General features: G+C 69.0%; 50 protein-coding genes (2 of these 50 running past the window's edge). 18 read left to right on the top strand and 32 right to left on the bottom strand.

The window, feature by feature from the left end; genetic code table 11:
- From AP234_RS12900 to AP234_RS12880, 5 genes are all read right to left on the bottom strand, one after another.
- Window positions 1-634, bottom strand: the 5' portion of a protein-coding gene (locus AP234_RS12900; RefSeq protein WP_055479864.1) for an ATP-binding cassette domain-containing protein. It extends 182 nt beyond the left edge of the window; 634 of the gene's 816 nt are visible here — the first part of the coding sequence; it begins with the start codon at window positions 632-634; its stop codon lies off the left edge, out of view.
- Window positions 634-2,592 (bottom strand): dipeptide/oligopeptide/nickel ABC transporter permease/ATP-binding protein, encoded by a 1,959-nt coding sequence (locus AP234_RS12895; protein WP_055479863.1) that lies wholly within the window; start codon window positions 2,590-2,592, stop codon window positions 634-636. Before AP234_RS12895 ends, AP234_RS12900 begins: the two co-directional genes overlap by 1 nt.
- Window positions 2,589-3,578 (bottom strand): ABC transporter permease, encoded by a 990-nt coding sequence (locus AP234_RS12890; protein ID WP_055479862.1) that lies wholly within the window; start codon window positions 3,576-3,578, stop codon window positions 2,589-2,591. Before AP234_RS12890 ends, AP234_RS12895 begins: the two co-directional genes overlap by 4 nt.
- Window positions 3,579-3,582: 4 nt before the next feature.
- A complete protein-coding gene (locus AP234_RS12885; RefSeq protein ID WP_083502052.1) occupies window positions 3,583-5,157 on the bottom strand; it encodes an ABC transporter substrate-binding protein in 1,575 nt (524 codons plus the stop codon).
- A gap of 572 nt (window positions 5,158-5,729) precedes the next feature.
- Window positions 5,730-6,638, bottom strand: coding sequence for an ATP-binding cassette domain-containing protein (locus AP234_RS12880; protein ID WP_235558148.1), 909 nt, complete (start codon window positions 6,636-6,638; stop codon window positions 5,730-5,732).
- 409 nt (window positions 6,639-7,047) lie between these two features.
- On the opposite strand from AP234_RS12880, the gene AP234_RS12875 reads away from it, so the two are divergent.
- Window positions 7,048-7,779 (top strand): thermonuclease family protein, encoded by a 732-nt coding sequence (locus AP234_RS12875; RefSeq protein WP_055479859.1) that lies wholly within the window; start codon window positions 7,048-7,050, stop codon window positions 7,777-7,779.
- A 151-nt stretch (window positions 7,780-7,930) separates the two neighbouring features.
- Here the strand turns inward: AP234_RS12875 and AP234_RS12870 are convergent, their stop codons facing one another.
- The 7 genes from AP234_RS12870 to AP234_RS12840 are packed head-to-tail and all read right to left on the bottom strand — an operon-like array spanning window position 7,931 to window position 15,928.
- A complete protein-coding gene (locus AP234_RS12870; protein ID WP_055479858.1) occupies window positions 7,931-8,596 on the bottom strand; it encodes a hypothetical protein in 666 nt (221 codons plus the stop codon).
- Between the two features lie 15 nt (window positions 8,597-8,611).
- On the bottom strand, window positions 8,612-10,222 hold the full coding sequence (locus AP234_RS12865) for an FAD-dependent oxidoreductase (protein ID WP_055479857.1): 1,611 nt from the start codon (window positions 10,220-10,222) through the stop codon (window positions 8,612-8,614).
- Window positions 10,223-11,278 (bottom strand): LacI family DNA-binding transcriptional regulator, encoded by a 1,056-nt coding sequence (locus tag AP234_RS12860; RefSeq protein WP_055479856.1) that lies wholly within the window; start codon window positions 11,276-11,278, stop codon window positions 10,223-10,225.
- The gene (locus AP234_RS12855) at window positions 11,275-12,768 is read right to left on the bottom strand and encodes a DUF4127 family protein (RefSeq protein WP_055479855.1); all 1,494 of its coding nucleotides are present in this window, start codon (window positions 12,766-12,768) and stop codon (window positions 11,275-11,277) included. The genes AP234_RS12860 and AP234_RS12855 overlap by 4 nt, the downstream gene beginning before the upstream one ends.
- Window positions 12,765-13,640: a carbohydrate ABC transporter permease gene (locus tag AP234_RS12850; protein WP_055479854.1), complete on the bottom strand. Its 876-nt coding sequence runs from the start codon at window positions 13,638-13,640 to the stop codon at window positions 12,765-12,767. Before AP234_RS12850 ends, AP234_RS12855 begins: the two co-directional genes overlap by 4 nt.
- On the bottom strand, window positions 13,637-14,587 hold the full coding sequence (locus AP234_RS12845) for a carbohydrate ABC transporter permease (protein ID WP_055479853.1): 951 nt from the start codon (window positions 14,585-14,587) through the stop codon (window positions 13,637-13,639). Before AP234_RS12845 ends, AP234_RS12850 begins: the two co-directional genes overlap by 4 nt.
- 30 nt (window positions 14,588-14,617) lie before the next feature.
- On the bottom strand, window positions 14,618-15,928 hold the full coding sequence (locus tag AP234_RS12840) for an ABC transporter substrate-binding protein (RefSeq protein WP_055479852.1): 1,311 nt from the start codon (window positions 15,926-15,928) through the stop codon (window positions 14,618-14,620).
- 178 nt (window positions 15,929-16,106) lie between these two features.
- On the opposite strand from AP234_RS12840, the gene AP234_RS12830 reads away from it, so the two are divergent.
- From AP234_RS12830 to AP234_RS38595, 3 genes are all read left to right on the top strand, one after another.
- A complete protein-coding gene (locus AP234_RS12830; protein WP_152990388.1) occupies window positions 16,107-17,570 on the top strand; it encodes a hypothetical protein in 1,464 nt (487 codons plus the stop codon).
- 87 nt (window positions 17,571-17,657) lie between these two features.
- Entirely contained in the window at window positions 17,658-20,591 is a 2,934-nt protein-coding gene (locus AP234_RS12825; protein WP_083502050.1) for a DUF6351 family protein, read from the top strand.
- 264 nt (window positions 20,592-20,855) lie between these two features.
- Window positions 20,856-22,520 (top strand): GNAT family N-acetyltransferase, encoded by a 1,665-nt coding sequence (locus AP234_RS38595; protein ID WP_235558147.1) that lies wholly within the window; start codon window positions 20,856-20,858, stop codon window positions 22,518-22,520.
- Window positions 22,521-22,717: 197 nt separating this feature from the next.
- On the opposite strand, the gene AP234_RS12810 is transcribed toward AP234_RS38595, so the two are convergent.
- Genes AP234_RS12810 through AP234_RS12800 form a run of 3 tightly spaced genes read right to left on the bottom strand, consistent with a single transcriptional unit; the run spans window position 22,718 to window position 25,110 of the window.
- A complete protein-coding gene (locus AP234_RS12810; RefSeq protein ID WP_055479849.1) occupies window positions 22,718-23,323 on the bottom strand; it encodes a TetR/AcrR family transcriptional regulator in 606 nt (201 codons plus the stop codon).
- Window positions 23,310-24,632, bottom strand: coding sequence for an MFS transporter (locus AP234_RS12805; RefSeq protein WP_055479848.1), 1,323 nt, complete (start codon window positions 24,630-24,632; stop codon window positions 23,310-23,312). The genes AP234_RS12810 and AP234_RS12805 overlap by 14 nt, the downstream gene beginning before the upstream one ends.
- Window positions 24,622-25,110 (bottom strand): MarR family transcriptional regulator, encoded by a 489-nt coding sequence (locus AP234_RS12800; protein ID WP_055479847.1) that lies wholly within the window; start codon window positions 25,108-25,110, stop codon window positions 24,622-24,624. The genes AP234_RS12805 and AP234_RS12800 overlap by 11 nt, the downstream gene beginning before the upstream one ends.
- 159 nt (window positions 25,111-25,269) lie before the next feature.
- On the opposite strand from AP234_RS12800, the gene AP234_RS12795 reads away from it, so the two are divergent.
- Genes AP234_RS12795 through AP234_RS12765 form a run of 7 tightly spaced genes read left to right on the top strand, consistent with a single transcriptional unit; the run spans window position 25,270 to window position 31,682 of the window.
- Entirely contained in the window at window positions 25,270-25,848 is a 579-nt protein-coding gene (locus AP234_RS12795; RefSeq protein WP_055479846.1) for an FAS1-like dehydratase domain-containing protein, read from the top strand.
- 37 nt (window positions 25,849-25,885) lie between these two features.
- The gene (locus AP234_RS12790) at window positions 25,886-26,314 is read left to right on the top strand and encodes a MaoC/PaaZ C-terminal domain-containing protein (protein WP_055479845.1); all 429 of its coding nucleotides are present in this window, start codon (window positions 25,886-25,888) and stop codon (window positions 26,312-26,314) included.
- Window positions 26,315-26,347: 33 nt separating this feature from the next.
- Window positions 26,348-27,529 carry an acyl-CoA dehydrogenase family protein gene (locus tag AP234_RS12785; RefSeq protein WP_055479844.1) on the top strand — a complete coding sequence of 394 codons (1,182 nt, stop codon included), beginning with the start codon at window positions 26,348-26,350 and terminating at the stop codon, window positions 27,527-27,529.
- Window positions 27,526-27,963, top strand: a complete 438-nt coding sequence (locus AP234_RS12780) for an OB-fold domain-containing protein (protein ID WP_055479843.1) — start codon at window positions 27,526-27,528, stop codon at window positions 27,961-27,963. The genes AP234_RS12785 and AP234_RS12780 overlap by 4 nt, the downstream gene beginning before the upstream one ends.
- Window positions 27,964-27,973: 10 nt before the next feature.
- Window positions 27,974-29,086, top strand: a complete 1,113-nt coding sequence (locus tag AP234_RS12775) for an acyl-CoA dehydrogenase family protein (protein WP_055479842.1) — start codon at window positions 27,974-27,976, stop codon at window positions 29,084-29,086.
- 14 nt (window positions 29,087-29,100) lie between these two features.
- The gene (locus tag AP234_RS12770) at window positions 29,101-30,282 is read left to right on the top strand and encodes a lipid-transfer protein (protein ID WP_055479841.1); all 1,182 of its coding nucleotides are present in this window, start codon (window positions 29,101-29,103) and stop codon (window positions 30,280-30,282) included.
- A complete protein-coding gene (locus AP234_RS12765) occupies window positions 30,279-31,682 on the top strand; it encodes an MFS transporter (RefSeq protein WP_055479840.1) in 1,404 nt (467 codons plus the stop codon). Before AP234_RS12770 ends, AP234_RS12765 begins: the two co-directional genes overlap by 4 nt.
- Here the strand turns inward: AP234_RS12765 and AP234_RS12760 are convergent.
- From AP234_RS12760 to AP234_RS12725, 8 genes are read right to left on the bottom strand one after another with little or no spacing between them, the layout of a single operon-like run.
- Window positions 31,666-32,277 (bottom strand): PaaI family thioesterase, encoded by a 612-nt coding sequence (locus tag AP234_RS12760; protein ID WP_235558145.1) that lies wholly within the window; start codon window positions 32,275-32,277, stop codon window positions 31,666-31,668. The genes AP234_RS12765 and AP234_RS12760 overlap by 17 nt on opposite strands.
- 48 nt (window positions 32,278-32,325) lie before the next feature.
- Complete coding sequence (locus AP234_RS34930) at window positions 32,326-33,564, bottom strand: CaiB/BaiF CoA transferase family protein (RefSeq protein WP_055479838.1); 1,239 nt, start codon at window positions 33,562-33,564, stop codon at window positions 32,326-32,328.
- Entirely contained in the window at window positions 33,561-34,736 is a 1,176-nt protein-coding gene (locus tag AP234_RS34925) for a CoA transferase (RefSeq protein ID WP_055479837.1), read from the bottom strand. The genes AP234_RS34930 and AP234_RS34925 overlap by 4 nt, the downstream gene beginning before the upstream one ends.
- Entirely contained in the window at window positions 34,733-35,764 is a 1,032-nt protein-coding gene (locus AP234_RS12745) for an oligopeptide/dipeptide ABC transporter ATP-binding protein (protein WP_055479836.1), read from the bottom strand. Before AP234_RS12745 ends, AP234_RS34925 begins: the two co-directional genes overlap by 4 nt.
- Window positions 35,764-36,876 carry an ABC transporter ATP-binding protein gene (locus AP234_RS12740; RefSeq protein ID WP_235558144.1) on the bottom strand — a complete coding sequence of 371 codons (1,113 nt, stop codon included), beginning with the start codon at window positions 36,874-36,876 and terminating at the stop codon, window positions 35,764-35,766. The genes AP234_RS12745 and AP234_RS12740 overlap by 1 nt, the downstream gene beginning before the upstream one ends.
- On the bottom strand, window positions 36,873-37,814 hold the full coding sequence (locus AP234_RS12735; protein ID WP_083502048.1) for an ABC transporter permease: 942 nt from the start codon (window positions 37,812-37,814) through the stop codon (window positions 36,873-36,875). Before AP234_RS12735 ends, AP234_RS12740 begins: the two co-directional genes overlap by 4 nt.
- Before the next feature lie 16 nt (window positions 37,815-37,830).
- A complete protein-coding gene (locus AP234_RS12730; RefSeq protein WP_200926494.1) occupies window positions 37,831-38,868 on the bottom strand; it encodes an ABC transporter permease in 1,038 nt (345 codons plus the stop codon).
- A complete protein-coding gene (locus AP234_RS12725; RefSeq protein ID WP_160330429.1) occupies window positions 38,853-40,403 on the bottom strand; it encodes an ABC transporter substrate-binding protein in 1,551 nt (516 codons plus the stop codon). Before AP234_RS12725 ends, AP234_RS12730 begins: the two co-directional genes overlap by 16 nt.
- 337 nt (window positions 40,404-40,740) lie before the next feature.
- Between AP234_RS12725 and AP234_RS12720 the strand changes: the two genes are divergently transcribed.
- From AP234_RS12720 to AP234_RS12710, 3 genes are read left to right on the top strand one after another with little or no spacing between them, the layout of a single operon-like run.
- The gene (locus AP234_RS12720) at window positions 40,741-41,757 is read left to right on the top strand and encodes an enoyl-CoA hydratase/isomerase family protein (protein ID WP_055479832.1); all 1,017 of its coding nucleotides are present in this window, start codon (window positions 40,741-40,743) and stop codon (window positions 41,755-41,757) included.
- Window positions 41,744-42,898, top strand: coding sequence for a CoA transferase (locus AP234_RS12715; RefSeq protein WP_055479831.1), 1,155 nt, complete (start codon window positions 41,744-41,746; stop codon window positions 42,896-42,898). The genes AP234_RS12720 and AP234_RS12715 overlap by 14 nt, the downstream gene beginning before the upstream one ends.
- Complete coding sequence (locus AP234_RS12710) at window positions 42,895-44,226, top strand: amidohydrolase family protein (protein ID WP_055479830.1); 1,332 nt, start codon at window positions 42,895-42,897, stop codon at window positions 44,224-44,226. Before AP234_RS12715 ends, AP234_RS12710 begins: the two co-directional genes overlap by 4 nt.
- Here the strand turns inward: AP234_RS12710 and AP234_RS12705 are convergent.
- On the bottom strand, window positions 44,223-45,218 hold the full coding sequence (locus AP234_RS12705) for an MBL fold metallo-hydrolase (RefSeq protein WP_160330428.1): 996 nt from the start codon (window positions 45,216-45,218) through the stop codon (window positions 44,223-44,225). The two genes, AP234_RS12710 and AP234_RS12705, sit on opposite strands and share 4 nt — an antisense overlap.
- A gap of 180 nt (window positions 45,219-45,398) precedes the next feature.
- Here AP234_RS12705 and AP234_RS39510 point away from each other — a divergent pair, with 180 nt between their 5' ends.
- Genes AP234_RS39510 through AP234_RS12700 form a run of 3 tightly spaced genes read left to right on the top strand, consistent with a single transcriptional unit; the run spans window position 45,399 to window position 47,195 of the window.
- The gene (locus AP234_RS39510) at window positions 45,399-45,560 is read left to right on the top strand and encodes a hypothetical protein (RefSeq protein WP_152990387.1); all 162 of its coding nucleotides are present in this window, start codon (window positions 45,399-45,401) and stop codon (window positions 45,558-45,560) included.
- The gene (locus AP234_RS37215) at window positions 45,544-45,684 is read left to right on the top strand and encodes a hypothetical protein (RefSeq protein ID WP_160330427.1); all 141 of its coding nucleotides are present in this window, start codon (window positions 45,544-45,546) and stop codon (window positions 45,682-45,684) included. The genes AP234_RS39510 and AP234_RS37215 overlap by 17 nt, the downstream gene beginning before the upstream one ends.
- Before the next feature lie 11 nt (window positions 45,685-45,695).
- A complete protein-coding gene (locus tag AP234_RS12700) occupies window positions 45,696-47,195 on the top strand; it encodes a class I adenylate-forming enzyme family protein (protein ID WP_055479828.1) in 1,500 nt (499 codons plus the stop codon).
- 141 nt (window positions 47,196-47,336) lie between these two features.
- Here AP234_RS12700 and AP234_RS12695 read toward each other — a convergent pair whose 3' ends face one another.
- The 3 genes from AP234_RS12695 to AP234_RS12690 are packed head-to-tail and all read right to left on the bottom strand — an operon-like array spanning window position 47,337 to window position 50,893.
- Entirely contained in the window at window positions 47,337-49,088 is a 1,752-nt protein-coding gene (locus tag AP234_RS12695; protein ID WP_055480071.1) for a biotin carboxylase N-terminal domain-containing protein, read from the bottom strand.
- An 8-nt stretch (window positions 49,089-49,096) separates the two neighbouring features.
- Window positions 49,097-49,267, bottom strand: coding sequence for an acyl-CoA carboxylase subunit epsilon (locus AP234_RS39505; protein ID WP_152990402.1), 171 nt, complete (start codon window positions 49,265-49,267; stop codon window positions 49,097-49,099).
- Window positions 49,268-49,327: 60 nt separating this feature from the next.
- The gene (locus AP234_RS12690; protein WP_055479827.1) at window positions 49,328-50,893 is read right to left on the bottom strand and encodes an acyl-CoA carboxylase subunit beta; all 1,566 of its coding nucleotides are present in this window, start codon (window positions 50,891-50,893) and stop codon (window positions 49,328-49,330) included.
- A gap of 56 nt (window positions 50,894-50,949) precedes the next feature.
- Here AP234_RS12690 and AP234_RS12685 point away from each other — a divergent pair, with 56 nt between their 5' ends.
- Complete coding sequence (locus AP234_RS12685; RefSeq protein ID WP_235558143.1) at window positions 50,950-51,669, top strand: TetR family transcriptional regulator; 720 nt, start codon at window positions 50,950-50,952, stop codon at window positions 51,667-51,669.
- A gap of 34 nt (window positions 51,670-51,703) precedes the next feature.
- On the opposite strand, the gene AP234_RS12680 is transcribed toward AP234_RS12685, so the two are convergent.
- The 5 genes in view from AP234_RS12680 to AP234_RS12660 are tightly spaced (at most 51 nt apart) and all read right to left on the bottom strand, a layout consistent with a single transcriptional unit that may run on beyond the window.
- A complete protein-coding gene (locus AP234_RS12680; protein WP_055479826.1) occupies window positions 51,704-52,486 on the bottom strand; it encodes an alpha/beta fold hydrolase in 783 nt (260 codons plus the stop codon).
- Window positions 52,467-53,153, bottom strand: a complete 687-nt coding sequence (locus AP234_RS12675) for an alpha/beta fold hydrolase (RefSeq protein WP_160330426.1) — start codon at window positions 53,151-53,153, stop codon at window positions 52,467-52,469. The genes AP234_RS12680 and AP234_RS12675 overlap by 20 nt, the downstream gene beginning before the upstream one ends.
- A gap of 51 nt (window positions 53,154-53,204) precedes the next feature.
- Window positions 53,205-54,986, bottom strand: coding sequence for an asparagine synthase (glutamine-hydrolyzing) (gene asnB, locus AP234_RS12670; protein ID WP_055479824.1), 1,782 nt, complete (start codon window positions 54,984-54,986; stop codon window positions 53,205-53,207).
- A gap of 5 nt (window positions 54,987-54,991) precedes the next feature.
- A complete protein-coding gene (locus AP234_RS12665; RefSeq protein WP_055479823.1) occupies window positions 54,992-56,704 on the bottom strand; it encodes a non-ribosomal peptide synthetase in 1,713 nt (570 codons plus the stop codon).
- 3 nt (window positions 56,705-56,707) lie between these two features.
- Window positions 56,708-56,712, bottom strand: partial view of a fumarylacetoacetate hydrolase family protein gene (locus AP234_RS12660; RefSeq protein ID WP_055479822.1) — the 3' portion only. It continues 829 nt past the right edge of the window; the window shows 5 of its 834 coding nt (coding positions 830-834); the start codon falls outside the window, past its right edge — the gene reads right to left on this strand; its stop codon occupies window positions 56,708-56,710.

Genomic DNA, 56,712 nt, shown 5'->3' with positions numbered 1-56,712 from the left:
AGCGTACGGCGGCGAGGTTGTGGGTGATGAAGATCATCGAGAGTTCCAGCTCGCGCTGGAGGTCGCGGATGAGGTTGAGCACCGCGCCCTGGACCGAGGCGTCGAGCGCCGAGGTGATCTCGTCGGCGACGATGAGCCGCGGGCGTACGGCCAGGCACCGCGCGATGGCCACGCGCTGCCGCATCCCCCCCGATATCTGCGACGGGTACTGGCCGGCGACCGCCGGCTTGAGCCGTACGAGATCGAGCAGTTCGCGGACGGAGGCGGCCCGCCGCCTCCCGTCGAGATCACCGTGCGTGGTCAGTGCCTCCTCGATCGTCTCGCCGACCGTCATGCGCGGGTTCAGCGACGAGTAGGGGTCCTGGAAGATCATCTGTACGTCTCTGGCCCGGCGGCGACGGTCGACGCCGCGGGTCCGCAGCAGGTCGTCGCCGTCGAGCGTGATGCGCCCGGAGGTCGCCCGCTGCAGCCCGGCGACCGTGCGGGCGACGGTGGACTTGCCCGACCCCGACTCGCCGACCAGGCCCACGATGGTGCCGTGCGGCACGGTCAGGGAGACCCCGTCGACGGCGTTGAAGGCCCGGTGACGGTGACCGAAGGTCACGACCAGGTCCTCGATGACGAGCTCGGCCATCAGGCTCCCACCTCCTCACGTCCGGGCGCCGCGTCGGTCGCCATCGCGTCCTGCGGATGCCGGCAGGCGACCCGGCCGCCGTGGCGGTGCTCGGTCAGGACCGGGACCTCGGTCCGGCAGTCGTCGGTCGCGAACGCGCAGCGAGCCGCGAAGGCGCATCCGGTCACGGGACGCGACAGGTCCGGCGGCTCCCCGGGGATCGTCACCAGCGGCTTGGTCCGGTCGGTGCCGAGGTCGGGAAGCGATGCCGCGAGCGCCCTCGTGTACGGATGCGCGAGCCGCTCCGGGGTCGCCAGGAGGGCGATGTCGACGTCCTCGACGATCCGGCCGGCGTACATCACGAGGAGCCGCCCGCAGAGCTCGGCCAGGACGGCGACGTCGTGCGACACGACGATGGCGGCGGCGCCGGACTCGGCGCACTCGCGGCGCAGGAGCGCGAGCACACGCCGCTGGACGGTCACGTCGAGCGCCGTGGTGGGCTCGTCGGCGATGATGAGCGACGGCGAGCCGATCTGCGACATCGCGATGAGCGCGCGCTGGCGCATCCCGCCGGAGAACTCGTGCGGGAACTGCTGGGCGCGGCGCGCCGCATCGGGGATCCGCACGTCGTCGAGCGCTCGGACCGCCATCTCGTGCGCCTTCGCGCGGCCGGCGCCGCCGTGGACCCGGGGAATCTCGGCGAGCTGGGTGCCGACCCGCAGGGCGGGGTTGAGCGCCGTGAGAGAGTCCTGGAACACCACGCCGACGCGGGTCCCGAGCACCCTGCCCGCCTCGGCCGGCGTGCGGCCGGTCAGGTCCTCGCCGTCGAACCGGAGCCGCCGGGCGGTGACGGCCGCGCCCGCCGGGGCGAGCTGCGCGATCGACATCATGGTCACGCTCTTGCCACTGCCGGACTCGCCGACCACGCCCACGATCTCGCCGGGGAGGATGCGGAAGGAGACGTCCTGGACGGGGCGGATCCAGCCGTCCGGCCCGGGAAAGGAGACCGAGAGCCCGTCGACGTCGAGGAGCGGGGCGGTCTCGGTCTCGGCGCGCTCGGTCTCGGCCGGCGTCGGCGCCGGCCGCTCGGCGACCGGCGCCGGGCCGAGGCGGCGAGGCGGCAGCGCCCTTCCGTGCTCGCGGTTGCGCAGCTGTGCGGCGAGCGACTCACCGAGCATGCTGAACGCGAGGCCGGCGAACACGACGGCGACGCCGGGGCCGATCGCGGCCACGGGCGAGTTGTACACCTGGCCGAATCCCTCGCTGAGCAGGCGGCCCCAGTCGAAGTCCGGCGGCTGCACGCCGACGCCGAGGAAGCTCAGGCTGGACAGCGCGAGCAGGCCGCCCCCGATCGAGGTGGTCACGTTGACGATGACGGGTTCCGCGATGTTGGGCAGCACGTACCGCGTGAACTGGCGCCGCCGGGAGACGCCGAGCATGCGCGCCGCGGCGAGGTACTCCGAGCCGCCGACACGCGAGGAGAGCGTTTGGGCGAGGCGCGCGAACGACGGCGTCATCGTGAGCGCGAGGGCGACCACCGCGGTCGTGGTCCCCGGCCCGAGGAGGATCACCGTGAGCATGGCGACGAGGAGCACGGGGAACGCGAGCCACGTGCTGATGACGCTCGCGAACCAGCGCTGGGCGCGGGTGCCGAGCACCGCGGGCAGGGCCCCGAGCGCCAGGCCGATGCACCCGCCCATGAGCGTGGCCGCGACGGCCATCACCAGCGAGAGCCGCGTGGCCACGAGCGTGCGCAGGAGGATGTCGCGGCCGAGCTTGTCCGTGCCGAGCGGGTGCTCACCGGACGGGGGCAGCGCGATGGCGTCGGGGTCTGCCGCCACGGCCTCCTCTCCCCACAGGACCGGAGCGAACACGGCGAGCAGGACGAGCACCCCGAGCATGCAGACGGCGATGATCGCCATCGGCTGCCGCGGCGGTCCGGAACGGCGCTTCGGCGGTCCGGAACGGCGGTTCGTCATGAGGTCTCCAGGAGCGAGGTGCGCCGGTCGAGCAGGGAGAGCACGAGATCGATGAGCAGGTTGACGACCAGGATGATCGCGGCGTACACGAGCGCGAGGCCCTGGACGATGCCGTAGTCCTTCGTGGTGATGGCCCCGACGAAGGCCATGCCAAGCCCCGGCCAGTTGAACACCTGCTCGACGAGCACGCTGCCCGCGATCATCGCGCCGAGCAGCGTCCCGCCGATCGTGAGCGTCGCCGTGAGCATGTTCGGCAGGGCGTGCCGGAAGTAGACCATCCAGGCGGGCAGCCGCTTCGAGCGTGCCGTGCGCACGTAGTCGTCCTTGAGCGTGTTGAGCGCCTCGATCCGGGCGATGCGCGACACGGACGCGGCCGCCGAGACGGACAGGGCGATCACCGGCATCAGGTACGAAGCGGGGCCGGTGCGCCCGGCGACGGGCAGCGCGTGCAGCGTGATGGCGAAGACGATGACGAGGAGCACGCCCAGGAGGTATTCGGGGATGGCGGCGATGAACGCCGTGACCCCCGTGAAGGCGGTCTCGGCGCCGCGGCGGCGGTTGCCCTGGGTGATGACCGCGATGCCGAGGCCCACGGGGACGGCGACGAGCAGCACGACGAGGAAGGCGAGGCCGGCGAGCTCGAGCGTGGCGGGCAGCCGGTGTGAGACGAGCTCGGTGACCGAGCGGCCCGTGATGATCGAGACACCGAGATCGCCGCGGAACAGTCCCGTGAGGTAGTCGAAGTACTGCACGATGAGGGGATCGTTCAGGCCGAGCTGCTCCCGCCGGGCCTGCACCACGCTCTCGTCGGCGGTCGCGCCGAGCGCGGAACGGACGGGGTCTCCGCCGGCCATCCGCAGCACGAGGAACGCGACCGTGACGATCACCCACATGGCGACGAGCATGCGACCCGTGCGACGCAGGAGGAAGAGGAGCCACCGGTTGCCGCCGTGGCGGCGACCGGTGGCGGATGTCGAGCGCGTCATCAGGCTAGTTCGACACGCGCAGGCTGGTGGGCACCACGAGCGTGTTCGAGTTCAGGTTGAACTTGACGCCGTTGCCGTAGTTGGTCTCGGTGGACTCGTACAGCGGCAGCACCTCGAGGTTCTTGACCAGCGAGCGCTGCGCGGCCTCCCAGCTCCCGCAGCTCTCCTCGCCGGCGTGGCCCTGGGCCTCGGCGGCAAGGTCGAAGAACTCCTGGTTGGTGTTGTAGGTCCAGTTGCCGCCCTTCGGGGGGAAGTCGCCCGAGAGGATGCCCTGCCACGTGTTCGGCAGGGTCGTCGAGATGGGGGCCCAGATCAGGTCCCAGTCGCCACCCTGGAAGATCACGTCCGTGTACGACGGCGACGGCGTCGGGGTCGCCTTCACCCCGATCTCGGCGAGCTGCTGCTGGATGAGCTCGATGCCCGACACGGTCGACTTGTCGGAGTTCGCGGGGTAGAGCAGCACGAGCGACAGCGGGGTGCCGTCCTTCTCGCGGGTGCCGTCGGCGCCCTTCACCCAGCCGGCCTTGTCGAGCGCGGCCGCGGCCGCGTCCCGGTCGAAGGCCGTGAGCGCCGGGGTGATGTCGGTCGCCTTGCACACGTTGCTGTACGACGTGGTGAGGCTCTTCATCGGCGCGCCGCGACCACCCGTGCTCACCTTGCCGACCGCGTCGCGGTCGATGGCGCCGGCGAGCGCCTGGCGGACGGCGAGGTCGTTGGTCGCGCGCCCCTTGGCCTGGTTGAAGAACACCAGACCCGGGCGGGCCGGCACGTTGATGGCGTTGAGGTTGAGCGAGTCGAGACGCTCGCGGTCGTCGCCGCCGACGAGCCCGAGGTTCACCTCGCCCGACTGGAGCATGTTGGCGATCGTCGACTCGCTCTCGACGACCTGGACGGTCACGGTGGCGGGCAGGCCGGGCGTCTTGGCGGTCACGCCACCGGGGCCCCAGGCGTACTCGTCGCGGAGCTTGAGCGTGTAGCTCTGGCCGGGTGACGACTCGGCGAGCTTGTACGGGCCGGTGCCGAGCCACTCGGTGTCGAGCCGGCCGGGGTCGGTCGAGCCCGCCTGGCAGACGATCGGCATGAGGCCGATCGTGGCCAGCAGGAAGCTCTGCGGGGTCTCGCTGTGGAACGTGACGGTACGGCTCGCGTCGTCGGCGTCGATCTTGAGTCCGGTGGCCGGGAAGTACACGCCGCGGTACGGGGACCCGGTCTCCTTCCGGTCGGCGTACTCGAAGCTCGCCTTGACGTCGCTCGCGGTCAGCCGGGAGCCGTCGGCGCAGACGACGCCGTCCTTGAGGGTGAAGCTCACCTCGGTGGTCGACTCCTCCCACTTCTCGGCGAGCAGCCCCTGGGGGTCGGCACCGGCGGCGAAGGACACGAGCGACTCGTAGCCGAATGCGGCGAGGCTCTGCGCCGCCACGGTCGCGTTCTTGATGGGGTTGAGCTGGCCAGGATCGCCGGTGAGCGCGTACGTGACGCTGTCCGACGCCGCCTCGCCGTCGCCTCCTCCGGTGCAGCCGGTCAGCGCGAGCGCGCTCACACCCACGACACCGAGCAAGGTCACAATGCTTCGTTTCATGGTGGTCCTTCAACACAGACGCGCCGTGCACGCGCCCGGCCCTAAATGAATGTTATGAATTATGTGGTTACTGATGTTTCGACGGTGTAACGACCGCCGCCCTCTTTCTGGCGGGCGCCGGCCCGCTCGCGGCCGTCGGCGAGAAGATCATCACCGGCCCGTTCCTCCATCCGAATCCCCTCCCACTGGTGGCGGAACACTGTATTCGTTACAATCATTCACTGCAACCATGTGCGAGAACGCTCACGACGGGCTCGGCCGAGCGGGCGGCACGGCACAACCGAAGCGGGCGACGCGTGATCGGGTTCACAGAGACCGGCGTACAGAGACCGAATTCACCTGGAGGAGGGCATGCGGACGCTCTCATCCCGGCGCGGCCCCTCGGCCACGACCATGAACGACGACGATGAGCGGACCACCGCCGCCCTCGACGCGGCGCGGGAGCACGACCAAACCGGACGAACTGTCCACGGCGGTCGGTTATGGCTAGTTTCCGGGACATCCCGGCATGAAGCGTACCGGGCCTCGTCTCCGCCGCCGGCGGGCGGGGTGAGCACCGCGCCGGCGTGTTCTCACGACGCGGACTCCTCGGCGTACGCGGTGGCCTGGATGCCGTACAGATCGGCGTACCGCCCGTCGAGCGCCATGAGCTCGGCGTGGGTGCCCGACTCGACCAGCCTGCCCCGGTGCAGCACCAGAATCAGATCGGCGCCGGTGACCGTGGAGAAGCGGTGGGAGACGATCACGGTCACCGCCCCGGTGCGGCGGCCCAGCACCCGGGCCCTGGCCATGTGGCGCTCGAAGATGGCCTGCTCGCTGGGGGCGTCCAGGGACGCGGTCGGCTCGTCGAGCACGAACAGCAGCGGATCCTCGCGCATCGACGCCCGGGCCAGCGCGGTGCGCTGCCACTGCCCCTCCGACAGTTCCACCCCGCCCAGCTCGGTGCCGAGCTGGGTGTCGAGCCCGTCGGGCAGCGCGGCGGCGATGTCCTGCGCGTCGGCCTCCCGTACGGCCCGCTGGATGCGGCCGCGATCGGTCAGGTGCGCCAGATCGCCCAGGCCCACCGTCCGGGCGAAGGTCGTGTGGAACCGGCCGAAGTCCTGGAAGGCCGCGCTGATGCGGGCACGCCAGCCCGTCGTGGAGATCGCGTCCAGGTCGAGCCCGTCCACCAGGATCCGCCCCGAGTCCTGGCGGTAGAGTTTGGCGAGCAACTTCACCAGGGTCGTCTTGCCCGAGCCGTACTCTCCGACGACGGCCACCACGGCGCCGGCCGGGAGAGTGGCGCTGACGTCGTCGAGGGCGGGGCGCCCGGTGCCGGGGTAGGAGTAGCTCACCGACTCCAGCGCGATGTCGGTGCGCAGCGTCCTGGGCGGTGCGGTCGCGCCCTCGGCCCTGGCCCGCTGGGCGGCGACGTAGTCGCGCAGCCACAGGAAGGGCTCGATCAGGCGGCCCGCGCCGGCGGTCGAGGTGGTGCTGGTCACCGTGTTCTGCACCTCGTCGGTGGCCGGTGATCCCGCCGCCAACGGAGGTGATATCGCCCCGCCGCCGCACGCTGAAGCCGGCCTCAGCACGGGATCGCGGCGCCGAGAGGTCCGTACGCGAGTCGGGTGACGCGGAGCGGGGTGAGGTCGGCGTCGGTCATGATCGGAATCTACCGACGATACGGTCCTCTGACAACGAATCCGACTCCGGTGAATATCACGGTTTCGGCGACCTCCTTTACGTTGTAGATTTCCGAATCATTTGATCACCGGCGTCGATTCCCCAGCGGAGAGTCACGAAAGCCGCTCAATCACCACGTATGCACTTCAACCGCCGCGATCCGACCTACGCTCTCCCCTGTCCCCATCCCCTCCGTATCTGGAGTCACAGGTGAGACTCTCCTCTCGGATGCTTGCCGTTCTCGCGTCGTCCGCCGCGCTGGTCGCCCCCCTCACGATCGTGACGCCCGCCGATGCCGCCGCCCGACCGGCGAAGGTCCCCAAGGGCGCCGTATCGGTGCGGGTCAAGAAGATCGTCGACGGGGACACCATCGACGTCGTCAACAGCAGGGGCAAGACGCTGCGGGTCCGCCTGCTGGAGATCGACACTCCCGAGCGAGGCCAGTGCTGGTTCCACGCGGCCACCGCGCGCACCGCCGCACTGCTGCCGGTCGGCAAGCTCGCCTACGTCTTGAAGGACAGGGACCCCAAGGACAGGTACGGACGGCACCTGTTCTACGTGTGGAACTCGGGCGGCTCGTTCGTCAACCGCGCCCTGGTCCGGTACGGCTACGCCAAGGCGGTGCTGTACAAGCCGAACGACAGGTACATCAAGGTCATGCGTGCCGACCAGGCCAAGGCACGGGCCGCCAGGCTGCGCATCTGGTCCGGCAAGTGCGAGACCGCCGCCGGAAGCCAATCCCCCACGAAGCGGCCGGCCCCGACTCCGACCTCGACGAAGCGAGCGACCCCGAGCCCGACTCCCACCCCGGCCCCGCCCCCGTCCTCGGGAACCGACCCCAGATTCTCCACCTGCGCTGAGGCCAACCGGAACGGATACGGGCCCTACTACCGAGGCAAGGACCCCGAGTACTCCTGGTACCAGGACAGGGACGGCGACGGCATCGTCTGCGAGCGCTGACCCGCCGACCCCGAGAACCCGCCGACCCTGATCGCGAGTCGGAGTCCAACCGGACTCACGGCTCCGATGGCTCGTGGGGCGGTCAACGCCTCCGTCCTCCATGACCGCGGTTCACAGCGATCTGAGCGACGAAGGCGTTGACCGGTCCGCGTTACGTGCCGGTGGCGACGTAGGGGGCGATCCGCCGGCCGAATGTCACCGGATCGGCGCCCGTCACCACGGCGCCCAGCAGCACGGCTGCCGCACCCGCATCCCGCAGGAGAGCGAGGTCACGCGGCTCGAGTGCGTGCTGGCTCGGCACGACGACAGGGACGTCGGCCGCCGACGCCACCGCCTCCAGTCGCGCCAGGGTCGCCAGCGTCAGCGGCGTGCCGTACCGCTCGGGTTCGAGCGTGGAGAGCTCGAGCGCCTGGACCCCGCGCCGTACGAGGGCCCGGGCCTGGGACGGGCCGTCGCCCGGGCCCAGGGCCGCCATGGCCGTCACCGGTCCGCACGCCTCGACGTAGTCCGCCGGCGCGTCGGCGGCGTAGACGTCGAAGTAGTCGAAGCCCATCTTCTGTGCCGCGATCATCTCCTTGACCGGCACGGACCCCGCCGCGCCGACGACGAGGCCCGTCGGAATGCCGAGCGCGAGGATGTCGCGCAGGCGCTCGTACTCGGCGTCCAGCGATCCGAAGGACGTACCGGAGGCCCGATGCCGGACGTTCGTGTGCACCTTCAGACCGTCGGCTCCCGCCTGCCGCGCGGCCTCGGCGAGACCGGTCTCGTTACGCGGCAGGCTGACCAGGACGGCCAGGCGCGATTCGGGCAAACGCATTTGGAGAACCTCGCCTCAGTAGTAGGTGACGTTCGGCCAGCTCAGCTCCACGCCGTGCCTGACCATGGATTCCTGGACGTCGGCCAGCAGGCCCGGCGTGGCGGTGACCTGGTGCGGCTCGGTGCCACGGGCCACGCAGAACGACGCGAGGTGCCCGGCCGCCTCGCCGACGGTCCACTCGACCGGGTGGAGCCGGTAACAGCCGTTCGTGATGTGCGTGGTGCTGATGTTCTTGCCCGCGGCGATCACGTTGCGCATGCGTTCTGGGACCAGCGCGCGCATCGGGATCTGGAACGGCCAGGCCGGTACGTCGATGTAGTTGTCCCCGCCGGTCGAGGGATGCAGGTCGATCCGGTACGCCCCGATCCCGACGCTGTCGTGGTAGGACACCGCGCCCTCCGGGCGTACGGCCACCGCCAGGTCCTGCTCCACGATCCGGTACTGGCCGCGGATCCGCCGCGACTCCCTGAGGTACGGACGCATCGCCAGGCCGTCGGCCGTGCCCGTGACGTCGGGCCGCAGCCGGAGGCCGGGCCAGCCGCTTCCGCCGTCGGGCCGGGGGGCCTCGGTCTGCAGCCAGTAGAGGAAGCTCAGGCTCTGGGCCCGTGCGGCCGCAGTGTGGAAGGCGTCCTGCTCCGGCGTGCCGCCGATGAGCGGCCCGCCCAGATAGTCGATCATCGGCCAGTTCACGATGGTGACATCGCTGTCGAACATGCCCGGCCGGAAGTGGTTCCGGGCCAGGATCCGGCGGAACGTCCACAACTCGTCCGAACCCGGATCCTTGCTCTGGTCGGCGACGATGCCGGTCGGGTCGTCGTCGGGGTTCGGGTTGAACGCGTAACGCCGGGGTTCCAGCGTGTGCGGGTGGGGTGCGACCCAGCCGAACTGAGGGCCGTGCCACCACTCGGGCGCCAGGTCCCGCCACGAGGCGTAGTCGTCGGGCTTGTCGATCGTGTGATCCTCCCCGGCGTGGTGCGAGAGCGCGAAGCACACCGACGCCGCCTGCATGTTCGACGGCTGCGCGGTCGCCGCCGCGTGCGGCTCACCGGTGTCCGCCTGTGACTCGGCGCCGGTCACGAACTCGGTGCCGGTGATCGGCAGCAGGTCCCCGGCCTCGGTCGCGTCGAGGATGAACGTCGCCGCGACGGTGACGTCGCGCCGCGTCCGGACGTCACGGAAGCTCACCGCTCTCACGTGATCGCCGTCGACGTCGGCGGCGACGGGGACATGCCGCCGCAGCACGACGATCTGCCCGGACGCCTGCCACGGCGCGAGCAGGGCCTCGATCACCGCGAGTGCCACGCGCGGCTCGTGGCACAGCGGGCTGACGCGGCCCGCACCGGGATTCAGATGCACCTGCGCACGCGAGGCGGATCGCAGCGGATACCAGTTCCGGTAGTACTCACGGATTCCGTCTCGCAGACGCCGGTAGCTCGCCGTGCCTCCGAAGGCCTCGATCCAGGGGTGCTCGTCCGGCGGGACGAGCTGCGTGGTGAGCTGACCGCCCAGCCAATCCGACTCCTCGGTGAGCACGACGCGCGCACCGTTCCTGGCCGCGGCCAGCGCGGCCGCGACGCCGCCCAGCCCTCCCCCGGCCACCAGTACGTCTGCGCGGAACTCTGTCACTTATGATCCCTTTCGATTAGGGCCGCTGGTCTGTCCAGCGACGAAGGTGCACGGCAGCACGACCGCTTGCGGGTCGAGCTCCGCTTCCGATTCGAGCTGCTCGACCAGCAGCTCGACGGCACGTGTCCCCATCTCCCGCCGCGGAATGCGAAAGCAGGTGAGTTCCGGACCCGGTATCGCGTCCGGTGGGTCGTTGAGCGCCGCCACCGAGCACGCGCCGGGCACGTCGAGACCCATGCCGCCGAGCAGGTCGAGCAGCCGGAGGGCGACCACCGACTCGTGGGCGACGAACGCGGTGGCCCCGGCGTCCAGCAGCCGGCGGACCTCCTCGGCCGAGGGTCCGGCCTCCTTGGTGACCGGCAGGACGAGCCCGTCGGTGTCGAGCCCGTGCCGGCCGCGGGCCGCCCAGAACCCGGCGTCACGATCGGCGGACGGTTCGCTCGGATCCGCCGCGGTCAGATAGGCGATGCGCGCGTGCCCGAGGCTCACCAGGTGGTCGACGACCTCCTCCGTCGCGGTCGCGTAGTCCGCCGTGACGTACGTGATGGGGCCGGGAACGTCACGACGGCCGATCAGCGTGAAGCCGAACCCCTCGTCCCGCAACCTGGCGATGTCGTCTCGGTTGGTCTCCTTGCCGAGCAGCACGCACCCGTCGGCCAGCCGCAGCCGGTTGACGCCGTCGCGGTAGATCGACCTGCCGCCGTCGGAGCCGGTGGCGCTGGTGAACATCAGCATGTCGTAGCCGAGCGCCTCGGCAGCGGCCTCGATGCCCACCAGGAACGGGTAGTAGAAGTCGCGGTGGTTCATCGGGAACATCGACTCGAACGTGTAGACGCCGATCAGGTGGTTCATTCCGCCGGCCAGGCTGCGCGCCACGGGATCGGCGACATATCCCAGCGATCGGGCCACCTCGAAGACACGCCGCCTGGTCTCCGGGGGGATGCGGATCGTGTCCGACTCCCTACCGTTGATCACGATGGAGACCGTGGTCTGCGAGACGCCGGCCAGCTTGGCGATGTCGGACTGGCGTGGCCTGCGTCGAGGTACGTCCTTCAACGGCGATCATTCCCTTCCTTGAGTTGCTCCAGCTCAAAGGAGATCTCGAACGGACGATCCCACGGAAAGCGCACGCTGCCCGGCACGATGCGGAAATCATCGGCGGGCGGGCCGAGCTCGGCGAGACGGTCCTCCAATGCCCGCGCGACCCGATCGATCCGGCCGGCCGTCCCCGCGGCGAGGATCTCGCGCCGTGCCGAGGACTGATATCCCCAGTCGTCGATCAGACGGTGGGTGATGGTCCTGGCGTGCTCGGCCAGTTGCCGGTCGCCGACGGCCAGCAGCCGGCCGCACCCCTGGGCCAGTGCGCTGCCGATCGTGTTTCCGGCCGTGTTCCATGCCGCGTAACCGGCGAGGCGCGGGAGCAAACCGGCGTCGCGCAGCGCCATGACCAGCGCGGGGTCGGCGCCGTTCGCGTCGGCGACGTCCGCCACCGCGACCGGATGCCCGGCGTCGGCCAGGTCGCGCAGACGCGCGACGAGCCGCGCGGCGTCCTCGCCCGCTCGCTCCGGCAGGTCCGACGGATCGCACCAGTCGCGCGGCGGCGTTCCCGGCGGGTGCACGGCGAGCACCAGACCGGCCCGGTCGAGGTCGTCGACCAGGTCCGCGCCGATGGAGGCGACCTGGCCCGCGATCGTGTCGCGGACGGGCACGTCCTCGTACGGCGCGACGCGCCCGAGAGCGGCCTGGTCGAGGCACATGACGGCCACCTTGGGGCGCAGTCCGGCGTGCTCCAGCGCGGCCCGCGTGGTCAGCACTGCGCCGGCCTCGTCGGCTCCGGGAAGGCAACGGACCCGGTCGCCCACGTCGAGCCGGTCGATCCAGTCCTCCAGCCACTCCCGTTCGCTCGTGGACACGCTCTCGACGGCGCTGTCCTCGACCAGGATCGACAGCGTGTCGAGGACCCCTTCCACGACCAGCTCGATGCAGGCCAGGTGCAGAGCGTGCAGGCGCATCCGCCGGGTGAAGAAGTCCGCGACGAACGGGGCGGGGATCGCCGTCCTGGCCCGCGCCGCCGCGTTCGACCGCCCGTGTTCCGCGCGGTAGAGCTCCTCCGACAGGGTGAAGAACCGCCGGCCGTACCGGTCCCAGTATTCGGGCTCGGCCCCGGCGCCGTCGAACCGCTTCGTCCGCATCAGCGTCACGAACGCGTGGACGGGGCGTTCCGGTCGCCCGGCCCGGATCCGGCGCAGCACGCCGAGCCTGGCCTGCGCCTCGGCCAGCGGCTCGGTGGTCCGCCGCGAGGCGACGAAGCCACCGTAGGCGAGCTGGTTGACGCTGACGACGACCGCGTCGCTGCCGATCGCCGAACTCTCCAGCCACCGGGCCGTGTCGTCCGTGTCCGCGGGCACGCCCCGGGGTGGGAGGAGTCCGGCCGGCGGGAGACACAGCCGTGTCCCGGCGGTACGGGCCAGCCCGGCGACGTGATCGGTGTTCACCGGCCGGTCGTCGAGGGGGAGCAATGTCACGACGGGTGTCTTCCGGCTCATCCCTTGACCCCTCCCGATCCCAGACCCTGCACGAAGTGCCGCTGGCCCACGATGAAGATCACGATGACGGGCACGATCGCGATGATCGTGCCGGCCATCAGCGGGCCGTACTGGATCACCCCGCTGCCCGCGAACGAGCTGAGCGCCAGCGGCAGCGTCTGCATCTGCGGCGACGACACGGCCACCAGCGGCCACAGGAAGTCCTCCCACGCGCCGGTGAAGGAGAGGATGGCGATGGTGGCGACGATCGGACGGGCCAGCGGAAGGTAGATCTGCCAGAAGATGCGCAGCTCACCGGCGCCGTCCAGGCGGCCGGCGTCGGCCAGCTCCGGCGACATGTCGAGGAAGTACTGCCGGGCAAGGTAGATGTTCAACGGCTGCACCAGCATGGGCAGGACGAGTCCGGCGTAGGAGTCGAGCAGCCCGCTGCCGCCCTGGCCGAACAGGTCGTTGCCGCCGGCCAGCGGGAAGCCCTTGACGATGAGGAACAGCGGGATCAGCTGCACGACGGCCGGCACCATGGCGCTGCCGAGCACCGCGGTGAACAGCAACCGCGATCCGCGGAAGTCGATCCGTGCCAGGGCATAGCCGGCCGCCGTGGCGGCGACGCAGTTCCCCGCGACCGTGAGCGCCGCCACGATCAGGCTGTTCGTCATCGCCACGGGGATGTTCGTGGAGTTCCAGACGTAGGAGAAGTTGTCCAGCGTCGGCTGCGCCGGCAGGAGCCTCGGCGGGTAGCCGAACACCTCGGTCTTCGGTTTGACGGCCAGCGACACCATCCAGATGAACGGCATCGCCACCAGGATCGTGATGGCCCCGGCGACGAGCGTCCGTTGCCGGCCGCTCCCGCCGATCCTCGGTCGCGCGCTCACCGCCCGCCTCCCTTCGTCATCGTACGGATACTGAGGTAGGCGAGACCGAAGATCAGGCAGAACAGCAGGAACGCCATGGCGCTCGCGTTGCCGAGACGGTAGTGCTCGAAGGCCTCGTTGTAGATCAGCATGTTGACGACGGTGGTCGAGGACAGGGGGCCTCCGGAGGTCAGGATGTAGATCTCGGAGAAGGACTGGGCGAGGTAGATGAGGTCGACCACGACGACGTACGTGGTGATCGGCACGAGCAGGGGCAGGATCACGTGCCGCAGCGTCCGCCAGCGCCCGCATCCGTCCACGGACGCGGCCTCCAGCAGCGAGTTCGGGATCCCCTGCAGCCCGGCCAGGAAAATGATCATGCTGCCGCCGAGGGCCTTCCACGCCCGCATCACGATCAGTGACGGCAGGGCCGTGTTCTCGTCGGTGAGGTAGTTCACCGGCGGCAGGCCGACCAGATCGAGCAGGTAGTTGAACAGTCCGTCATGGGAGTACAGCCACAGCCAGATCATGCTCACCGCGACGAGCGGCACCACACGCGGGAGGTAGAGCACCGCCCGGAACAGGGCGACGCCCGGGAAGCGGCCGTTGACCAGGAGCGCCAGGGCGAGCGCCGCCGGCACGGCCAGGACCAGCGTGCCGAAGGCGTACTGGACGGTGACCCAGATCGCCTGCCAGAACTGGCCGGAGGTGAGCACCGCGAGATAGCCGTCGAACCCGTGGAACCTGGGCCCGCCGCGCTCGACGGGGTTGTACGAGGTCAGGCTGAGGTAGAAGCCGTACCCGATCGGGACGATCGTCACCAGCGCCAGCGTGATCACGGCCGGCAGAACGAGAATCCAGCCCGCTCTGCGCTGGGTCGCGTAGAGCGAGCGCCGTCTGGCCCGGCGTACCGGTCCGGCGGGGTCGGGCCCGGCCGATGCTCCCGCCGGCCGGGTCTCAGTCACCATGATGTGGCTTCATCCGTTCGAGTCCGGCGATCAGTTCTGCTCGAGCTGGGTCGCGGCCTTCGCCGCCGCGCGGTCGAGCGCCTCGCCTGCGGTCACCGTGCCACGCAGCGCTGCTTCGATCTCCGCGGCCAGCGACTCGCGCAGCTGCGTCCATGCCGCGACGTTGGGGTTCCCGCGGAATCGGGACGCGGCGTCCATGTAGGGCTTGATGTACGGCTTGGCGGACAGCTCCGGATCGGCGGCCAGGGAGGCCCGGGCCGGAATGCCGCCGACGACCTGGACGTACGCCTTGGCGTTCGCGGGCTCGAGCAGGAACGCGATGAACTCCCACGCCTTGTCCTTGCGCTTGGAGTCTGCGCTGATGAACAACCCGTTGCCGGCGCCGCCGAACGACGCGGTCTCGGCGTCCTTCAGCGGCGGCGCCACCCTGATCCGCGAGGCGACGTCGGGAGCCTGCTCGTGAATGCTCTTCAGCGTCGCCTCGTCGATCACCGCCATGGCCGCCCGCCCGGTGGCCAGCGGGTGCTGCGCCCCCGCTCCGGTCGTCGCCTCGCCCAGACCGGTGGACACCGTCTGCGCGCCGTTGTAGAGATCGACGAGGAATCCGAGCGCCCGCTTGCCCGCCTCGGAGTTCCACGTGATCTCCGTGCCGCTCTCGCCGAGGAAGTCCCCGCCGGCCTGGAACAGGAAACTACCGAACGCCTGCGACATGCTCGTCGGGTTGTCGGCGGGGACGATCACTCCGGATCGGGTGATGGAGTCGCCCTTGCGCACGACGAGCCGCTCCGCCGCGGCGCGCAGCTCCTGCCACGTCCCGGGCGGGGAGTCGGGGTCGAGGCCCGCCTCCTCGAACAGGTCGGCGCGGTAGGCGAGCAGGTGGCCGAAGCCTCGCAGCGGCATGATGACCTGCTTGCCGTCCACCTTGCCCTGGTCGAGGAACGTCAGGTCCGCCACGTCGTCGGCGGGCAACTTCGCGAGATGGTCGTCCAGCGCGATCACCCGGTCGTTGGCCGCGTACCCGGCCGCCGCGGCGTTGCCGTGGCCGAAGACGTCCGGCGCCGTACCGCCCGCGAAGGCGGTCGACAGCCGCGTGGACAGGTTGCCCCAGTCGACGAACTCGACCTGGACGTCGACATCGTGCTCGGCTTCGAACGCCGGGACCAGCTTCTCGTTCACCCAGGCGATCTCCTCCGGGAGATTGCCCGGGAACCAGACCCGGAGAGTGCCCGCGTCCTGGCCACCGCCACCGCCCGCACCGGCGCCGCCACCGCATCCGCTCAGGGCCAACGCCATGACGAGACCGGCTGCCAGGCGCGAAACACCGCGCACCTTCGTGATCATCTCTGCCTCCTTCACGGACCGCACTGTGCTCGATCATGCGTGCCCGATAATGCGCATCATCTTGGTGGTGATGCGCATTATCCGTCAAGGCTGGATATTGACAGGCCCGGCCTCGGCTGGAAACACTGACGGCACCGCAGGCGTGATAATACGCAACACCAGAAGGAGGAGCCGTCTCATGGTTCCCGCTCGCCGAGCAGCCCGCTCGGACACCCCGCACGCCACCACGGCCCGCCGGCGCCGCACCGCCAGACCGTGGTGGGCGAGCATCGCGATGATCGCGTTGCTCGTGCCCGCCACCACGGCCAACGCGGCGCCCCTCGCGAAGTCCCCGTCGCCGGACGGCGGCGCGCCGTCGGGCATCACCAACATGGCGGGGGCGCCCATGCCCCCGCACGCCATGCCGGAGAACAGGCCGCGTCTCATCGCACAGTTCCACGTCGAGATCGACAACGTCACCGGCGGCGCCATCGAGCACGTCACGCTGGACGGCCGGCGTACCGTGCTCGGGCACGTCCAGCGGCCGGCGACCTCGACCGTCAAGGCCAACGACGGGTTCTGGGCGTCGAAGTATTCACGCGCCGTCGACGGCACCGCGGGGCACCTGCTCGCCACGTCGGTCTACGTGCTGCGCTCCAAGGTGTGGCCGGAGGAGAGCTACGACCCGCTGCGCTACGAGAACTTCGACCCCGCCACCGGCGAACGCGACTGGACCACCAGCCTCCTCAACATCCGCCCCGACCGCTACATCGGCGCCGACCACGGCAAGTGGCTGGCCGACACCATCTACACGGACATCCCCGGAGGCTCGGGAATCTTCGGTGGAAAGAGCTCGCTGCCCACGGGCTCACCGCTGACCTACTTCGACGAGGCGAAACAGTCCTGGCTCCCCATCGCCGATCACTTCCGCGGCGACCCGGACGCGGCTCCTCCGCGGCGCCTGCGCTTCACCGCCCACCGGCCCGTGGTACGGAACTCCTCACCGACCTACATCGAGTTCGAGAACTGGGCCGCCGGTGACACGGTCGCGGGGCGTACGCACTCGCGGAACGGCGGGATCTACGTCGGCTACGCCCGGGGCCACAAGCGCCGGATCGCCGACGTCGTCCAGCGCGTCGAGGGCATCGGGCGCTTCGGCGGGACGGAGTTCGCCCACGTCGGCCAGATGGACACCAACCACCCCGGCGCGCTGACGTTCTCGACCTCGCCGTACGTCGGGTTCAGCTGGGACGAGAACGTACGCGGCGGTTTCCAGATAGTCCCCGCCAACCACGTCAAGTTCCTGAGCAACGACCTCGGACAGAACTCCTTCATCGACCGGCCTCAGTGGCTCATCGTCGGCCCGATCGGCTCCGATCCGAAACGGCTCAACGACGACCGGTACATCATCGACGGCAAGCCCTCGTTCTCGCCCGGCTGGGAGGCCGTCGCACCGGTGTTCGGCATGTACGCCAGGACCACGTTCGACCCGGACAACCTCGCCGAGTCCACCTACTTCGAGGTCTCCTACGACCACGGCGAGACCTGGCAGCAGAGCCCGCAGTTGGTGGGAGTGCACGACCCGAGCAACTGCCAGGCGCAGACCTGTCCGCAGAACTGGACCAACATCCGCGTTCACCTCGTCTATCCCGACGGCCCCTGAGAGCGCTCGCAGGCCCGTCGACCGCACGCGGTCGACGGGCCGGCGTAGCCGCCCAGATCCCCCCCACCCCCGAAATGAGGAGATGACGTGATCGCGAGGATGAACCGGAGATCCTCGACAATCGCGCTGTCGATCGCCGCCGTGCTGACAGCGGGCGCCCTGACGGTGGCCGCGCCACCGCCGGCCGCCGCCGCGGCGCAGGACATCGAATGCACCGGCCATCGAGCGATGGGGGCGACCGTCACGGCGTCCTCGACCTACAGCTCTAGTTACGGCGCGAAGAACGCCATCGACGGCACGTGCGCGGAGTCCTCGCGCTGGATGTCATCGGCGAGCGACGCCACGCCCACGTTGACGATCGACTTCCCGGCCCAGACCCGAATCGGCACGGTCGGGATATACAGCGGCTCTGGCTGGCCCAACCCCTATGCCGACACGGTTCTCGTCGACTTCACCGTCGAGGCCAGGACCGACGCCGGGTGGGTGACCGTCGGAACGGCGACCGACAACACCAAGCCCGTCGTCACGTTCACCACCGACATCGTGGCCGGCGCCGTACGGCTCGTGGTCACCAGGAAGTCGCGGCACAGCACGGACGCGGCCCGCGTGTACGAGGTGGTCGTCCGGGCACCCGGCGAAGGGCCGCCCACGCCGCGTCCCACGGCCGTCGACGACTCCTACACCACCCCGGAGGGGACCGAGCTGACGGTCGACGCACCCGGCGTGCTCGGCAACGACCGCTTCCCCGACGGCACCACGCCCACGGTGGCGGCCTGGACCGAGCCGGCCCACGGGACCGTGACGACGGCGCCGGACGGTTCGCTCCGCTACCGGCCGGAGCGTGAGTACGTCGGCGTCGACACGTTCACCTACGAGGTCGGCGACGGCGCCGAGCGATCGACCGCGACCGTCACGGTCACGGTGACCGCCGGGCCGGACGAGTCGGGTCCGGCCGAACTCACGATCTCCACGATCTCCGGCAGGGCCGACATGGTCACCGGAGACGACTCGCTGCTTCGGATCGAGCTCCCCCGCGCCGTCCCGCGTGAGAGCCTGCGCGTGACGCTGAACGACCGGACCGACATCACGTCGGCCTTCACGGCCGGGCCGGGCGCCGACGAGCTGATCGGTCTGGTGACCGGCCTGCGGATGGGCGAGAACACGGTCGAGGTCTCCGCGCCTGTCCCCGGCCGGCCGCGTGCCTCGATCACACTGGTCAACCACCCGGCGCAGGGCCCGGTGTTCTCCGGACCGCACCAGCAGCCGTTCGCCTGCGAGACGGCGGCGTTCCGCATCCCGGTGATCGGCGGGACCCTCGGCGAGCCGCTCGACGCGAACTGCACGATCGAGCCCCGGGTCGACTACTTCTACCAGTCGTCCACCGGCAACGCGTACAAGCGCTGGCCGGCCGGGGCCACCGCCTACCCCGCCGACCTGGCCAGGACGACCAACTCGCTCGGGGTCACCGTTCCGTTCATCGTCAGGATGGAGACCACCACCGCCAACCGTGCGGTGGTCCAGATGAGCATGCTGCACGACCCGCTGGCCGAGCCCGAGCCGTCTCCGACGGCGCGCCCCGCGGGTTGGAACGGCCGGGCCGTGTTCACCCTCGGCGGCGGCTGCGCGGGCGGGTGGTACCGCTCGGGCAGCGGCACCGGCACCGTCACCGACCCGTTCCTGCTCGGCCGCGGGTTCGCGCTGATGTCGTCGTCGCTGAACGTGTTCGGCAACAACTGCAACGACGTCACGGCGGCCGAGTCGGCGATGATGACGAAGGAGCTGTTCATCGAGAGACACGGGCCGGTCGAGCACACGATCGGCTACGGCTGCTCCGGCGGGTCGTATCAGGCCCACCAGATCGCCGACAACTACCCGGGCATCTTCGACGGCATCGTCGTCGGCTGCTCGTTCCCCGACGTCGGCATCAGCACGGTCAACTTCCTCACCGACGCACGTCTGCTCGACACCTACTTCAGGACCGGCGCGACGGTCCCGTGGACGGACGAGCAGAAGCGCCGGGCGTCGGGCTTCGCCACCGCCGCCATGGTGTCGGCGATGTCACGGGGCGCCTCCCGGATCGACCCGCGGCACGAGTGCGAGATGGTGCCCGAGCGGTTGCGGTACGACCCGGCCACCAACCCGACCGGCGTCCGCTGCGGTGTCTACGACCATGCGATCAACGTGTACGGCGCCGACCCGGCCACCGGCTTCGCCAGAAGGCCGCTCGGCAACGTCGGCATCCAGTACGGGCTCGGCGCCCTCAACGAGGGCCACATCACACCGGAGCAGTTCCTCGACCTCAACCAGCGCGTCGGCGGCCTCGACGCCGACGCGAACGTCGTACCCCGGCGGACCGAGGCCGACCCCGAGGCCACCCGGATCGCCTACCGGACCGGACGGGTGACCAGCGGCGGTCGTGGGCTGGCCAAGACACCGATCATCGATTACCGCTCCTACTGGGACGACGTGTCCTGGGGCGACATCCACGTCCGCTATCACACCTTCTCCATGCGGGAACGGCTGAAGGAGGCCAACGGCACGGCGGCGAACCACGTCAGCCTGCTGGAGGACGCCCGATACGGCCTGTTCAGCACCGAGAGTCCGTTGGTGCGGCACGCGGTGACCCAGATGGACCACTGGCTGACCAACCTCGACGGCATGCACCCGGGCGGCAAGCAGATCAAGCGGATCGCCGCGGCACGGCCGGCCACCCTGGTCGAGGGCTGCAACACCCGCGACACCGAACCGCGGTTCATCGCCGAGTCTCTCGACCGCGACCCGGCCGGCGAGTGTGAACGGCTGTATCCGACCGCGTCCTTCCCCCGGGAAGTGGCGGGAGAGGACGTCACCGCCGACATCATCACGTGCCGATTGACCACGCCGCGACGCGACGCCTACGCGGTCGAGTGGACCGACGAGCAGTGGAACCGGTTGCGCACGATCTTCCCCCGGGGAGTGTGCGACTACTCCAGGCCGGGGGTGTTCCAGCAGCGGACGGGAGCCACCTGGCAGCGCTTCTGACGGCGCCGGCGACCGCATGGATCCGACCTGATCAAGGCGAGGGGGGACCATCCCGGCATGGTCCCCCCTCGCTCACGTCGCCACATCGGGGTGATCAGCGGTCGCCGTAAGTCGATGGCGAGGGGGAGACCGGCCATGGCATGGTGTGGGCGCGTCTGTGCAGATCTTGCCGCGGAGTGCGGACGAGGTGTGTCCGCCAGGGCAGGGGCTCGGCCTGCCCGGTTCCGCGCTGATGGGCGCCCGCGACGCGATGGAGACGGAGACATGAGCTTCGGCGCCCACGCCCGGCGGATGCGTGACCGGAATCTTCCGTACGGCGCGCGGTATCACGCGCTGCGCTGCGCGGTGGAGCGGTACATGCCCCTGGGGTTCAACGCCACCTGGGCCTACGTCACCGGCCGCGCCGGCGACGTCCGTACCGACGAGGCCGCCCTCCTGCGCGCGCTGGACGTGCTGGAGGTCAGCCGGGAGGCCCGGAAGGTGGAGCTGGCCGAGTTCGCGCGCCGCCGCAGCGCTGACAAGAGACGACGGCACAGTCGTACGGTCTCGGCTGAGAAGATCCGCTATCGGTACGGCCGGCGCTGGCCGGGCCCCGACTCCCACGAGGCGACGCTGCGGACCGTCACCGCGCGGTGGGAGGAGTACACGCGGCTGCCGTTCCCCGACGTGCCCGCGGCGCTGAAGGACGATCTGGTGAATCTGGACACCCGTATCGCGGGTGTGATCTGGAGCTACCTGGACGCAGGGGGGCGGCTGCGCCCCGGCCACCGGCACCTGCTGCGAGACGGCCTGACCGACCTTCATGGACGTCACCTCGCCTACCCCGGCTCCTTCTACGCCTTCTTCGGATTGCGGGAGATGGCCGATCTGATCGCGCATGACGCGCTGCCGCTGATCCGCCCGGCGTGGGCGGGCGACGCCGGGGAGATCGCCGAGATCTTCCTCGCCGCCCGTGCCGGGATGACCTATCTGCCTCGTCTGCACTCCGACGAGCAGACCCGGGCCTGGATCAGCGAGGTCATGCTTCCGGCGTCCACCGTGTGGGTCGCCGAGCTACGCGGTCAGGTCGCGGGCTTCGCCGCCCTGCGCGGCGAGTCGCTGGAGCATCTGTACGTCACGCCGGCCGCCCAGGGAAACGGCATCGGCAGCGCGCTGCTGGAGGAGGCCAAGAAGGCACGACCGGGCGGGCTCGGCCTGTGGGTGTTCCAGCACAACACCGGTGCCCGCCGCTTCTACGAACGCCACCGTTTCCGGCCGATCGAGGAGAGAGACGGCAGCGGCAACAAGGAGAACCTGCCGGACGTCCGCTACCGGTGGCGGGACCTCGACGAACCCCGGCGAACGGAGCCGACCGGGCTCGACGCGTCGCTCACCTGTGCCTTCCCCGACGCGCTCGCCGGCGATGTCACCGCAGTGGTCGACGCACTCCCCATCGCCGGCCACTCCCCCATGACATCCTTCCGGGCCATCGTGGGCGACGACCGCCTCACCATCCCGGGACGGATCTACCACCCGGAACCCGCGCCCGAGACGCTCGGCCGCCTGTCACCGCTTCGGTGCACGATCCTCCACTGCCTCTACACCCGCCACCACGACGGCCACGTCCGCCAACGCCACCTACGGAAGATCGTCGGCTCACTCGAACCGTGGGTCCTCCCCTACGTCGTGCACCTGATCGGGGAGTACGTCGTGGAGATCCTGACCGACATCCACACCGCACTCGGGGACCTCACCACCCCGGGCTCCCCCGTCCGCCAGGCCTACGGGCGCTTCCTCGCCGACAACCCCGAACTCCTCGCCCTCATCGAGCGACGTGTGACGAGTTACTGGGCCTGCCACCACCGGTGGGCCTTCCCCCGCCTGGCCGGCCACCCCGGGCATCTGCTCGTCACCGCCATGCGCGCCGCCGAGGCTTCCGTACGCCGATGAGCCGATACGCGGAGGCAGCCGACCGTTCACCGCGTGCTGAGAGGAGACAGGTCATGGGGACGTGGCGTCACTCGACCCCGGACGCCGGTCGCGATCAGCCGGCCCCGACCGGCGAGCGGCGATCCGACGCACCTCGTGGAGTCGCTCTGTGAAACAGATCCGTTTCCATCGGCAACGGCCTTGGTGGACACGCCGCCTCATAGCGGACTTCGAGACAGGTCGTGGGACTCCACGATCGTGTACGCGATCTGGAGCACTAGCTCGATCCGCGCGTCCTGTGGCATCGACCGCAGCACCGCGGGCTCACCGGGAAGGACGAACAGACCACGCTGCACGACCGTCATGGCCGCACTGGCTCGAGCCATGCCCTCGGCGTCGGCGTCAGCGCTCGCGAGGAGCTCGATCAGGCTCGCGACGTGCGCGGTGATCCGCGGCGAGATCTCGGGGTGGGAACTGACGTTGAAGTCCCTGCTGAGGATGCTCACCACGCGCATGTCCGAGCGGAGCAGGTCGGCGTATCGCGACAGGAGCGCACGACGCGCGAGGACGTCGTTGACGCCGGTCTCGGCGCTCTGAGTCAGCAGCTCGTCGATGCGATCCAAGAAGGGGGAGACGAGCGCGATCAGCAACTCGTCCTTGCTCGCGAAGTAGTAGTAGAGCGCGGCCTTGGTGATGCCCAGTCGAGACGCGATCTCACTCAGCGGCGCACGAGTGAAGCCCATCTCGATGAAGAGTGAGGCCGCCTCGTCGAGGATTCGGTCGCGCGTCGTGGGGCCATCGTGCACGGAACTATGCCGCGCCATGCTCACCCTCCTCGTCAATTTTACCCACTACTGGCCCATTTCCCCGCCTCTGCGGAACGACCGCTAACATCGTAACCGCCAACGCGACCTGCAACCCACCCAAGGTGATCGAGGCGAGGGGAAGCCCCAGCAGCGACGCCAGCCAGCCGTATAGGAGTGCGCCGACCGGTACCATCCCGCCCCAGGCGAGCACGTGCAGACTCATCACACGCCCGCGGGTGTGCTCGGCGACGACCGTCTGCACGATCACGTTCAGACCGGTCATGATCGAGAAGTTGAGGATCGAAACCGCGACCGCGAGCCCGAGCACGACCAGGTACGACAGGGCGTTCATCATCGCCGCGAGCAGCAAACCCAACGCTGCCATCTGCACGGCGATCCCCCGGATCTTGGGCACCGAGCTCCGCCAACTCGTGAAGAGGGCACCCCCTACGGCGCCAATGCCAGTGGCCACGACCAGCGCCGTGAAGGTGGCGTCGTCCCCGCCGAGGATGTCGTAGGCGACAACCGGCAACTGCGACACGTACGCCGAGGCAAGCACGGCGGTGCCGGCGACCATGATCAGCGCCTGTCCCGCAACCGGGCGCTCCCGCACGTGGTCGATGCCCTGGACGATGCGGCTCCAGGTGCTCGGCTCGCCCAACAGCGGTGACTGTCGCGGGAGTTTGAGTCGCGCGATCACCCAGCCCGCGAAGCCGCTGACCGCGGCGTAGACGGCGAAGACCGGGCCGGGGCCGATGATGACCAGCACCGGCGTGACGAGTCCGGGCCCGACCACGCGGGCGACGTTCATGCTCGCCGCCTGCAGGCCGACGGCGCTGGGGACGTCGGCAGGAGGGACGGTGTTCACGACGATGGCCTGGGAGGACGGCGCAGCGAGCGCCATGAACAAGCCGAGCCCGAATGCGAAGGTGTAGACCACCAGTAGCCGCTCACCAGCGCCGAGCGCGAAGAGGAGCACCATCACCAAACTCGTCAGACAGATCAGGATCTGGCTGAGTGCAACGACCCGGCTCCGAGGGAAGCGGTCTGCGACGACGCCCGCCCAGGGCGAGAAGACCAGGAGCGGGATCAGGTTGAAGAAGTAGAGAAGGCCGAGCAGAAACGGGTCACTGTCGGTGATGCGCGCGGCGAGCCACTGCAACGACACGTTGGCCATCCAGAACCCTACCTGCGTCAGAGCGAACGACGCCCAATAGGCCCGGAACAGCGGGTGCCGCAGGCTACGAAGGGGACCTTGGGACAGAGCCCAGGTGCCGAATCGGCCGGAACCAACGCCACGACGGGAAGCGGCATCGTCAGCCGTCATGAGTCGCCTCGTTCTCCTCCACGTAAAACTGGCGGGCCGTTTCGTTGAGCCGGGTTAGGAGGGCGGCGAGGTCGGCGATGTCGACAGCTCGCCAGTCGCGGGTGATGTCCCCCAACGCCTCGATGCGCACCGATCGGAGGGTCGCCAACGCGGTCCAGCCTGCTGCCGAAAGGTTGACGGTAGAGCGCCGCCGATCCTCGGCGTCCTCGGCGCGATAGATGTACCTCCGGCCCTCCATGCGGTCGACCAGTCGGCTGGCCGTAGACGAGTCGACGTGCAGGACACGGGCCAGTTCGCCGACCGACATGCCCCCACCGGCACGGCCGAGCGCGTTGAGGGCGCGGTAGTGGTCGAACTCGATCGTCGTGTCGAGTCGCTCGCCGAGGAACCTGCGAACCCCAGGGAGGTTCCAGAGCTTCCGGACGAGCAGGAGGGCATGGTCGAGGTCGGCCAGGCTGGTACGTCGAGACGGCGGCATCCCTACATGTTACAACCATATTCCATGTCTTCTGCATTGAATTTCGACATCCAACAGTCGAATCAGCAGGCGAGCCACTCCTTGACGGCCGGTAAGTAGGTTCCTATGATATGCGATCATCACGGCTCCAGAACTCGGCCGGCGGAGAGAGGAAACCCCATGAGCCAGACCACTCTGGACGAACAGCTCCAGGCGCGGATTGAGCCGTTCCTCGGCAAGACCGGCCCCACGCGATGGTCGGTGCGGCCGATCGAGCGGTCGGCCGTCTGGAACTTCTGCGAGGCCGTCGAGGACGCCAACCCCGTTTACTGGGACGAAGAAGAGGCGGCCAGGAGCCGGTTCGGACGGCTGATCGCCCCGCCGCAGGCGCTGATGGCGCTCAACATGCAGTCGTGGTGGCTGCCGGAGTTCCTGCGTGAGCGGGCCGCCGAGCAGGAGGCCGCGCTCGGCCCCTCCCCTACCTTCCTCGCTCACGAGGTAGTGCGTGAGTTCGGCTTCGTCACCGCCACGAACGTGACCCGGGACGAGGAGTACCTCCAGCCTTTCGGGCCGGGCGACGGACGTATCGGCCAGCGGGACCGCCTCATGAGCGTCAGTCGGATCAAGAAGACGAAGGTCGGGCCTGGGGTCTTCCTGACGACCGAGATCGACTTCCTGATCGAGGCCAAGGACGAGCCGATCGCTCGCGCGAAGAACGTCCTGCTGCTCTACGACGGCACCAAGCAAGGCAAGGAGTAGCCACCGCCGATCCGCCCAACGTCAGGAGACACGACAGATGACGACCCCCAGCACTTCCTCGAAGGAGAACGTCGAGGCCGGCCTCGAACTGCCTCCCCTTCACTTCGACGTCTCGCTCACGACGCTCGCCAAGGACGTCGCAGGCACCCGGGACATCTATCCGATTCACCACGATCGCGAGTTCGCCAGGTCGAACGGCGCACGCGACATCTTCCTGAACACCATGTGGTACCAGGGCTTCCTGGGCCGCTACGTCACCGACTGGGCGGGCTCCAACTCCTTTGTCCGCAAGCTCGGCTTCGACATGCGCGGCACGAACTGCCCCGGCGACCGCCTCACCGCGCACGGCAAGGTGCAGCGCGTTTACCGCGAGGACGGGCGCGCGCTCGCCGACCTCGACGTACGGATCGACAACCAGCACCAGCAGGACACGGTGGTCGCTCGCATCACCGTTGAACTGGGCTGAGACATCAAGGTCGACAGGTAGGAGAACACCACTATGTATCTCGCCTACACCGACGAGCAGATAGCACTCCGTGACGAAATTCGCGGCTATTTCAAGGACCTCATCACGCCGCCGGTCGAAGCGGCGATGGCGACCGAGGGCGGCCACGCCGGCCCCGTGACGACCAGGATCCGCCGACGGATGGGTGCGGACGGCTGGCTCGGCGTCGGCTGGCCGAAGGAGTACGGCGGCCGCAACATGACCGCCCTGGAGCAGTTCATCTTCTTCGACGAGGCCAACCGCGCGAAGGCGCCGCTGCCGTTCATCGCGCTCAACACCGTCGGCCCGACCCTGATGGTCTACGGCACCGATGAGCAGAAGGCGCGCTACCTGCCGAAGATTCTCTCAGGTGAGGAGGACTGGGCGATCGGCTACACCGAGCCCGAGTCCGGCACCGACCTGGCGTCGCTGACCACACGCGCGGTCCGTGACGGTGACTCCTACGTGATCAACGGCAACAAGGTGTTCACCAGCGGCGGCGACGTCGCCGACTACATCTGGCTCGCCGCCCGCACGGGACGGCAGGAGGATCGACACCGCGGCATCTCGGTGTTCATCGTCCCGACCACCACACCCGGCTTCCGTACCGTGCCGCTCCACGTGGTGGGCGGGGGGCACACGGCGTTCTCGTTCTACGAGGACGTCCGAGTGCCGGTGGAGAACCTCGTCCTCGGCGAGAACGAGGGGTGGCGGCTCATCACCAGCCAGCTCAACCACGAACGCGTGTCCCTCGCCGCCAACGCGGGACGCTGGTTCCAGTCCTTCGACGACACCCTCAGCTGGGCCCGCACGACGAAGACCACCGGCGGCACACCGGTGGCCGATCTCCCGTGGGCGCAACTCCTTCTGGGGCGCGCCTACGCCATCATCGAGGCCGTCCGACTCCTGAATTGGAAGATGGCCGCCGCTCTGAACGAGGGAACCCTCACCGGTTCGGACTCCTCGGCCGCCAAAGTCCTCGGCACCGAGGCGCACCAGGAGGTCGCACGCCTGCTGCTGGAAATCGTCGGCCAAGCGGGCTACCTCCGTGACGGGTCGCCGGGGGCCGTCCTGAAGGGACGGCTCGAGCAGGAGTACCGCGGCGCGATCGTCGGCACCTTCGGCGGAGGAAACAACCAGATTCAGCGCGAGATCATGGCCTGGACCGGCCTGAAGATGCCGAGGGGGAAGCGATGACCGCCGCAGCGCAAGAGGATGCCCCTGTCGCGCAGCACCGGCGCCCCTGGCCGGCTACTAACGAGGACACCCAGTTCTTCTGGGACGGCCTCGCCGTCGGCGAGCTGCGCATCCAGCAGTGCAACGAATGCAAGGTGCTGATCCACCCGCCCCGGCCACACTGCGCACAGTGCGGCTCCTTCGACCGCGGATACCTGGTCTCACGCGGGGCCGGAACGGTTTACAGCTATGTGGTCTTCCACCACCCGCTCGTCGCCCCGTTCAGCGAGCCCTACTCGGTCGCGGTCGTCGAGCTCGCTGAGGGCAGTCGCCTCGTCTCGCAGATCATCGGCATTCCACCGAGTGACGTGCGGGTCGGAATGTCGGTAGCCCTCGAGCTCGTCGAGGTCGAGCCCGGTCTCATCCTTCCGCTATTCAGGCCGACCGAAAGTTGACGGAGCAAAAATGGACTTCACCCTGACAGAGGAGCAGGTCGCCGCGGCGTCCGTCGCGAGCGACATCTTCGGACGTGTGTCCGCGAGCCGGGTCGACGCGCCGCCGCCCCCGACCGGTGACGACTGGTTCGACAGGGACACCTGGAGGGCACTCGCCGACCACAATCTGCTCGGCCTCGCGATCGCGGGAGACGTCGGCGGCAGCGATCTCGGCATCCTCGAGATCACGAGTGCCCTGATCGAGCAGGGCAAGCACCTGGGACGCGTCCCGCTCGCGGTCACCGCCGCCGTCGGTGGGCCTGCGATCGACATCTTCGCCGACGCCGAGCGGCGCGAGGCGATCCTGCCTGGCGTCGTCGAGGGGCGCACCATCGTGTCGGTAGCGCTCGTCGAGCCGCAGGGCTACGACCCGTTCACCGTCACGACCACGGCGCACCCGACCGACGACGACGGCTGGCGACTCGACGGGGAGAAGGTGTGCGTCCCGTTCGGCCAGTTCGCCGATCTGATCCTCGTTCCTGCGAGCACCGGACAGTCGTCGACCGGGGTCTTCATCGTGGACCCGAAGACAGCCGGGGTTACGATCACCGAGCTCGCGACGACCAACGGCCAGCCCGAGGCCTCGCTCAAGCTCGACGGCGTCGCCGTCGACGCGGGCGGACTGCTGCACGGTGACGACGTGCTCGGCTGGCTCATCGAGCGAGCGACGTTGGCCGGCTGCGCCGTCCAGCTCGGTGTCGCGGAGCAGGCGCTGCAGATGACGGCTGCCTACACGTCGACGCGCGAGCAGTTCGGCAAGCCGATCGCGATGTTCCAGGCGGTGCTGCTCAGCGCGGCGGACGCCTTCTTGTCCGTCGAGTGCATCCGCTCGACTCTCTGGCAGGCCGCGTGGCTGATTTCGGTGGGCCGGCCGGTGGGCAACGCGGTCAGCGTCGCCAAGTTCTACGCCTCCGAGGGCGGACAGCGGGTGACCGCGACCGCGCAGCAGCTCCACGGGGGAATCGGCGTCGACCTCGACTACCCGCTGCACCGCTACACGCTGTGGTCCAAGTACAACGAGCTCGCGCTCGGCTCGGGGCACGTGCACCTCGCCCGCATCGGCGCCGCGCTGGCGAAACAGTAGAAGGTGGCCACGACATGCACAGTGAATTCTCCGACAAAGCGGCGATCGTCGGCATCGGGCAGACCGAGTTCTCGAAGAAGTCCGGCCGGAGCGAGCTACGTCTTGCGGTCGAGGCGGTGAAGGCGGCGATCGCAGACGCAGGCCTCGATCCCGCCGACATCGACGGGATGACGACCTTCTCCCACGACACCAACCCCGAGATCGACGTCGCGCGAGCCCTGGGCATACCCGAACTCAAGTTCATGTCCCGCATCCACTATGGCGGCGGCGCCGCCTGTGCCGTGGTCCAGCAGGCGGCGATGGCCGTCCTGACCGGCGTCGCGAAGTACGTCGTCGTCTACCGGGCCTTCAACGAGCGATCGGGACGCCGGTTCGGCGTCGGCCAGCGCAACCAACCGACCGGAGGGGACGCCGAGCAGATCGCGATGAGCTGGCTCCTTCCGTTCGGCCTGGTGACGCCGGCCAGTTGGGTGGCGATGTTCGCTCGCCGCTACATGCACGAGTTCGGAGCCACCAGCGAGGACTTCGGCCGCGTCAGCGTCGTCGACCGCAAGCACGCCGCGAACAACCCGAACGCGTGGTTCTACGGCAAGCCGATCACACTAGAAGACCACCAGAACTCGCCGTGGATCGTGGACCCGCTGCACCTGCTCGACTGCTGTCAGGAGAGCGACGGCGGTGTCGCCCTGGTGGTGACGACGGCCGAGCGAGCCAGGGACATGCCGAACGTGCCTGCGTACATCAGGGCGGCGGCCCAGGGCGCGGCCGACGACCAGCACATGATGACGAGCTACTACCGGCCCGACGACAAGATGGTGGAGCTACCCGAGATGGCACTCGTCGCGCGGCAACTGTACGCGACCAGTGGGCTCGCGCCGGAGGACATCAACGCCGCGATCATCTATGACCACTTCACGCCGTTCGTCCTCCCTCAGCTCGAGGCATTCGGATTCTGCGGCAGGGGCGAAGCCAAGGACTTCATCCGCGACGGGAACCTTGAGCTCCACGGATCGTTACCACTCAACACCCACGGTGGGCAGCTCGGTGAGGCGTACATACACGGGGTGAACGGCGTGCTCGAGGCCGTGCGCCAGATCCGGGGGACGTCGTCGAACCAAGTCGACGAGCTCAGCAACGTCCTGGTCACCGCCGGCACCGGGGTGCCGACGAGCGGGTTGATCCTCGGCCGCCAGTGACATCGACGGCAACCGGCGTAGGACCGCGCACCCACACCAACGCGATCCGCTGCCTCGTCGCCTGCGCTCTCGGATCGGCTCTCGGCCAGACGATGGTCGTCCCAGCCCTGCCGTCGATACAGGAGCGCACGAGTGCCACCGAGACCGGGGTCGCGGCCATCATGACCTGGTTCCTCCTGGTCGGCGCGGTCTCGATGCCGGTCTCGGCACGGCTCGGCAGGAAGTACGGCGACCGCCGAGTCGTGCTCGTCCTGATGACGCTCTACGGGCTGGGCTCGCTCGTCGCGACGTTGGGAATCATGGCGGGCAGTCTGTTGACCATTGTGGTCGGACGGGTGATCCAAGGCGTCTCGGCGGGCGTGATACCGCTGTCCTTCGCAATCATCCGGAAGACGGCGGAGCCGAGTCGGGTCGGCGCGAGCATCGTCATGGTCAGCTCGATGCTCGCACTCGGCGGCGCAATCAGCTTGCCGATCGGGGGCGTCGTGATAGACCACCTCGGCGTGAGCTGGATCTTCGCTCTCAGCGTGCTCACGGGGTTCGGTTCCGCATTCGCCGTCGCTGTCCTGGTGCCCCCGTCGGCCCGCGAGCCCGACGTCCGCCTGGACATCCCGGGCGCGCTGCTGCTGGGAATCGGGCTCGCCGCGCTCCTGCTGGGCCTCGCCCATACAGCGGTCGCGGGCTGGTTCGCGCCGACTGGCGGTGGCCTCGTACTGATCTCAGTGGTGGCCCTCGTGGCCTGGGTCCCTTACGAACTCCGGGTCGTGTCGCCGCTGGTCAACGTCAGAACCCTCGCGCACGGCGTCGTGCTGCGCACGAACGTCGTCACCTTCTTCATCGGATCCGCGGTCTTCGGCACGTTCTTCCTGCTGCCGCTGCTTCTGCAGATCCCGGTGGAGAACGGTGGTGCTGGCTTGAGTGCGACAGAGGCCGCGCTCGTCGCGGTGCCCGTCGCCGTGGTCAACTTCGCTGTCTCGCCGGTGCTCGGCCGCATGGGCACCCGGCGGAATTTCCGGCTACCTGTGATCTTGGGCTGCGTTCTCGGCACACTGACTCTTGGCCTGATCGCCGCCGCCCCAGCAAACGTGCCGGTCATCGTGACGGCGGCCCTGATTTGGGGAGTGGCATTCGCCGGCGGTATGGCTGCGATCAGCAATCTCCTCGTCCAGGTTGTAGACGAACGTCAGACAGCCGAGGTGGCCGGGATGAACATCATCATCCGCAACGTCGGAGCTGCGGTGGGGACGCAGGTCGCCGCGACCATGATGGATGTCGTGATCTCCAACGGTGGCCTTCCCATCCGGGGTGCGGCCGCGGCCTTCGGTGCGGCCGCCGTCATCTGCCTGGCGGCGACCGCTGCCGCGTGGTTCATTCCGAAGGCGACTACTCAGGACGCTTGACGATGCAGATGCCGCTCGCTTCGGCCACCACACGGTCGCCGATGAGCGCTTGTGCCCGTACCGTCACCTTGCGGCCCTCGACCGCCACCGTCCTCGCCTCGAAGTCGACCCGCTCGCCGATCGGCACCGGTCCGAGCAGCTTGACCGTGATCGTGCCTGTCATGCCGATGCGACCGGACGGGACCTGGCCGAACGCGAGCACCTCGTCGAAGACCGCCAGCAGCACTCCGCCATGCACGTTGCCTGCCGGCCCTTCATGCGACGAGCGGAAGACAGCGTGACATCGCACGACGTCCCCGTCCATCAAGAATTCCCGCAGGGGTGCGGCCAGTGCGTTGCTCCGGCCGCTGATCGGCCCACGCTCGATCAGGAGACGGTCCTCGGCGACACCGTTCTGGGGACCGCCGAGCTCGGACAGGCTCGGGATGCCGGCCAGCACTTGCTCGGCCGTTTCGCACGCCGCCTGCACGACAGCGAGCTGCTCCGCGGTCGCACGGCTGACGTCGATCAGGGCGACCTGGTCGACGATGCGCCGCACGGCGTCTGCTAGCGCGTGCTTCGACGCGCGTCCGGGAGCCGTCTCCGCGAGCGGCATCCACGGGTGCTCGACCGGCCGGGGATCGATGAGCCCACTCGTCATCTCTCAGACCCCTCTCGGTACCGTGCCGATGACGTTCGCGTCGGTCAATCTCGCGAGCTGGTCGACGGTGAGGCCGAGCTCGCCCACCAGGACCTCCTCGTTGTGCTCGCCGAGGAGCGGAGCGGGCGAGCGATGTGGTGCCGGAGGCGACGGGTCGAACGAGTAGGTCATCGGGTACCTCGGGAACAGCCGCGGGCCGGAGAGCGGGTGCACCAGTTCCTGGTAGAAGCTCCGGGCCACGAGCTGCGGGTCCTCGTTGAACCGGTCCGGGGTCAGCACCCGGGCCGCTGGGACGCCGACCGCCTGGAGTCGTGTGACCATCTCGTCGGAGACCTGCTCAGCGAACCATCCGCGCAGCAAATCGTCCAACTCTCCGCTCCGGCGCCGGCGCTCGTCATGCGACCCCAATGCATCCTCGGCGAGCCCGGCCGGACGGCCGTCGAGGGTAAGCAGGGCGGCCCAGTCACCGTCGTCCCGGATGCTGAGCGCGACCCACTCGCCGTCTTCGCACGGGTACACGCCCTGCGGCGCGAACACAGGGTGCTGGTTGCCCTGACGCCCGGGTGCCCGGCCATGCGTCGACCAGGCGATGACCGACTCCGCGGCCATCGACGCGCCGACTTCGATCTGCGGGATCTCGACGAACTGCCCCTCACCGGTGCGATCGCGGTGCTCGAGCGCCGCGAGCAGAGCGACGGCCGCGTGCATGCCCACAGTGGGGTCGATGTAGCCGCCAGGGGTGAGGGGCCTACCGTCGGGATAGCCGGTGACCCACGCGAGACCCGCGAGCTGCTCGAATGCGTTGCCCCAGCCGACGTAGTCGCGCCAGGGACCGGTGAGGCCGAACCCGGGCAGCCGAACGATGATCATGCGTGGGTTCAGCTCCAGGAGGGAGCCCTCATCGAAGCCGAACTGCTCGACGACCCGCGCCGCGTAGTTCTCCACGAACACGTCGCCGGTCTCGCACAACCGACGCAGGAGCCGCCTGCCCTCCTCCGCGCCGAGATCCAATGTGACGTCCCGCTTGTTGAGATTCGTCGCCTGCCACATGAGACTGCGGTCGAACCAGCGGTCGCCGAGTGCCGGGACCGTCGAGGTGAACCGGAACCCGTCGGGCCGTTGGATCGACTCGACCTTGACCACGTCGGCACCGTACGCACCGAGGTAGGCCGTCAGGTACGGCGCAGCCCAGAAACTGCCCAGGTCGACGACCCGAAGTCCGTTCAGGGGTAGCTCGCTCATCGCGCTCTCTCCACTCCAGTGAGTCCCAGTTCGTCCAGCACGGCCCCAGTCGCCTCGCCCGCCTCGCCTACGGGCCGCCGAGTCACCGCTGGTGTCCTGTTCAGACGCCACGGCGGACCGGGGATCGTGAACGGCTCACCGTCGTCGTCCAGTTCGCTGAAGAAGGGGCGCTCGACCCACTGAGGCAACGAGGTGGCCCTCCCGCCCGCCGCGACGGGAACCACGGGGATGCGCAGGGATTGTCCGAGATCGACGACCTCGTTAACGGTGCGGTCGCTGAGCCAGTCCAGCAACCGGCGCTCGAAGGACGCAAGGTCACCCTCACCCCGTACCAACTCTTGTTGCTTGTCGGTGAAGTCGGCGAGGTCGGTCAGCAGGCAGGCGTCGACCCACTGCTGTCCGGTCAGGATATTGATGCCCACCCAGCCGTCCTTGCACGGCCTGATTCCGAACGGCGTCCACGCGGGGCCCGTTCCCGCAAGGCCGAGCTCGCGGTTCGTGTCGGTCATGAGTCGGGTGTACGGGATCGTCGCATGGATGCACTCGAACAGTGAGAAGTCGATCGTCGCACCCGTGCCGTTCCGTCTGGTCCAGGCACGCGCGGTCATCACCGCCGCCGCGATGAACGATCCGGCGATCCAGTCGTACATCTGCCCTCCGACCTGTACGAGCGGAAGGCCCGGCTCCTGCCTCGTGGTCACCCAGCCGGCTGCCGCCTGGAGAACCAGCGGCGTGGCGGGCAGATCGCGGTATGGCCCGGTGTCGCCCCACGGCGACACGTGAACCAGAACCGGAGCACGTTCGAGACCGCTCACGTCGTCGTCCTCGACGCCGAGAACTCGAAGGGTATCGGTGCCCAGGCTCTCGATGACGACGTCGCAGGAGGCGATCAGCCGACGCATGATCACGGCCGCCTCGGGGCTGTCAAGGTCCACGACGACGCTGCGTTTGCCTCCGCTGAGGAAGGAGAATGTGCGACGCGCAACCACCGGATCATCGGCGAAGCTTCCGCCCGACGAGCGCAGCGGATGCCCGCCGACGGGCTCGATGAGGATCACCTCGGCCCCGAGATCGGCCAGCAGGCGGCCGGCGTACGGCACGGCGTAGCCGCTGCCGCCGAGCTCGAGGACACGTACGCCCTGCAAGGCGGTCTGGCTGCCGTTGCTGCTCATACGCCCACCGCCTCAGTCGTGGTCCGAACCATGGGCATCCCCCGGAGCGGGAAGTGACAGGCGACGAAGTGCCCGTCGTCCACCTTCTGGAACTGCGGCTCCTCGACCGCGCACACGGCTTCTGCGCGAGAACAGCGGGTGCGGAATCTACAGCCGCTCGGCGGGTTGAGCGGCGAGGGCACCTCGGCCGGCGCTTTCTCCTCGCTTCGCCGGCGGATCGTGGCGTCGGGCACCGGAACGGCGCTGATCAGCTCGCGCGTGTACGGATGCGCCGGGCGCTTCACGATCGCGTTGGCGTCCGCGATCTCACAGAGCTTGCCCAGGTACATCACGGCGACGCGATCGCTGATGTTCTTCACGACCGCTAGGTCGTGCGCGATGAACATCATGCTCAGGCCGTATTGCTCCTTCAGGTCCTCCAACAGGTTGAGGATCTGGGCCTGTACCGAGACGTCGAGCGCCGACACAGGCTCGTCGCAGATCAGCAGCGCGGGCTCCATGATCAGGGCTCGCGCGATGGCGATGCGCTGGCACTGTCCGCCCGACAGCTCGCTCGGATAGCGGTCACCCACGGTGGCGGAGTCGAGGCCGACCTGGTCGAGGACCCGCGCGACCTTCTCGAGACCGTCGCCGTGGTCACGGTCCCAGATGGCGAGGGGCTCGCGTACGCTTTCGCGGATGCGCCGCCTCGGGTTCAGCGAGGAGATCGGGTCTTGGAAGATCATCTGGAGCTTGGTCCGCTCACGCCGCATGTCGCGAGGCGAGAGCCTCGTGAGGTCCTTGCCGTCGACCAGGACGGATCCCGCGGTGGGGCTCGGGAGCTGGAGGAGCGCCCGTCCCGTCGTCGACTTCCCGCAGCCCGACTCGCCGACGAAGCCGAGCGTCTCACATCTCCTGATGTCGAAGGAGATCCCTGCGACTGCCTGGACCTTGAGCCCGGCTCTTGCCGGGTACTCGACCAGCAGGTCCTCGACCCGCAGCAGCACATCCTCATCGTCGCGCAGGTGCGCGGTTCCACTGCCTGCCATCACGCCCCCAGTACCGTCATCGACGACATGCTGGTTCCGGCCGCCGTGTGGCCGACCGAAAGATTCTTCTCGAGTGCTTCCTGGCCCTTCTTCGTGCCCACCGGGAACCAGCAGGCGAAGGAGTGTCCAGGCCGGTCCGACACCGCGAGGTCAGGCTCGTCGCTGAGGCACTTCTCCTGTGCGTAGGGGCAACGCGGCGCGAACCTGCAGCCTTTTGGTTCCCCTGTCAGCTGGACGGGCCGCCCCGGGATCGTGAAGAGGCGGCTGTGGTTCGGCGCGTCCATCGTGGGGATGCTTCGCATAAGCGCCTCCGTGTAGGGGTGGCGCGTCTCGTTGAACAACGACTTCGTCGGCGCGATCTCGGCGATCTTTCCGGCATACATCACCGCGACCATGTCCGTGCGGCCGGCGACGACGCCGAGATCGTGCGTAACGAGAATCATCGTCATGTCACGTTCGGATTGCTGCTCGTCAAGCAGGTCGAGGATCTGCGCCTGAACGGTCACGTCCAGGGCCGTCGTCGGCTCGTCGGCAAGCAGGAGCCGCGGGTTGCATGAGAGCGCGATCGCAATCGTCACCCGCTGGCGCATGCCTCCGGACAACTGGTGCGGAAACTCGTGCGCGCGCTTCTTCGGCTCCGGAATACCGACGCTCTCGAGGAGTTCGACTGAGCGGATCCGGGCGTCGGCCTTCGACATGCCTAAGTGCAGGGTGAGCACCTCGGTCAACTGCCGGCCGATCGTCAGCACGGGATTAAGGGAGGTCATGGGGTTCTGGAACACCATTGACATGTCCTTGCCCCAGTAGCGACGGCGCTCCTTCGGGCTGAGCGTGTTGACCGCGACACCGTCGTAGGTGATCGAGCCGCCCGCCTCCACCTTCCGCCGAGAGCGCACGAGGCCGAGAATCGACCGGGAGAGGATCGTCTTCCCCGACCCGGACTCACCCACCAGACCGATGGTCGAGCCCTCGTCCACCTTGAACGAGACACCGTCGACAGCTCGCAGCAGACCGCCCGATGTCTTGAAATAAGTTTTCCAGTCGTCCACGACTAGAAGCGGCTCTCGGGCATTCATATTCTCGGGTGCAGCCTTTTCGACCGTGGCTATCATGCATTACCACCCCTGTTGTCGTTCTCTTCGCGAAGCCGGTCGCCGGCCAGGTTAAAGGACAGGACGGTCAGGAACATGAAGGCGCCGGGAATGAAGGTGATCCAGGGCGTGGTGCGCAGTGAATCACGACCTTCGGCGATCATCAGCCCCCAACTCGAGGCAGGTGGCGGCACACCCACTCCGAGGAAACTGAGCGATCCCTCAGCAACGATCAGCAACGCGACCACGATGAAGGCGTATGCGGCGACAGCCGGAACGATGTTGGGCATGATCTCTCGAAGGAGCACTCTCCGATTCAAGGCGCCGATCGACTTCGCCGCCGTCACGAATTCACGTTGTGCGTAAACAAGGGTGCTCGCACGAGTGAGTCTGACGAATGCTGGGATGCCGAGGATTCCCAACCCGATCACTAGATTGCGGATGCTCGAACCCAGAGTCGCCATTAAGGCCAGCAGAAGGACAAGCGCCGGGAATGCCATCAGAGCATCGGTCGCAGCCATGATGACCTTCTCGAGCCAGCCTCGGAAGTAGCCGGCGAGCATGCCGAGCAGACCGCCGACGACGATGCCGATCACCACCGCGCTAAGCGTGACGATCATCGAGATCCTCGCACCGAAGATCGCGCGTGCGAGGAGATCGCGCCCCAGACTGTCAGTACCGAGGATGTGACCAGGTGACCCTGGTGGCACCGCCACAGCCTCATAGTCCTGCGCGGCAGGGTCCACCAGGGGCAGCAGCGGCGCGAGGACCGCAGTGACCCCCACGACGGTCAGCCAGGTGACAGCTACCCAGAAGAGCGCACCAAGTCCTTTCAGCCTGGCAAGCGATCTGTTCTTCGGGGCGACCGCGGCGTCATCGGTTTTGGTATCGCCGGAGGAAGGAACGACGACGGACGCTTCGCCGTGCGGCGTCTTACCCGCGAGCCTGCTATGAGCCATCGAAATCACTCCTCTCTTACGCCGACCGGTGGCGGACGCGGGGGTCGATGAGGCCATAGGAAAGATCCACAAGCGCGTTGACGACGATGTAGGCCGTCGCAACGAAGATGACCGTGCCCTGGAGCATCATGAAGTCGCGCAGGAAGATCGACTGGATCATGAGCTGACCGATGCCTGGAACTACGAAGAGCACCTCGACGATCACAGAGCCGCCGAGCAGCCGACCGGTGTTCACACCCGCGAGTGTGATCAATGAGAAGGACGACGGACGCAGCGCGTGCTTGAAGAGGATATGTGCCGTACCCAACCCCTTGGACTGAGCCATTGTGATGTAGTCCTCTTGAAGCGTCGCCGTCATGTCAGTGCGAAGCAGTCGTTGGTAGACGGCGGCTACCGGAATCGCCATTGTCAAGGCCGGCAGGAACGCGTGATGCAGGTTCTCCAGGGGAGACTCGCTGAATGCGATCCAACCTGTCGTCGGGAACCAGCCCAGGCCGAGTGTCAGGTAGTAGATCAGCAGCAGACCGAGTACGAACTCGGGCACCGAGATCATCGCAAAGGCGCCGCCGGTGGTGATCCGGTCGAACACCGTCTTGACCCGGTAAGCCGCGAGCGTCCCCAGCGGGATCGCGAGCGCGAGCGCGATCAGCTGCGCCAACACCATCAGCTCGAATGTGACGGGTAGGCGGTCGAGAATCGTTCCCATGACCGGTGCCCCGCTCCTGTACGAGTTGCCCAAGTCGAACTGGAGGGCGTTGCCGAGCCAGGCTCCGTACCGGACGAGGAACGAATCGTCCAGCCGGAGGTCGGCACGGACCGCTGCGATCGTCTCCGGTGTCGCCTGCTCACCGAGGATCGCGATCGCCGGGTCGCCGGGCAGCAGTTCCTGGAGCGAGTAGACGACAAGGGAGACGACGAACAGCGTCCCGAGCGCTGTCGCCAGTTTGAGGGCGAGAGCCCGTCCGGTCGCCATCCAGCGCGCTCTGTGGTGCGGACGCGTTGGCGTTCGCGACCGCACAACGGTCTTGGTCATGGACTTCACTTCGCGATCCACAGGTAGGCCGGGTTCCAGTCGGTAGGACTGCTCGGGGCGACGTAGCCCTTGATGTCCGGCTGGGTGATGACCGAGAAGGTGTCCCCCCAGTGCCACACCATCGGCAGGTCCTGGGAGATGATCTCCTCGAAATCGGCGTAGGCCGCCTTGCGCTCCTCAGGGTCGAGCGACTGGCGCCCGCGGATTAGAGCCTCGTCAGCTGCCGGGTTGCAGTAGCCGAAGAAGTTGGACGTCGTCGGTCCGTCGCAGGTGAAGGACGGGAAGTAGATAAGGTCGGGGTCCACACCGTTCTTCGGGAAGCAACCGACCTGGAAATCCTTCGCGAACGTCGCAGCGACGTACTGCGCAACGTCGGGCGTATCGAGCTTCACGTCCATGCCGACCTGAGTCAGCATGTTCTGGATAAGCTCGATGTAGCGCCTGCGATCCGGAGCGTTGTGGCAGCCGAGCGTGAAGGACAGCGGTCCCTTCTCAGCCTCGAACTCGGCCACGAGCTTCTTCGCAGCCTCCGGATCGTAGTGCGGCCACTTCGCCTTGCCGGTGTACCAGAACGAGCCCTCGCGGAACGGGCCGTACATGCCCGGCATGCCGCCCTGGAAGAGCGCCTGGTTGAGCGCGTCGATGTTCACCGCGAGAGCAGTTGCCCGTCGGACCCGGATGTCGTCGAACGGAGGCGTCTTGACCTGGAACACAAGCCCGGTTCCGCCGACGCCGCCCGACGGCTCGTGCAGGACCGCGAGGTTCGGATTGTCCCTGGCCCACTTGAGCTGGTTGGGCTCCTGGAACCACGCCGCCTCGACGTTGCGGCCCTGGAACGCGGCGAAGCGCGTTTGGGTGTCACTCATCGGGATTTCGTGGAACTCGTCGAGATACGGAAGGCCTTTCTGCCAGTAGTCGGGGTTCTTCTTCAAGACGGTGACCTGGTCCGGGTTCCACTTCTCGAATTTGAACGCACCGGCACCAACTGCCGACGTCCGGCCGTAGTCGTCGCCGGCGGCCTTGATCGCAGTCGGCGAGGCGATCGCCCCTGCAGCGGTGGTCAAGTTCACCGGGAACGAGGCGATCGGAGTGGCGAGCGTGAACACCACCGTCAGCGGGTCCGCCGCCTCCACCTTGGTGATGCCGGAGACGTACGAGCGGGCCGACGAGGCGTTGTCGGGGTTCAGGTGGCGTTCGATGTTGTAGACCACGGCGTCCGCGTCCAAAGCCGTGCCGTCGTGGAACTTGATGCCTGGGCGCAGCTTGAGGGTCCATGTCTGGGCGTCGGCGCTCTCGAGCGACTCGGCCAGGTACGGCTGGACGGTACCGTCCTCGGTGTACTGCGTCAGGGTGTCGTAGATTCCGATCATCGAAGCGTCGAGGGTGCCGCGCTTCAGCGGGTCGTAGCTCGTCTGGGTACCGACGGACGCATAGCGGAACACTCCGCCGTATACGGGCTTGCCATCACTGGCACCCTCGCTCGGGCGCGCTCTGTCCGGCTCCGAGCCGCTCGAAACGCACCCGCTGAGCAACGTTGCACCGAGAAGCGCGGACACCGTGAGGGCTACCCAACGGCTCTGGCCTCGAACTCTCCGGACCTGCATGCCAACCTCTCCTCGTCCATCGCGTTGACCGACTCGGTCGGTGCGTGTGATTATGGACACGTCCTAACCGGCCGGTCAATAACTAACTTTGGCCCATCGCAAGCTGTGGTCCGGGTTGTGATTGGTTGATTTCTTTTGATCTTTTGCGGCGACAACCCATCGGTCCCGCAGATCGGTACGCGTGCCGAGCTCCCCTGCCCGCCGGTCGTCGTGCCTGCTTACTTCGAGATCCTTGATGACATCGAGCCACAGGAAATAACGTGAGCGATGATTCGCTGAGGAGCGTTTGATGGACAATCCGCTCGATGTGCAAGACCTGGCCGACGGGGCCGCGCGCGTCACGGGCGAGGAGTCGTCGCCGGCGGTTGTGGTCACCGACTTGAGCACCACCGACTGGTCCGATATTGCGCTCACGAGCGCGGCCATACGGGAGCTCACCGAGCCAAGCGTGGTCGTGCTCGGAGTGTCCGATGTCGCACTTCCGGAGGCGGCGACCGATCTACTCGAGCACCTCACGCTGACGTTCGCACCGGGTGGACCGGGACGGACATGGGTCGCGGCGCCCGAGATCGACACGGCCGTCGCCACCGCCGTCGCGGCGCCGATCGCGAGTATGACCTTGGCCATGCTGCTGCGGTCCACCGCACGGATCCCCGTGCGCGACGGTCTTCAGTTGGAGTCGCTCGCCTACTCGACACTGCAGTCCGGGCCGGAGTTCGCGGCATGGCTCGCCACACGCCCTCGGCGCGAGATCACCCTCCAGACTGACGTCGTCCGCCTCGACCGCGACGCTCACGTCCTTACGATCACCCTCAACCGCCCGGAGCGACGCAATGCCTTCGGGCGCGAGATGCGGGACCGCCTCATCGACGCCCTCGAGCTTTCCGCGCTCGACCCGTCGATCGAGCAGGTCGTGCTACGTGGTGCGGGTCCTGTTTTCTGCTCCGGCGGCGATCTCGACGAGTTCGGCACCGTGGCGGATCCGGCGACCGCACACGTCCTGAGGACGGGACGCAGCGCGGGCTTGGCCCTACACGGCATCCGGGACCGCGTGTGCGCCGTCCTCCACGGTACGTGCATCGGCGCGGGTATCGAGATCCCCGCCTTCGCCGGAAGGGTCGAGGCTGCGGACGACGCCTCATTCCAGCTCCCCGAGTTGTCGATGGGGCTGATTCCCGGGGCGGGTGGCACGGTGAGCATTACCCGCCGGATCGGGCCGTGGCGCACCGCGTACCTCGCGCTCACGGGCACGCCGATCGACGTCGCAACCGCGATCGACTGGGGATTGGTGGATGCGCGGACGTGACCTCGATGCGCTGCGAGACTGGGCGGACTCGGGAGCGATGGCACTTACCGGACGGCCCGGTGGACCTCCCCTCGCTCCCCCCGGTCGTGCCGCCACGATCGTACGGCGCGCGCTCGAGCGGCTGAGCCTCGACCTACCCGATCTTCTCGCCGAACGTGCCGCTCTCACCGGTCTTCGCCGCAACGGCCCATGGTCACCCGGCGGCAGGTTCCGCCTGTTGCGAGCCGCCGACGGCTGGATCGGGCTGAGCCTGGCCAGGAGCAGTGACGTCGAGCTCATCCCTGCCTTGGTTGAGGAGTCGTCAGCCAGAGACGACCCGTGGGCGACGCTGAGCGCGTGGGCGCTGGGGGTGACGGCTCAGGCCGCCGACGACCGCATGGCGCTCCTTGGGTTCCCGGGTGGTGCGGTGCCCTCGCCCGCCCCTCGGCGTCCCGGGGTGCGGCTGACGAAGCTCGGGCGGCGCTCGCCGCGTGCGAATCCGCTGATCGTCGACCTCACCAGCCTCTGGGCCGGGCCGCTTTGCGCGCGCCTGCTCGGACTCCGAGGAGCACGTGTCGTTCATGTCGAGAGCAGCACTCGCCCCGACGTCGGAAGGCGCGTGACGCCCGCGTTCTTTTACCGTCTGCGGGCGGGCCACGATCACGTGACACTGGACTTCCGCACGGAGCTCGGGACCCTCCGCGATCTGATTGCAAAGGCCGATCTCGTGTTGGAGGCGTCGCGGCCGCGGGCGCTGCAGCAGCTCGGCGTGCTGGCGGAGGAAGCGGTCACGGCGGGGACCTCGTGGCTGTCGATCACCTCCCGGGGGCGGCAGTCGAACTCGGTAGGTTTCGGCGATGATGTCGCGGCGAGCGCGGGTGTGGTCGTCGACGACGGAGATGAACTCTTGCCCGTAGCGGACGCCCTGGCCGACCCGCTCGCCGGCGTCGCCGCGGCCCTGGCGGCCACCGACGTGCTCGCCGGCGAGGACGCGTGCCTCGTCGACGTCTCGATGCTCGACGTCGCCCGCGAGTCACTCGATGGCTGGTTCGCTCACCCGCCGCACCGGGTGGTGAAGCGCGGCGAAGAGTGGTGGATCGAGACCGCGACTGACACCTTCCGGGTGTGCGAGCCGACGGCGGGTGAGGTCGCGCTGTCGTGAGAACGCTTATCCGTAACGTAGAGGTCGCAGGTCGCCGGGTGGACGCGCTCATCGACGGGGAGCGGATCGCAACGCTGACCGAGCCCTCGACAATCACGTCGGCGGTGCCAGACGACGTGATCGACGGGGCCGGTGGTGCGCTGTTGCCAGGGCTGCACGACCACCACTTGCACGTCCTCGCGATCGCCGCACGAAGCCGAAGCGTCGACTGCGGTGGCGACGGCGCCCTGGCCGCACTCCGCGATGCCGACGGCACCGGTTGGATCCGTGGCACCGGCTATCACGAGGGGACTCTCGGTCATCTCGACCGTTACGTCCTCGACGCCTGGGTGCCCAACCGGCCGGTCCGGGTACAGCATCGCAGCGGAGCCCTCTGGGTCCTCAACTCCGCTGCCCTCCGGATCGTCAGTCTCGACGAATCCGACGACGTCGAGCGCGTGGACGGCGAGCCCACAGGAAGGCTGTGGCGGTACGACGGGCGCCTGCGCCAGGCATTGCCCGACGACACACGCGTCACGCCGGAGGAGATCGCCGCCGTCGGCGTGCGGCTGGCGTCCTACGGCATCACGGGTGTCACCGATGCGACTCCGGACCTGGACGAAGAGGCAGCCGCACTCATCGGCCGGTTGCCCCAGCGTGTCACACTGATGGGCCGCTCTCCGGGAGCCCCGGTCAAGCTACATCTCCGCGACCATGACCTGCCTTCGTTCGACGACGTCCGGAAGCGGATTTCGGCCGCTCGCGAGAGCAATCGCCCGGTTGCGGTTCACTGCGTGACCGCCGAGTCGTTGCTGCTCACGCTTAACGCCCTCCAGGAGGTCGGTGCCCGTCCGGGCGACCGGATCGAGCACGCCTCGGTCGTGCCGCCGGGAGTCGAGGGATGGATGGCGCGGCTCGGCGTACGCGTGGTCACCCAGCCCGACTTCCTCCGGAGCCGCGGGGCCGACTACCTTCGCAGCGTGGATCCCGGTGACCTCGAGTACCTCTACCCCTACGCGGGCCTCGAGGCCGCAGGCGTGCCCGTCTGCGCGTCGAGCGATGCGCCGTACGGCGAGCTCGACCCGTGGAAGGTGATCAAGAGCGCTGCAACGCGCGAGACGACCGAGGGGGATGTCATCACCGCTGCCGAGTGCGTGACCGTCAGCCGTGCGCTGGACGGCTACCTGTCGCCGGCAGACCGGCCAGGTGGCGTGGCCCGCACCGTCCAAGTGGGAGCAACCGCCGACCTGATCCTCCTCCACGCGCCGCTGGCCGAGCTCCTGGCCGACCCGCGATGCGACCTTGTCCGCGCAACCTGGATCGCGGGCAGGAGGGCGGACAGGCCCTAACTCTCCACGGCAGAGAGCCGTCGCCAGGCTCCCTGCTCGCCGGGGGACTCCTCGACGAGTCCCTGGAGAGCAAGACTCTGGAGGTGGGCGAGGGTCTCGTCGAGCGCGATAAGGATTCGCAACGCACTCATGTCCTGCCACGGCGTCGACCACTCCATCGACTCCGCGACCTGCCAGAGCGACATCGGGGGGCCATCTATAGCCGTAAGGACCTCTGCGAGGCGGTCTACGTGGTGGGTGACCAGGTCGAGTGCCCGCTCACGCACGCCCACGAATCGGTACTCGTGCGCCGGATACGCAACCGATGGACCGAGGTCTGCGACCTTCCTCAGCGACTCGACGAAGCGGGTGACCGAGTCGCCGTCGAAGCCCCGCACCCCAATGTGCGGAGTGATCCGCGGGAGCATGTGATCGCCGGTGAGTAGCGCATCGAGCGGGAGCACCCGGTAGCAGAGGTGGCCGGGCGTGTGACCGGGCGTCCAGAGCGCGCGGATCTCCCACCCTGGTACCGGGATGAGGTCGCCGTCCTCGAAGAGCCGGTCCGCCTCAGCGTAGGCGCTCTCCTGCGTGGCCGGAAAGCTCAGCACCTCACCCAGGCGTGGGTCTCCCTCGGGCGCACCCGCCCCGCGCAGCACGGTCGCGATGTCCACGCGATCGCGCGGCTCATGCCGCATGCTTGCCACCATCGCGGCCTCGGCGGGATGCATCCCGATCCAGCAGCCGGAGGCCTCGCGGATGCGCGCGGCAAGGCCGAAATGGTCCGGGTGCGAGTGCGTGACCATGATGCCCCGCACTTCGCTCACCGAGCTACCGATCGCGGCGAGCCCGGCCTCGAGCGCGGAGTAGCACTCGTCGTTGCCCCAGCCGGTGTCGACCAGGTACGGACCTTCATCGGATTCGAAGGCGTAGGCGTAGACGTAGCGCAGGTCGGGGATCGGCAACGGCAGTGGGATCACCCAGACGCCGGGAGCGAGGAGCTCGACCGGTGGCATCGACCGAACGGGGCTGCGCTTCCTGGCCGACATCCCACATCCCTTCATTAGACGGAGTCCTACATCACATGCCATGTTATTGACCGGGGGGTTAGTAAGTAATAGCGTGACGTACAGCATAAGCCCTTAGCAAGCGCTGTCTCCGGCCAGGGACAGCCGTTCACACCGCAGGGAGCCTCGATGAGCGATTCCCCCCGAATCGGCGCCAAGCTGAGTTGTCGGAGTTGCGGCTCAGAGATCGTCGTAGTGAAGTCGTCCCAGAGCGCGTTCACCTGCTGTGATCAGCCGATGGTCTCCAAGGCAGCCTCCGCGACAGGAGCCGGACATGATGCAGCTCGGTAAGCGATACACCTGTGGGTCCTGCGGGTCCGTCGTCTTGTGCTGCACGGCCGGTCCTGGCGAGGTGCACTGCTGCGGTCAGACGATGGCGCCGATGGAGGCCAAGAGCCTGCCCTCGTCGGACTGAGCGGGAAGCACATGGACTCGGCCAACATCATCACCATTCTCACCATGGCGGCGCAGGGGTTCGGCGACCGCATCGCGCTCGGCTCTGCCGACAACGGCACGACGTTCGCGGACCTGCTCGCCCTCTCCGGGCAGATCGGTGGCTGGCTCGCCGGAGTCGATGCCGACCAGTTGGTCCTGGTCGACGTGAACTCCGACCTGATGCCGGCGCTCTTGTTCGGATCGGCGATGGCCGGCAAGCCGTTCGTGCCGGTGAACTACCGCCTCGCGGACGACCGGCTGCGCCGCGTCGTCGAGCGGACCAGTCCCGGCCTCGTCATCGCAGAGCCCTCAGCGATGGAGCGGGTCAGCGGCATCGCCGGCGTGACCGTGGTGCCGCGCGACGCCGTGCCCGACGCCGCCGCCCACGCGGAGCCGCTGCTCGAGCCGCTGCAGGGTTCGGACATCGCCGTTCTGCTCTTCACCAGTGGCACGACCGGCGAACCGAAAGCGGCCGTGCTCCGACACGACAACCTCTTCTCCTACATCGTCAGCACCGTGGCCTTCCTGTCCGCCGGTGCGGACGAGTGCGCCCTGATCAGCGTGCCTCCGTACCATATCGCGGGCGTCGCGGCGGTGCTCAGCTCGACGTTCTCGGGGCGCCGGATCTTCTACCTTGAACAGTTCAACGCCGATGACTGGGTGAAGGTCGCCGAGGAGCAGTCGGCCACCCACGCGATGGTCGTGCCCACAATGCTGGGTCGCATCATCGAGGTCCTCGAGCGCACCGGCGAGCGGCTCCCCGCCCTCCGCCACCTCTCGTACGGTGGCGGCCGTATGCCGCCGGCCACAATCGCCCACGCTCTCGAACTCCTCCCGCACGTCGACTTCACCAACGCCTACGGCCTCACCGAGACGAGCTCTACGATCGCCGTACTCACCCCTGACGATCACCGGGTCGCGAGCGCAAGCACCGACCCCGCCGTCCGGCTGCGGCTCGCGTCCGTCGGCCGTCCGATTCCGTCAATCGAGCTAATGATCGCCGGGTCTGACGGCAAGCGCGTTGCCCAGGGCGAGCCTGGCGAGATCTGGGTGCGCGGTGCCCAGGTGTCGGGCGAGTACCTGGGTGTCGGCAGCACACTCCGGGACGGCTGGTTCCGCACGCGCGACGCCGGCCGCCTCGACGCTGACGGGTACCTCTACGTCGAGGGTCGCCTCGACGACGTCATCGTCCGCGGCGGCGAGAACATGTCGCCCGGCGAGATCGAGGACGTGCTCCTGCGGCACCCCGCTGTGAGCGAGGCGGCCGTCGTCGGCATCCCCGACTCGGAGTGGGGCGAGACCATCGCCGCCGTGGTTGTCTGCCACGAGGGTGAGTCCGTCAGCGAGGAATCCCTCAAGGAGTGGGTACGAGCGAGCCTGCGCTCGTCCAGGGTCCCAGGAGTGGTGGTGTTCCGCGACACCCTTCCCTACTCAGAGACCGGCAAGCTGCTGCGCCGTGAGATCCGCAGCGAACTGTCGCCCGACCTCTAGACCGGCCGACGTCAATCGGCAGCGCCGACTATGCGGTCTTGTCGAGGCGGTCTTGTCGAGCCGTACCCGCCGGAACCCCGGCGGGCACGGCAGACGTGACATCGGCGCTCGCGAACTCCTTCGACATGCTGTCTCAGCCGGTCACGCCTCGTCTTTGATCTCGCAGATGACGGCGCCCGCTCCGACCGTCGCCCCCACCTGCGCGGACAGGCCGAGCACGGTGCCCGCCTTGTGGGCGGTGAGCGGCTGCTCCATCTTCATCGCCTCCAGCACGACGATCACGTCACCGGGCGCGACCTCGTCGCCGTCGGACACCACGACCTTGACGATGGTCCCCTGCATGGGACTGACCAGGGAGTCGCCGCTCGCCGCGGCCTTCTTCGCCGTGCCCGCGCCGGACCGCCGGGGCGCCGCCTTCCTCGGCTCGGCGCGGCCCGCCGCGCCCAGTCCCGCCGGCAGCACGACCTCCAGGCGCTTACCCGCCACCTCGACGGTGATCCGGTCGCGTTCCGCGGGCTCCGCGGACCCCACCTCACCGTCGTACGGGGCGATCGTGTTGCCGAACTCGGTCTCGATCCACCGGGTGTGCACGGTGAAGGGCTCCCCGGTGAACGCCGGATCCTCCACCACCACCCGGTGGAACGACAGCGCGGTCGGCATGCCGTCGATCTGGAACTCGGCCAGGGCACGGCGGGCCCGTTCCAGCGCCCGGGCGCGGGTGGCGCCGGTGACGATGAGCTTGGCCACGAGGGAGTCGAAGGCGCCGGGCACGGTCTCGCCCTGCTCGTAGCCGGAGTCCACCCGGACGCCGGGGCCCGAGGGGGCGCGCCAGCGGGTGATGGTGCCGGGGGCGGGCAGGAAGCCGCGGCCGGGGTCTTCGGCGTTGACGCGGAACTCGATGGAGTGGCCGTGCGGCCGAGGGTCGTCGTAGCCGATCTCCTCTCCCGCGGCGATGCGGAACATCTCCCGTACGAGATCGACCCCGGTGACCTCCTCGGTCACCGGGTGCTCCACCTGGAGCCGGGTGTTCACCTCCAGGAACGACACGGTGCCGTCCTGACCGACGAGGAACTCGCACGTTCCGGCGCCGACATAACCGGCCTCGCGCAGGATCGCCTTGGAGCTGTCGCGCAGCAGCGCCTCCTGCTCGACGGTGAGGAAGGGGGCGGGGGCCTCCTCGACCAGTTTCTGGTGGCGGCGCTGCAGGGAGCAGTCCCGGGTGGAGACCACGACGACGTTGCCGTGCGCGTCGGCCAGGCACTGGGTCTCCACGTGCCGGGGCCGGTCGAGGTAGCGCTCCACGAAACACTCGCCCCGGCCGAACGCCGTCACGGCCTCGCGTACGGCGGACTCGTACAGGTCGGGGATCTCCTCCAGGGTCCTGGCGACCTTCAGGCCGCGCCCGCCCCCGCCGTAGGCCGCCTTGATGGCGATCGGCAGTCCGTGGCGTTCCGCGAAGGCGACGACCTCCGCCGCGCCGGAGACGGGATCCGCCGTGCCCGCCACGAGGGGAGCGCCGACCTTCTGCGCGATGTGCCGGGCCTGGACCTTGTCGCCGAGCGCGACGATCGCCGCGGGCGGCGGCCCGATCCAGGTGAGCCCGGCGTCGATGACGGCCTGGGCGAAGTCGGCGTTCTCGGCCAGGAAGCCGTACCCGGGATGCACCGCGTCGGCGCCGGACCGCCCGGCCGCCTCGATGACCTTCCCGATCGACAGGTAGGTCTCCCCCGGCGTGGTGCCGCCGAGCGCGTACGCCTCGTCCGCCATGCGCGCGTGCAGCGCGTCGCGGTCCTGGTCGGCGTAGACCGCCACGCCGGCGATGCCGGCGTCCCGGCAGGCCCGGATGACCCGGACGGCGATCTCGCCGCGGTTGGCGACCAGCACTTTTCGGATGGCCGTGCTCATATCAGTCCTCCAAGGCTCCATCTCGACTCCCGCCATCCCTGCGAGCCGGTCGCGAGGGGACGGCGCAGCGCGTGCCGGCGGGCCGCATCGCGCCAGCCGGAGGGCGCCGGCGGCGCGGCGGGGCCGGGCCGCCGCGCCGCGAGCAGCGCCACGGCCAGCGCGGCCAGTTCCTCCGGGCAGCGGGACGCCTTTCACCACCTGGAACCCGGGTGTGCCACGGAACTCGGTCACAGCGGGATGTTCCCGTGCTTCTTGGGCGGCAGGACGGCCCGTTTGCCACGCAGCATCCGCAGCGCGCGGACGACCTCGCGCCGGGTCTCGCGTGGCGCGATCACCGCGTCGACGTAACCGCGTTCGGCCGCCAGGTATGGCGTGGCGAGGGTGTCCTCGTACTCACGCACCAGCTCGGCCCGCAGTGTGTCGGGGTCGCCCGCCGCGGCGAGCGTTCTGCGGTGCAGGATGTTGACCGCGCCCTGGGCGCCCATCACGGCGATCTGCGCGGTCGGCCAGGCGAGGTTGACGTCCGCGCCGAGGTGCTTGGAGCCCATGACGTCATAGGCTCCGCCGTACGCCTTCCGGGTGATGACCGTGACCAGCGGGACCGTGGCCTCGGCGTAGGCGTACAGGAGCTTGGCCCCCCGGCGGATGATGCCGTTCCACTCCTGTTCCGTGCCGGGCAGGAATCCGGGCACGTCCACGAGCGTCAGCACCGGGATGCCGAACGCGTCGCAGGTGCGTACGAACCGGGCCGCCTTCTCCGAGGCGTCGATGTCCAGCGTGCCGGCCAGCCGCATGGGCTGGTTGGCCACCACGCCGACGGAGCGGCCCTCCACGCACCCGAAGCCGACGGCGATGTTGGGCGCGAACAGCGCCTGCACCTCCAGGAACTCACCGTCGTCCAGCAGGGCGGCGATGACCTCGTGCATGTCGTAGGGCTGGTTGGGCGAGTCGGGGACGAGCGTGTCGAGGGCGAGGTCGCCGGCGCCGATCTCCAGGTCCACCGGGAACTCGAACGGCGTCCGATCGTCGAGGTTGTTCTGCGGCAGGTACGACAGCAGCGCCCTGGCGTAGTCGAGCGCGTCGTCCTCGTCCTGCGCGAGGTAGTGCGCGTTGCCGCTGCGGCTGTTGTGCACGCGGGCGCCGCCCAGTTCCTCGAAGGTGACGTCCTCTCCGGTGACCGTCTTGATGACGTCGGGGCCGGTGACGAACATGTGCGACCCCTCGTCCACCATGATGGTGAAGTCGGTGAGGGCCGGCGAGTAGACGTGCCCGCCCGCGCAGGCGCCCATGATCAGGGAGATCTGCGGGATCACCCCCGAGGCGTGGACGTTGCGGCGGAAGATCTCGCCGTACAACCCCAGCGAGACGACGCCCTCCTGGATGCGCGCGCCGGCGCCCTCGTTGATGCCGACGATCGGCGCTCCGATCTTCACGGCCAGGTCCATGACCTTGCAGATCTTCTCCCCGTACACCTCCCCCAGGCTGCCGCCGAAGACGGTGAAGTCCTGGGAGAAGACGCAGACCGGGCGGCCGCCGACCGTGCCGTGGCCGGTGACCACCCCGTCACCGGGGACACGGGTGCGCTCCATGCCGAAGGACGTGCTGCGGTGCACGGACAGGGCGTCCAGTTCGGTGAACGAGCCGGGGTCGAGCAGCCGCTCGATCCGCTCACGTGCGGTGAGCCTGCCCTTGGCGTGCTGCTTGGCGGCCGCCCGTTTCTCACCGCCGCGAACCGCCTCGTCCAGGCGTTCTTCAAGGCGGGCGAGACGGGCCGCGGTGCCGTGCGGTTCCATCGATCACCACATTCAGGGGACTAAGACTCAGTTTCATGGTGACAATACTCAGTCTCATGGCAATGGACAACACCGGGGTCCGCGACAATGGCCGCATGGCCACACCGCCCATCAGTCACCGCCTCGCCGAAGCGGCGGTGGCACTGTTCGACGAGAACGGGTACGACGAGACCACGGTCGACGACATCGCCGCCCGGGCCGGGGTGAGTCGCAGCACGTTCTTCCGCTACTACCGGTCCAAGGAAGACGCGATCTTCCCCGACCACGACACGCTGCTCGCCAGGGTGGACGCCCGCCTGCGCGCCTCGACCGCGGACACCGCGATCGTCGCCGTGACCGACGCGGTCCGCATCGTGCTGGCGCACTACGTGGAGGACGCCGAGGTGTCGCTGCGCCGCTACCGCCTCGTCGGCCGCGTCCCGGCCCTGCGCGACCGGGAGATCGCCAGCGTCGCCCGCTACCAGCGGCTGTTCCGCGAGTTCATCGGGACGTGGCTGGCCGACTCCCCCGACGCCGGCCTGCGCGCCGAGCTGATGGCCGCCTCGGTCGTGGCCGCGCACAACCAGGTCCTGCGCGGCTGGCTACGCGCCGGCGGCACCTACGACCCCTCCGGCCCCCTCGACCACGCCCTCGGATACGTGATCGCGACCTTTCACCACCTCGAACAGCCGAAAGAGCCCGGGGACGACCAGATCGTCGTGGCCGCCTTCAACCGCGCGGCCTCCCCGCAGGCGGTCATGGAGGCCATCCAGGCCCATCTGAGCTCTCACCCCTGAGCAGATCGCGCAAGGCGCGAACGGGCCGGCGGTCTCAACCGCTCCGCTCGAGAAAGCTCAGCACCCGCGGGCCCGCGATGTCCCGGAACTCCTCGAAGTACGCGTGCCGAGCTCCGGGGATCAGCTCAAGGGTCGCGTCCGGGATGCGCTCCGCCAGCAGGTGCGCGTTCTCTACCGGGTTGAGCCGGTCGTCGGTGCCGTGGATGACCAAGGTCGGTGCGTCGATCTTGGGTAGGAGGTCCCAGGCGTCGTGCCGGTTGCTGGCCCGCAGGTGATGCGCACGGGCGTAGGACGGCATCCCCGGATCGCCCAGCGTGTTGTACGGACCGGGATGCGCGGCCCGCCAGGCGGGGGTGTACATCAGATCGAGGAGCGCGGCGCGGGCGGCCGCGGGGTCGCTCGACGCCAGGGCCCGGCGAACGCCGCCGTCCCGCTCCACCGCGCGCGGGCCGCCGGGCGAGGTGCACCCGAGGACCAGCGAGCGCACCCGGTGCGGCTGGTCGATCGCGAGCCACTGCGCTACCCGGCCGCCCATCGACGTGCCGTAGACGTCCGTCCGCTCGACGCCGAGCTCGTCGAGCACCGAGCGGACGTCCGCGGCGAAGAGCCGGGTGCTGTAGGGCAGATCCGGCTTGTCGCTCTCGCCCGCGCCGCGCAGGTCGATGGCGACGGTGGTGCGCACCGCGTCGAAGTCGGCGCGGACGAGATCCCACCAGTGACGGTTGTTTGCCTGGCCGGGGAGGAGGACCAGCGCCGGTCCCGCCCCCTGGACGTCGAACGCGATCCGCGTCCCGTCCTCAGCCGAGGCGTAGGGCATCCGACAGCACTCCTTCGAGTTCGGGCGAGCGCAGCAGCTCCGAGTGTCCTCCCGGGAAGACGTGCGCCGCGCATCCGCCGTCGGTGACCTCAGCCCAGGCGGCGATGCTCTCGGCGGAGGTCAGCGGGTCGTCGTGCCCGCGGGCGGCGAGGACCGGGCAGGACACCCGTGGACACCCGGCGCCGATCGACTCCCTGAGCAGCCGGAGGTCCCGCAGCGCCGTCTCGACCACGATCTCCCGCCACTCGTCGGCCGCGGCCTGCAGTCCCGGGTCCACCGCAGCGAGATACCCGGCGGTGCCCTCGATGTCCCGGGTGGCCTCCTCGGGGATGGTGAGCAGGCTCGGCGCGGCGGCGCCGATGACGACGAGGCCGGTGAGCTCGACCCCGGCCTTCTCGAGGGCCACGGCCGTGGAGTGGGCGACGTAGGCGCCGAAGCTGTGCCCGACGAGCGCGCACCTCGGCGGGTGCCGTCGCAGCACCTGCTCCGCGCAGGCGTCGACCAGCTCCTGGTACGACCCGGCAGAGCCGCCGAAGCCGCTGCCGAAGCGGCCGGGATAGCGCATGAGCCACGCCGAGGCGCCCAGGCCCGCCACCAGTGGCCGCAGTTCGCCGCCGAACGACCCGGCGCCGGGGAAGACGACGACATCCTGCCCGTCGACGCTCACCGACTCCTCCTTCTCCTGCCACATCTGCCGCCCGAGCCGCCCGAGCGACGGTCAGAGTTCGAGCCGAAGCTCGTCCATCACCATCGCCGTGCTGATCACGCTGATCGTGAAGTCCCACTTGTCCGCGGGGCCCTGGTCCGGGCCGGCGTCGAGTGCGCCGGGGTCGAAGACCCCGCACGCCGCGACGAGCTCGCGCCACCCGTTCCAGGTGCGTTCATCGGTGATCTCACGCAGCCCGTACGCCGTGAAGCCGTGCTTCCCGCGCCGCAGCACCGAGTCCGGGACTATACCGGCATACGCCGACCGCAGGCACGCCTTGCCCTCGAAGTCCACCATCTTCGCCTGGTCACTCGTGCGCAGCGCGGCGGCGACCACGGAGTTCCCGAGGAACGGATACCGGCCCTCGACCGAACTGCGCATCACCATCGCGTCGCCGTGGTCGCCGAGCAGATGACCCGAGAGCTGGACGTACACATCGGAGATGGAACGGAGCTGCATCTGCGAGAGCGACCTCACCTCGTCCTCGGAGAACGGGATCAGCCGGGTCCGCCAGAACTCCTGGCCGGCCAGGGCCTCGCGGGCCCGCCGCGTCAGATAGGTGTCCCTGCGCCGGTCCACCCGCCGCCAGTCGACCTCCCAGCCGAAGTCGGCCCGGCCCCAGGCCTGCTCGTTCTCCGGCCGGGCGGTGCGCCGCGACAGGGGCGAGCTGTCGAAGGCGTAGGAGTCGTAGCCGAAGAAGAGCTCATCGGCCCCTTCCCCGGAGACCACGCCCTTGACCCCGGCGGCCCGGACCGCGCCGGCCAGCATCATCGCCGAGACGTTGTACGTCTCGCGCTGCGGATAGCAGCAGTGCCGGACCATCTCCTCGAAGGCGGAGACGACGTCGGAGCGACTGCACTGGATCTGCTCGTGCTTGCTGCCGGCCAGCTCCGACACCTCGCGCTGGAAGCGGCCCTCGTCCAGCGCCGGGTCGTCGAAGACCACGGAGAACGTCCGGATCGGCCGGTCGAGCAGGGCGGCCGACTCCATCAGGATGACGCTGGAGTCGAAGCCGCCGCTCAGGTAGGCGCCGATCTCCACGTCCGCGTGGAGACGGTCGCGCACCGACTGCCGCAGGCACTCACGCAGCTCCGCGCCGGACGGGGTCTCGGCGGCCGGCTCGAACTCGCCGTACCGCCAATAGCGGTGGGTCTCCGGCTGCCGGTCGCCCGCCCGGAACAGTACGGCGCAGCCGGGCGGCACGGCGTGCACACCCCGGACGAGCGTACGCGGCGCGACGATGTTCCCCAGCGACAGGTACTGGTCCACCGCGCCGACGTCCAGCCTCCACGACCGGTCGATGCCCTGGACCAGTGCCTTGAGCTCGGAGCAGAAGTGCACGCCGGAGTCGGTGACGGTGTAGTAGAGCGGGCAGATCCCGAACCGGTCGCGGGCCAGGATCAGCGCGTTCTCCGCCCGATCGAGGATGACGGTCGCGAACTGCCCGTCGACCAGGCTCAGTCCCCCGATGCCGTGCCGGGCCACCAGCTCCGGGATGACGGCCACGTCGACGCCGTTCGCCAGGTGGTCGGCGCCGACCCGGCGGCGCAGCTCCCCGGCGTTGTACACCTCGCCGTTGGTCATGGCGACGTACCGGCCGCCGCGATCCTCCGCGGGCTGCCAGCCGTCGGCCAGGCCGTTCATGCCGAGCCTGCCGAGCTTGACGGCGAGCGACTCGGTGTTCAGCGAGTAGGTCTCGTCCGGTCCGCGGTGGACGAGCCGGGAGTGCATGGCGGCGACCACGCCGCGGTCGAAACGGCCTGCCGGGGAGTAGGTCCCGCACACGCCACACATCGCGGCTACACCCCCTGCCCGGTCAGCCGGTCGGTGAGCGCGCGCAGGTTCTCCGCCCGGAGCACGTCACGCACGCCGGCGTCCATCCAGCCGAGCTCCTTCAGCTTGTTGACCAGCAGGACCGTGGAGGCGGAGTCGCCGCCGAGCATGAAGAAGTTGTCGTCGGCGGTGGCGTCGGTGACCCCGGTGAGCCGCCGTACCAGTTCCAGCACCTGCTCGGCCGGGCCCAGCTCGGCGGGCTCCGCCCGCGCCGCCCTGCGGCTCGTCCGCAGGGCGTCCCTGTCGACCTTGCCGTTGCGGGTGTACGGCATCGCCTCGACCTGGGTGATCACGGAGGGGACCTTGTAGGCGTCGAGCACCGCCTCGAGGTGCGCGCGCAGCTCCCGGGAGGTCACCGAACCCTGGTAGTAGCAGACCAGCGCGTCGTCGCCGGTGCCGCCGGCGGCCTCGTCCGCCTCGTGCGCCTCGGCCACCACGACCGCCTCGGCGACCCCGTCGAGGCGGCAGGCGGCGTTCTCGACCTCGCCCGGGTCGAGGCGGTAGCCCCGGACCTTGAGCTGCCGGTCCAGCCGCTCGACATAGTAGAGCCGGCCGTCACGGCGCTCGACGATGTCGCCCGTCCGGTACACCCGGCGCCCCTCGTCGTCGAGGAAGGGTCGCAGGCCCTCGGCGGTGAGATATCCGACGGCGACGCTCTCGCCCCTGATGACGAGCTCGCCGCGCTCCGCATCGGCGGAGCCGGCGCCCTCCCGGGACGGCAGGGGGGCGATCTCGTAGGCGCAGTCGCCCACGATCTCGCCGAGTGGCACCGACGCGGTGCACTCGCCCGGGTCCAGCACGCCGGTCAGCAGGTTGCAGACCGTCGTCTCGGTCAGCCCGTAGGCGTTGTGGAAGGCCGCCACGGCCGACCAGGCGCGCAGCACGGCCGGACGGCACGCCCCGCCGCCGTTCACCACATGCCGGAGAGTCATGCCGCTCGTCGGCTCCGTCGCCGTCAGCGCGAACGGGGTGGTCTTCAGATGGGTGATCCGGTAGGTCCTGAGGGTGTCCCGGAGCACCGTTCCCGGACTGAGCATCGTCTCGGGCACGATCACCAGGCAGGCGCCGGACGTCAGGGTCCAGAGGATCTCCGTGATGCAGCCGTCGAAGGTCAGGCGGGCGAACTGAAGCGTGCGCGACCGTGTGTCCAGCTCCAGGACCCGCACGTGGTCCTCGATCATCGGTGCCAGCGGGTCGGCGCGGACCAGCACGCACTTGGGCTCGCCGGTCGAACCCGAGGTGTGGATGGCGTAGCCGATCCGGCCGTGGCCACGCACGGGTTCCGCGCCGTTCGCGCCGCCGCCCCACTCGGCCGGAGGAGGGACGAGCTCGGCCGCCGGGGAGCCGGGGGTGCTGCGGGCGAGCAGCCGTACGCCCAGGAGGGAGACCTTGGTGGTGTTCGAGGACTCGCTGTCACGCGGGTCGATGAAGACGAACGGGCGTCCGGCGACCAGCGCGCCGACCATGGCGACGATCGAGGCGGAGGTCCGCTCGGCCTCGATCCCGAAGAACTCGTCGGGGGCGGTGAGCGCCTCCAGCCGCGCGGCGAGGTCGGAGGCGTGCTTGCCCAGTTCCCGGTAGGTGAGCACCCCGTCCACGGTCTCGATGGCGTCGCGCTCGGCGTGCTCCTCCATGGCGCGCAGCAGCGCGTCGACCAATGATGTCTGCCGACCGGTCATGGGTCAGC

It is taken from the genome of Sphaerimonospora mesophila, assembly GCF_001417795.1.
GTDB classification, from domain to species: domain Bacteria; phylum Actinomycetota; class Actinomycetes; order Streptosporangiales; family Streptosporangiaceae; genus Sphaerimonospora; species Sphaerimonospora mesophila.
This window is presented reverse-complemented; position numbering and strand designations above follow the sequence as displayed.

Excerpts from the sequence above, each read along its gene's own strand:
- AP234_RS12895 (WP_055479863.1), bottom strand. The coding sequence starts at position 2,592 with ATGACGAACCGCCGTTCCGGACCGCCGAAGCGCCGTTCCGGACCGCCG.
- AP234_RS12890 (WP_055479862.1), bottom strand. The coding sequence starts at position 3,578 with ATGACGCGCTCGACATCCGCCACCGGTCGCCGCCACGGCGGCAACCGG.
- AP234_RS12885 (WP_083502052.1), bottom strand. The coding sequence starts at position 5,157 with ATGAAACGAAGCATTGTGACCTTGCTCGGTGTCGTGGGTGTGAGCGCG.
- AP234_RS12875 (WP_055479859.1), top strand. The coding sequence starts at position 7,048 with ATGCTTGCCGTTCTCGCGTCGTCCGCCGCGCTGGTCGCCCCCCTCACG.
- AP234_RS12870 (WP_055479858.1), bottom strand. The coding sequence starts at position 8,596 with ATGCGTTTGCCCGAATCGCGCCTGGCCGTCCTGGTCAGCCTGCCGCGT.
- AP234_RS12855 (WP_055479855.1), bottom strand. The coding sequence starts at position 12,768 with ATGAGCCGGAAGACACCCGTCGTGACATTGCTCCCCCTCGACGACCGG.
- AP234_RS12845 (WP_055479853.1), bottom strand. The coding sequence starts at position 14,587 with ATGGTGACTGAGACCCGGCCGGCGGGAGCATCGGCCGGGCCCGACCCC.
- AP234_RS12840 (WP_055479852.1), bottom strand. The coding sequence starts at position 15,928 with ATGATCACGAAGGTGCGCGGTGTTTCGCGCCTGGCAGCCGGTCTCGTC.
- AP234_RS12830 (WP_152990388.1), top strand. The coding sequence starts at position 16,107 with ATGGTTCCCGCTCGCCGAGCAGCCCGCTCGGACACCCCGCACGCCACC.
- AP234_RS38595 (WP_235558147.1), top strand. The coding sequence starts at position 20,856 with ATGAGCTTCGGCGCCCACGCCCGGCGGATGCGTGACCGGAATCTTCCG.
- AP234_RS12810 (WP_055479849.1), bottom strand. The coding sequence starts at position 23,323 with ATGGCGCGGCATAGTTCCGTGCACGATGGCCCCACGACGCGCGACCGA.
- AP234_RS12805 (WP_055479848.1), bottom strand. The coding sequence starts at position 24,632 with ATGACGGCTGACGATGCCGCTTCCCGTCGTGGCGTTGGTTCCGGCCGA.
- AP234_RS12800 (WP_055479847.1), bottom strand. The coding sequence starts at position 25,110 with ATGCCGCCGTCTCGACGTACCAGCCTGGCCGACCTCGACCATGCCCTC.
- AP234_RS12795 (WP_055479846.1), top strand. The coding sequence starts at position 25,270 with ATGAGCCAGACCACTCTGGACGAACAGCTCCAGGCGCGGATTGAGCCG.
- AP234_RS12790 (WP_055479845.1), top strand. The coding sequence starts at position 25,886 with ATGACGACCCCCAGCACTTCCTCGAAGGAGAACGTCGAGGCCGGCCTC.
- AP234_RS12785 (WP_055479844.1), top strand. The coding sequence starts at position 26,348 with ATGTATCTCGCCTACACCGACGAGCAGATAGCACTCCGTGACGAAATT.
- AP234_RS12780 (WP_055479843.1), top strand. The coding sequence starts at position 27,526 with ATGACCGCCGCAGCGCAAGAGGATGCCCCTGTCGCGCAGCACCGGCGC.
- AP234_RS12775 (WP_055479842.1), top strand. The coding sequence starts at position 27,974 with ATGGACTTCACCCTGACAGAGGAGCAGGTCGCCGCGGCGTCCGTCGCG.
- AP234_RS12770 (WP_055479841.1), top strand. The coding sequence starts at position 29,101 with ATGCACAGTGAATTCTCCGACAAAGCGGCGATCGTCGGCATCGGGCAG.
- AP234_RS12760 (WP_235558145.1), bottom strand. The coding sequence starts at position 32,277 with ATGCCGCTCGCGGAGACGGCTCCCGGACGCGCGTCGAAGCACGCGCTA.
- AP234_RS34930 (WP_055479838.1), bottom strand. The coding sequence starts at position 33,564 with ATGAGCGAGCTACCCCTGAACGGACTTCGGGTCGTCGACCTGGGCAGT.
- AP234_RS34925 (WP_055479837.1), bottom strand. The coding sequence starts at position 34,736 with ATGAGCAGCAACGGCAGCCAGACCGCCTTGCAGGGCGTACGTGTCCTC.
- AP234_RS12745 (WP_055479836.1), bottom strand. The coding sequence starts at position 35,764 with ATGGCAGGCAGTGGAACCGCGCACCTGCGCGACGATGAGGATGTGCTG.
- AP234_RS12740 (WP_235558144.1), bottom strand. The coding sequence starts at position 36,876 with ATGATAGCCACGGTCGAAAAGGCTGCACCCGAGAATATGAATGCCCGA.
- AP234_RS12735 (WP_083502048.1), bottom strand. The coding sequence starts at position 37,814 with ATGGCTCATAGCAGGCTCGCGGGTAAGACGCCGCACGGCGAAGCGTCC.
- AP234_RS12720 (WP_055479832.1), top strand. The coding sequence starts at position 40,741 with ATGGACAATCCGCTCGATGTGCAAGACCTGGCCGACGGGGCCGCGCGC.
- AP234_RS12715 (WP_055479831.1), top strand. The coding sequence starts at position 41,744 with ATGCGCGGACGTGACCTCGATGCGCTGCGAGACTGGGCGGACTCGGGA.
- AP234_RS12705 (WP_160330428.1), bottom strand. The coding sequence starts at position 45,218 with ATGCCACCGGTCGAGCTCCTCGCTCCCGGCGTCTGGGTGATCCCACTG.
- AP234_RS39510 (WP_152990387.1), top strand. The coding sequence starts at position 45,399 with ATGAGCGATTCCCCCCGAATCGGCGCCAAGCTGAGTTGTCGGAGTTGC.
- AP234_RS37215 (WP_160330427.1), top strand. The coding sequence starts at position 45,544 with ATGATGCAGCTCGGTAAGCGATACACCTGTGGGTCCTGCGGGTCCGTC.
- AP234_RS12700 (WP_055479828.1), top strand. The coding sequence starts at position 45,696 with ATGGACTCGGCCAACATCATCACCATTCTCACCATGGCGGCGCAGGGG.
- AP234_RS12690 (WP_055479827.1), bottom strand. The coding sequence starts at position 50,893 with ATGGAACCGCACGGCACCGCGGCCCGTCTCGCCCGCCTTGAAGAACGC.
- AP234_RS12685 (WP_235558143.1), top strand. The coding sequence starts at position 50,950 with ATGGCAATGGACAACACCGGGGTCCGCGACAATGGCCGCATGGCCACA.
- AP234_RS12680 (WP_055479826.1), bottom strand. The coding sequence starts at position 52,486 with ATGCCCTACGCCTCGGCTGAGGACGGGACGCGGATCGCGTTCGACGTC.
- asnB (WP_055479824.1), bottom strand. The coding sequence starts at position 54,986 with ATGTGTGGCGTGTGCGGGACCTACTCCCCGGCAGGCCGTTTCGACCGC.
- AP234_RS12665 (WP_055479823.1), bottom strand. The coding sequence starts at position 56,704 with ATGACCGGTCGGCAGACATCATTGGTCGACGCGCTGCTGCGCGCCATG.